37 protein-coding genes and 2 pseudogenes are annotated in these 57,671 nt (G+C 41.3%); 2 read left to right on the forward strand and 37 right to left on the reverse strand.

Going from position 1 to position 57,671, the window contains the following annotated elements:
* From HMPREF9965_RS06865 to miaA, 25 genes and pseudogenes are all read right to left on the reverse strand, one after another.
* Positions 1-2,249: KxYKxGKxW signal peptide domain-containing protein (locus tag HMPREF9965_RS06865; protein WP_025170833.1), on the reverse strand; the 2,249-nt coding region annotated here is incomplete at its 3' end.
* A gap of 430 nt (positions 2,250-2,679) precedes the next feature.
* Complete coding sequence (locus HMPREF9965_RS06870) at positions 2,680-2,856, reverse strand: hypothetical protein (RefSeq protein ID WP_000066115.1); 177 nt, start codon at positions 2,854-2,856, stop codon at positions 2,680-2,682.
* A 68-nt stretch (positions 2,857-2,924) separates the two neighbouring features.
* Positions 2,925-4,253 (reverse strand): accessory Sec system glycosylation chaperone GtfB, encoded by a 1,329-nt coding sequence (gene gtfB / locus HMPREF9965_RS06875; RefSeq protein ID WP_000562906.1) that lies wholly within the window; start codon positions 4,251-4,253, stop codon positions 2,925-2,927.
* Between the two features lie 27 nt (positions 4,254-4,280).
* Positions 4,281-5,810, reverse strand: a complete 1,530-nt coding sequence (gene gtfA, locus HMPREF9965_RS06880; protein WP_000158473.1) for an accessory Sec system glycosyltransferase GtfA — start codon at positions 5,808-5,810, stop codon at positions 4,281-4,283.
* 14 nt (positions 5,811-5,824) lie between these two features.
* Positions 5,825-6,511, reverse strand: a complete 687-nt coding sequence (locus HMPREF9965_RS06885; protein WP_004269645.1) for a hypothetical protein — start codon at positions 6,509-6,511, stop codon at positions 5,825-5,827.
* Positions 6,512-6,767: 256 nt separating this feature from the next.
* Positions 6,768-7,937 (reverse strand): family 1 glycosylhydrolase, encoded by a 1,170-nt coding sequence (locus tag HMPREF9965_RS06890; protein ID WP_000620807.1) that lies wholly within the window; start codon positions 7,935-7,937, stop codon positions 6,768-6,770.
* A gap of 51 nt (positions 7,938-7,988) precedes the next feature.
* Complete coding sequence (locus HMPREF9965_RS06895) at positions 7,989-10,454, reverse strand: hypothetical protein (RefSeq protein WP_004269640.1); 2,466 nt, start codon at positions 10,452-10,454, stop codon at positions 7,989-7,991.
* A 68-nt stretch (positions 10,455-10,522) separates the two neighbouring features.
* Positions 10,523-12,910 carry an accessory Sec system translocase SecA2 gene (secA2, locus tag HMPREF9965_RS06900; RefSeq protein WP_000851049.1) on the reverse strand — a complete coding sequence of 796 codons (2,388 nt, stop codon included), beginning with the start codon at positions 12,908-12,910 and terminating at the stop codon, positions 10,523-10,525.
* The gene (gene asp3, locus HMPREF9965_RS06905) at positions 12,900-13,934 is read right to left on the reverse strand and encodes an accessory Sec system protein Asp3 (RefSeq protein ID WP_001269547.1); all 1,035 of its coding nucleotides are present in this window, start codon (positions 13,932-13,934) and stop codon (positions 12,900-12,902) included. Before asp3 ends, secA2 begins: the two co-directional genes overlap by 11 nt.
* Positions 13,931-15,310, reverse strand: coding sequence for an accessory Sec system protein Asp2 (gene asp2 / locus HMPREF9965_RS06910; protein ID WP_004269644.1), 1,380 nt, complete (start codon positions 15,308-15,310; stop codon positions 13,931-13,933). Before asp2 ends, asp3 begins: the two co-directional genes overlap by 4 nt.
* Positions 15,311-15,327: 17 nt before the next feature.
* A complete protein-coding gene (gene asp1, locus HMPREF9965_RS13170; protein ID WP_000499199.1) occupies positions 15,328-17,094 on the reverse strand; it encodes an accessory Sec system protein Asp1 in 1,767 nt (588 codons plus the stop codon).
* Between the two features lie 6 nt (positions 17,095-17,100).
* Positions 17,101-18,360: a preprotein translocase subunit SecY gene (locus HMPREF9965_RS06920; protein ID WP_000680146.1), complete on the reverse strand. Its 1,260-nt coding sequence runs from the start codon at positions 18,358-18,360 to the stop codon at positions 17,101-17,103.
* A gap of 678 nt (positions 18,361-19,038) precedes the next feature.
* Positions 19,039-26,280, reverse strand: a complete 7,242-nt coding sequence (gene bgaA, locus HMPREF9965_RS06925) for an LPXTG-anchored adhesin/beta-galactosidase BgaA (protein ID WP_000410701.1) — start codon at positions 26,278-26,280, stop codon at positions 19,039-19,041.
* A 459-nt stretch (positions 26,281-26,739) separates the two neighbouring features.
* Complete coding sequence (locus HMPREF9965_RS06930; RefSeq protein WP_000423963.1) at positions 26,740-28,455, reverse strand: glycoside hydrolase family 13 protein; 1,716 nt, start codon at positions 28,453-28,455, stop codon at positions 26,740-26,742.
* Between the two features lie 196 nt (positions 28,456-28,651).
* The gene (locus tag HMPREF9965_RS06935) at positions 28,652-29,608 is read right to left on the reverse strand and encodes a hypothetical protein (protein WP_000517233.1); all 957 of its coding nucleotides are present in this window, start codon (positions 29,606-29,608) and stop codon (positions 28,652-28,654) included.
* Positions 29,609-29,626: 18 nt separating this feature from the next.
* Positions 29,627-30,376 carry a hypothetical protein gene (locus tag HMPREF9965_RS06940; RefSeq protein WP_001014335.1) on the reverse strand — a complete coding sequence of 250 codons (750 nt, stop codon included), beginning with the start codon at positions 30,374-30,376 and terminating at the stop codon, positions 29,627-29,629.
* A pseudogene (locus HMPREF9965_RS06945) lies at positions 30,373-30,959 on the reverse strand (SMI1/KNR4 family protein). Before HMPREF9965_RS06945 ends, HMPREF9965_RS06940 begins: the two are co-directional and overlap by 4 nt.
* A 44-nt stretch (positions 30,960-31,003) precedes the next feature.
* Positions 31,004-32,069, reverse strand: a pseudogene (locus tag HMPREF9965_RS06950) (ankyrin repeat domain-containing protein).
* A gap of 2 nt (positions 32,070-32,071) precedes the next feature.
* Positions 32,072-32,509, reverse strand: a complete 438-nt coding sequence (locus tag HMPREF9965_RS06955; RefSeq protein WP_000394430.1) for a hypothetical protein — start codon at positions 32,507-32,509, stop codon at positions 32,072-32,074.
* A gap of 18 nt (positions 32,510-32,527) precedes the next feature.
* Positions 32,528-33,097 (reverse strand): hypothetical protein, encoded by a 570-nt coding sequence (locus HMPREF9965_RS06960; RefSeq protein ID WP_000422117.1) that lies wholly within the window; start codon positions 33,095-33,097, stop codon positions 32,528-32,530.
* 202 nt (positions 33,098-33,299) lie between these two features.
* Positions 33,300-34,055, reverse strand: coding sequence for an SDR family NAD(P)-dependent oxidoreductase (locus HMPREF9965_RS06965; RefSeq protein ID WP_001259140.1), 756 nt, complete (start codon positions 34,053-34,055; stop codon positions 33,300-33,302).
* Positions 34,056-34,075: 20 nt separating this feature from the next.
* On the reverse strand, positions 34,076-35,005 hold the full coding sequence (gene rnz / locus HMPREF9965_RS06970; RefSeq protein ID WP_000354319.1) for a ribonuclease Z: 930 nt from the start codon (positions 35,003-35,005) through the stop codon (positions 34,076-34,078).
* A 14-nt stretch (positions 35,006-35,019) separates the two neighbouring features.
* Positions 35,020-35,643, reverse strand: coding sequence for a hypothetical protein (locus HMPREF9965_RS06975; RefSeq protein WP_000565437.1), 624 nt, complete (start codon positions 35,641-35,643; stop codon positions 35,020-35,022).
* Entirely contained in the window at positions 35,636-36,874 is a 1,239-nt protein-coding gene (gene hflX / locus HMPREF9965_RS06980) for a GTPase HflX (RefSeq protein WP_000573167.1), read from the reverse strand. The genes HMPREF9965_RS06975 and hflX overlap by 8 nt, the downstream gene beginning before the upstream one ends.
* The gene (miaA, locus tag HMPREF9965_RS06985) at positions 36,867-37,751 is read right to left on the reverse strand and encodes a tRNA (adenosine(37)-N6)-dimethylallyltransferase MiaA (protein WP_000850165.1); all 885 of its coding nucleotides are present in this window, start codon (positions 37,749-37,751) and stop codon (positions 36,867-36,869) included. The genes hflX and miaA overlap by 8 nt, the downstream gene beginning before the upstream one ends.
* Positions 37,752-37,871: 120 nt before the next feature.
* Between miaA and HMPREF9965_RS06990 the strand changes: the two genes are divergently transcribed.
* On the forward strand, positions 37,872-38,042 hold the full coding sequence (locus tag HMPREF9965_RS06990; protein WP_001051782.1) for a DUF3042 family protein: 171 nt from the start codon (positions 37,872-37,874) through the stop codon (positions 38,040-38,042).
* A gap of 42 nt (positions 38,043-38,084) precedes the next feature.
* On the opposite strand, the gene HMPREF9965_RS06995 is transcribed toward HMPREF9965_RS06990, so the two are convergent.
* From HMPREF9965_RS06995 to HMPREF9965_RS07025, 7 genes are all read right to left on the reverse strand, one after another.
* Positions 38,085-38,924: a thymidylate synthase gene (locus HMPREF9965_RS06995; protein ID WP_000158627.1), complete on the reverse strand. Its 840-nt coding sequence runs from the start codon at positions 38,922-38,924 to the stop codon at positions 38,085-38,087.
* Between the two features lie 100 nt (positions 38,925-39,024).
* Positions 39,025-39,984, reverse strand: a complete 960-nt coding sequence (locus HMPREF9965_RS07000) for an ROK family glucokinase (RefSeq protein ID WP_000078551.1) — start codon at positions 39,982-39,984, stop codon at positions 39,025-39,027.
* A 103-nt stretch (positions 39,985-40,087) separates the two neighbouring features.
* Entirely contained in the window at positions 40,088-41,851 is a 1,764-nt protein-coding gene (locus tag HMPREF9965_RS13475; RefSeq protein WP_420497889.1) for an Ltp family lipoprotein, read from the reverse strand.
* A 174-nt stretch (positions 41,852-42,025) separates the two neighbouring features.
* Positions 42,026-43,741 (reverse strand): aminodeoxychorismate synthase component I, encoded by a 1,716-nt coding sequence (gene pabB, locus HMPREF9965_RS07010; RefSeq protein ID WP_000554834.1) that lies wholly within the window; start codon positions 43,739-43,741, stop codon positions 42,026-42,028.
* Positions 43,742-43,807: 66 nt separating this feature from the next.
* Positions 43,808-50,215, reverse strand: a complete 6,408-nt coding sequence (locus HMPREF9965_RS07015) for a ZmpA/ZmpB/ZmpC family metallo-endopeptidase (RefSeq protein WP_000746263.1) — start codon at positions 50,213-50,215, stop codon at positions 43,808-43,810.
* A gap of 2 nt (positions 50,216-50,217) precedes the next feature.
* Positions 50,218-50,781: a TIGR01440 family protein gene (locus HMPREF9965_RS07020; RefSeq protein WP_000361604.1), complete on the reverse strand. Its 564-nt coding sequence runs from the start codon at positions 50,779-50,781 to the stop codon at positions 50,218-50,220.
* Positions 50,782-51,024: 243 nt separating this feature from the next.
* Complete coding sequence (locus HMPREF9965_RS07025) at positions 51,025-51,765, reverse strand: MerR family transcriptional regulator (protein WP_000274798.1); 741 nt, start codon at positions 51,763-51,765, stop codon at positions 51,025-51,027.
* 253 nt (positions 51,766-52,018) lie between these two features.
* Between HMPREF9965_RS07025 and HMPREF9965_RS07030 the strand changes: the two genes are divergently transcribed.
* The gene (locus tag HMPREF9965_RS07030; protein ID WP_004269632.1) at positions 52,019-53,359 is read left to right on the forward strand and encodes a sodium-dependent transporter; all 1,341 of its coding nucleotides are present in this window, start codon (positions 52,019-52,021) and stop codon (positions 53,357-53,359) included.
* Between the two features lie 40 nt (positions 53,360-53,399).
* Here HMPREF9965_RS07030 and manA read toward each other — a convergent pair whose 3' ends face one another.
* The 5 genes from manA to HMPREF9965_RS07055 all read right to left on the reverse strand — a co-directional run bounded on the left by manA (position 53,400) and on the right by HMPREF9965_RS07055 (position 57,637).
* A complete protein-coding gene (gene manA, locus HMPREF9965_RS07035; RefSeq protein ID WP_001294310.1) occupies positions 53,400-54,344 on the reverse strand; it encodes a mannose-6-phosphate isomerase, class I in 945 nt (314 codons plus the stop codon).
* A 119-nt stretch (positions 54,345-54,463) separates the two neighbouring features.
* Positions 54,464-55,903, reverse strand: coding sequence for a 6-phospho-beta-glucosidase (locus HMPREF9965_RS07040; protein WP_000136870.1), 1,440 nt, complete (start codon positions 55,901-55,903; stop codon positions 54,464-54,466).
* A 245-nt stretch (positions 55,904-56,148) separates the two neighbouring features.
* On the reverse strand, positions 56,149-56,727 hold the full coding sequence (locus HMPREF9965_RS07045; RefSeq protein ID WP_000107757.1) for a DUF3592 domain-containing protein: 579 nt from the start codon (positions 56,725-56,727) through the stop codon (positions 56,149-56,151).
* 85 nt (positions 56,728-56,812) lie between these two features.
* On the reverse strand, positions 56,813-57,073 hold the full coding sequence (locus HMPREF9965_RS07050) for a SemiSWEET family transporter (RefSeq protein WP_001291474.1): 261 nt from the start codon (positions 57,071-57,073) through the stop codon (positions 56,813-56,815).
* A gap of 216 nt (positions 57,074-57,289) precedes the next feature.
* Positions 57,290-57,637 carry a VOC family protein gene (locus tag HMPREF9965_RS07055; RefSeq protein ID WP_001052633.1) on the reverse strand — a complete coding sequence of 116 codons (348 nt, stop codon included), beginning with the start codon at positions 57,635-57,637 and terminating at the stop codon, positions 57,290-57,292.
* Positions 57,638-57,671 lie beyond the last annotated feature (34 nt).

A 57,671-nucleotide genomic window follows, 5' to 3' on the forward strand; every position in this document is an offset into this window, starting at 1 on the left:
GAGTGGCTAGCTGATACTGATGCTGAAGCTGATTGACTTGAGCTTACTGATGTGCTTACTGATTGGCTTGCACTTACTGATGCTGAAGTACTTTGACTTGCTGATACAGATGCGCTTGCTGATTGGCTAGCTGATACAGATGCTGAAGCTGAGGCACTTTGGCTGGCGCTTACTGATGCTGAAGCTGAGCGACTTGCAGATACTGATGCACTAGCTGATTGACTTGAGCTTACTGATGTGCTTACTGATGTGCTTACTGATGTGCTTGCTGAACGACTTGCACTAAGCGATGCACTAGCTGAACGGCTTGAGCTTACACTTGCTGAAGCTGAGCGGCTTGCACTAAGCGATGCACTTGCCGAACGACTTGAGCTTACACTTGCTGAAGCTGAGCGGCTTGCACTTAGCGATGCACTTGCCGAACGACTTGAGCTTACACTTGCTGAAGCTGAGCGACTTGCACTTAGCGATGCACTCGCTGAACGGCTTGAACTTACGCTCGCTGAAGCTGAGCGACTTGCGCTGAGTGATGCACTGGCTGAAGCACTTGCCGAACGACTTGAGCTTACGCTCGCTGAGGCTGAACGGCTTGAACTTGCACTTGCTGAAGCTGAGCGACTTGCGCTGAGTGATGCACTCGCACTTTGGCTTCCTGATACAGAAGCAGATACGCTACTGCTCACGCTCGCACTGGCTGAGGCACTTTGGCTCGCAATTGCTGACGTTGATGCCGATTGGCTCGCACTAATACTTGCTGATACAGATGCTGAAGCACTTTGGCTCGCAATTGCTGACGTTGATGCCGACTGGCTCGCTGATGTTGACTTAGAGATGCTACCGTTACCATCAATAGTCATTGAGAAGCCTCTTATCGGGAATCTCCTTTGATTTGTTCCCTCATTTTGCAGTGCTGCAAAATATGTAAGTGATTGAGGATTCTCTGGAACAGTACCACGAACATTCATCTTAACATCATAGCCACTAGAAGTAAATTTATATGTTATCCAGTCACCATTTGGTTTAATCCGTCTGTAATTATCTATCAGAGTTAGTTTAGCTGGGTGTACAGCTTGGTTTGTAGAGTTTCTGTGATGGATAGTTACAGTGAAATTGAACTTTTGACCAGGTTGGAGAACAACATTCCCAGGTCCATCTATGACCTGAAGTCTTGGAGCCCAATCAAATCCTTCATCACCTGGTTGTGGCAATCTGCGGAAACCTGAATAACCAGCACTACGGAAACCTGACTGACCTGCTTCTTTTGGTGAATTATTTACAGCCTTATCTGCTTTTTGGTCTTTCTCAGCTTGCTTGGTTGTATCCTTACCTTGGGCTTGGTTCTTATCCGCTACAACACCAGCTGCGATATTGTTGCTGGTCGTTGCTGCTTGGCTTGTACTAAGAGCTGTGCTTGCCAAACTTTGGTTAGCACTACCTGATACAAGACTTGCCGCAGGGTTGACCTTAAGGTTGAGCGATGCTGAAGCTGAGGTAGACACAGAAGCCTGTGCTGATGGTTCGCTAACAGCTGATGTACTCTCAACTACAGAGGCAGGTGCTGGAGCGCTCGCTGACGCTGATGGTGTAGAGCTTACTGATGCAGATGCTTTGGCACTTGCTGAAGCTGATACAGGAGCTGATGTTGATTGGCTCGCTGACTCAGATGCTGGAGCAGTTGACTGACTTGCTGATGTTGAAGCACTTGCAGATGCTGACTGACTCGCTGAGACTGACTGACTTGCTGAGGCAGATTGACTGACTGAAGCTGACTGACTCGCACTCGCTTGAGCCTCAACAGATTGACTGACTGATACAGAAGCTGTGGCAGATGCTTGTTCTGCTTGAGCTTTCTTTACTTCTGCTTGCGCTTGAGCGATGATTGAGTTCGTACTTGTTTCAGTTGTTTCAGCTGCTTTTGGTTCAGCTGCGATGACTGTTTTATCCTTTTCTGTATAGTCAGACGTTTCATCTGCGTATACAGTTTGCTCTTGAGTCATCACAAATCCTGCAGCTCCCGCGGCCAGGATTCCCCCTATACCCGCTAGCGTGTTAAAGCTTAGGTGTGCGTGATCAAGTTCTTCAGTGTCTGACAGGGTACTAGAGACAACTTCGCCCATCCCACCAATACGGAAGAGATCCAATTGAGAGTTCGAGGCTTTTACCCAGTTTTTCCCCGACTTGTAAAGCTTATAACGCTTTTTCTCATCTACGATCTCGAAATCTTTGTTAAATTTTTTACTTCGAAACATTCTATTCCTTTCTTTTATCCAATTGCGACCCTTTGTTAATCTCATGATCATTAACAAAGCGTAGTTGCGCTGCCCTCTCAAAACCAGAGACAATCAAACCGCAGTCAGTCTCAGTTTTTATCCCTTTGACTCAGAAAAAGCAGGTTCCATATGGGATATACCAGTTGCTTTTATCTAGTATATACCATTTATCATTTTACCAAAACGGATTGCCCTTTTCAAGTAATTATATGCGAAATGACAAATGAAAACACTTAATTTTTGTTAAAAATTCGCTTTTAAGTTTCAAATTATTGGAAGCGTTTTATTATCTTTCGAAATCCCTACTTCCCCTTTTCACACTAGTTCAATTAGATAGAGACAAAAAACCTTGACGAGCAAATCGTCAAGGTTCATCTTTTCTAGAGGCCACCTCCATCCAGAAAAGATCCTAGAAAAAGTGTCCCAACTGCATGAGTAGTGTGACCAAAAGGGTGACGAGAAAGAGAACTCCGCCCAACACAGCAATCATGCTAAAATCTTGCTTCTCCCTTTTTAGGGGTTTCTTTCGATTATCTAGCTGTTCTCGTATATGTTCTTGTAAAATGCCATTGTCCTTGTTAGACATGTGCTCCTCCTTTTCTGTTGATAGAAAGGAACTTGCTTTCATCGAAAGCAAGCCCTTGTCTTATTAGCTTATAAAATTGCCTTGTAGGCTTCCAGATCAGCCTGATTCGCCGCCTGTTTTTGCTTAGTAAGAGCAGCCTCCATTTCAGACGGAAGAGAGAGAACTCCCTGAATCTTGCCTACCATGGCTGATACATTTTCCACCGGATAAATGTGGCTTTCTGCAACGAAACGATGATTGTGACAAGTCGTCTCAAAACTGAGAATCAGCATATTATTCTCAAAAGCTGTTCGACTGCCATTGAGAATTTCATCACTGATATTGATGTCCAGATACAAGTCACAGCGAGCAAAGAGCTCATTCACCTTAGCTGGACGAATATTAGGATAGAGGGAAATATTCGGATAGCGATTTAATTCCATCAAATGACTTGACATCTCAGTAATCGCTCCAATATGGAAATGAACATTTGGTAATTGAGTCAAAAGCGACTCAATTTGCTCGATTTGGTCACTATTCGTCAGGATCAAGGCTTCTGGATTCATATTATTGAGGCGATGGTATTGATAGAGATAACCAACATTGCGGAAGTAAGTTTTCTCTTTTGGTGTCGCAAGCTTGAGGATTTTATCATAAACTTGCTTATCCTGTACTGCAATACGGATGTTGCGATGAGGCAACTGCATCGCTGCTTTCATGTTACCCGGCAACTCCTCTCCAATCGGCTCCTGCCAGAAGAGAATATCCTCTGCTCGTCCTTCTTTTGGAGTCAGACCAACGGCTACTAAAAATGGTGTTGCTAGAGAATTGTAGATAATGCGATCTGTATCATATCCACGATATCGCAAGTAAAAGATTACAAACTCCTGCTTAGAATTGAAAATATGGCGTTTTCCATCAAGAGTTAAGACAATATCCTCTGTTAGATGATTTTCCATAATCACCGTTACGTTATCTTGATTAAAGTAGCGTGTATGAGTTGGACGTTGAGCATCATCATAGGTAATCTGTGCAAAGAGACGTCCCTTGCGATTGTAAATGTCTGCAGCGCGTACACGGCCTTGATCATCCAACCACTCGACTGCACGCACGCGACGTTCGTGTGTTGGTTGACGGTAAAAGATATTGGCACGTTTCTTACCCATATCTAAGATTTCACCATTAACATTACTCGAGCGGATTTCCCACAAATGAGGCTTTGGAACAAGGTTAAAATAAAGAGGTAGATCGTCCTCTGAAGCCACATCTCCAGTAAAGTAACTGTAAGGCGACTCAACATCAGGTGCGAGGTAGCCATCATCTCGGATCACGACAACAGGGCAGTCCAGCCCAGCTGCCTTAAGTGAACGTAACAAATCAAAACTCGCTTGATCATAGCGTTCAAATAAACAAATCATAGTGTTTATGCCTTTCTTTTCGAATCCCTACTGATGCTGTGCAGATTGAACAAGATCATACCAACGCTGGGCGATATGTTCATCAAGATATGGTTCTGCCACCTCGTAGGACACACGGGATAAATCTTCTTGGGAATGTTGAGTAAATAGCTGGACAATCTTTTCTGCATATTCCGTTGTCATTGCATCCAGATCATCTGGACGCGCCTCAGGAATCAAGTAGCCATTTTCCCCATCACGGATAAAGGTTGGATTTCCATAACGTACATCAAAACCAATAATTGGCAGACCAGAGCCAACCGCTTCTAACAAGGTCAAGCCAAATCCTTCACTTGTGGAGGCAGACAGGTAAGCAGAGTAATTTCGATAAACATCTGCCATGTGGTGATGCCCCATCAGACGGATATACTCTTCTGCATTTAACTCATGAATCAACTGCTCCAACATGGCTCTTTCACCACCCGTACCATAGATATCAAAAGTGATTTCAGGTAATTGCTCATGTGCCTTCACTACAGAGTGAATCAACCAATCAATATGCTTTTCACTTGCCAAGCGCGAAGCTGTAATCAATCCAAACGGCTTGCGCTCTCCTTCTGGATGACGCAATTGATCTAAACTTCCCACCGGAATAGTCAAGATTTCCTTTGGTTTGATGTTTGTATATTGAGCAAATTGTTCTTTGAGTAGGTTCGTTTGCGCATCGGTCGAGTTAATGATATAGTCCACTTCGTCAGCATATTCGAACTGATACTCATAATAGTTATTCCATAAAATATAGTCTTTCTCAGCAGGATTTTCACTAAAGTGGTCTGCATGAACGATTACGACTAGCTTTGCAGCGCCCTTATTAGCAAAGATAGCTTGACCAATATCTGTCTCTCGGTCTAAAATCAATAAATCTTTGTCCGTCAGAGACAAACTTCTCATAAAATGCGCAACAAACTCTTGCTTAGAATAGAAAACATGATTTGGGAAACGATAGACTTGCGTCTCCTGTCTACCATCGACTTCATTGATGATTTCTTCATAAGCCACACTGCCATCTTCATTGAGCCAGGTACGTTGATATAATTGCGCATGACCATTCATCGGACTAAAATACTCGATAAAATTCTTCGTATAAGTATAGTACTCTTTTTGAATCAAACAACCACGCGAAACAATTTCAGCGCGCTCAATCAACTCTTTGTCCATATCACAGGCATAACAAGTCACAAAATCACCATCACCAAATACTAGTCGGATCGTCTTCATATCGGTGTCGCGGATAATTTCGAGGGGCTCTTTATCGAAACTCGCCAAGACCTGTGCTAGCGTATAGGTCGTCGGTGCAATTTTAACATCTGTAAAATACTGATAAAGCCAGATGACCTCAGAGTCTTCAAAGCCAATATTCTTTGTCAAATGTTCAATGTTATCAGCAGATATAAAATCCATAAAGATGAACTTCGCTTCTAAGCCAACGCTACGAAGCAATTTTGCACGGTAGATCTGTGCATATTCTACACCGCTACTCGCCCAGCCAATCCCCAAATTGATGTTATAAATTGTCATATTTGATTATCCTCTTACAAAAAGTTATCTCGTTTAATTCTCGAAAGACGTTTGATTCTCTTGCCCTTATCATCATCTAACTTATCTTCGTCTTTCTTTTTAGGTTTTGCGCGACGTGAAGTGATGTAGCTGACAGAGATGGCACTATCTGTTCCTGTTTTTGCAAGGGGTTGTTCGAGATGGACTTTCTCTCTCTCAGGCACCACCTCTTCTTTCTCCTTAGCAACTTCCTCTGGTCTATCAAGTTCTTTACGTAATTCTTGAATTTTTTTGATATCTTTTGGTTTGCCATCGATATCGTCCAGTTCTAGAAAATCATCAATTCGACTAATAATATTTTTAATTTTTTCTTTTTGTAAATTATACAATCTCTCAGCCTCTGCCCGTTTTTTTGTCAGAGCATCGATTTCTTCGAGAATAGATTCTCTCGTATCCAAGTAGTCTTTTTGTGCTTTTTCTAAAACTTCTTTAGCTTCTTTTTCTGCCCTATCATGAGCTTCAATAACAAGAGATTTGGCATAAATAACTGCTTCACCGATCTCTTTTTCTTGATTCTTCATAGAGTCGATTTTTTTACGTAGGGACTCGATTTTTTCATTCTTCTTTTGAATTTCACGATCGAACCCTTCCTCTAATGCTTCGATACAATCTTCGACTTCCTTAGCACGGTAGTTACCGAACAATGTTTTCTTAAGTCTCATTTTGCTCCCTCTATTCCTTACTTATTCTGATTTACACCACTACTCCTCATTGTAGCATAAAATAGCGTAAATTGCCATTCTTTTCTAAGCTCCAAATAAGGAAAATATTCTGAAGCACTATCAAGCAAAATCCGAACTTAGCTTAAAGTTCATCTATTTCTAAAAAAATGTCTGATTGATAGATCAGACATTTTCGAAAGTAAAAACATGAACACTACTCTTAAACCAGAAATAATTCGAGTTATTACTTCCTATTTTAAAAATTTAGTTCCGTAAAAGTAAGTGGTGTATAGCCAAGTAATTCCACACCATCATACTCGACTGTTTTCACGATCTCTTGGATGTTCGTTTTCAGCTCTTCAGTTGCTACACCATTTGGATCATCCAAGACCACATCATCTTCCACGACGAAGAGCGGCTTTTGGTAACGATCGTAAAGATTGTTCATCACGAGACGAAGTCCTACAGAATCAATGCGATTTTGACCATTACTTACATATTTGTTGATAAAAACTTCTTGGGAATTGCTTGATGCATAATAACTGAAGCTGACAAAGTCAATTTTCCCATCTCTTAGGACAAAGAGGTCGTCATTTTCAATATCCAAGGCGATTTGATCACGTTCCAAACGACGCAAAAAGTGATTTGGGTAGTATCCACGAACTTGCACGTCTGTAAACAAATAATTTTCCCTATCTTTGACTTCTGCTTCCATTACATCAATAGCACTTTCAGTTTGCTGACTGTAATTTTTACTAACAACCATCATCCCACCAAACTGAAACTCTGGGTTGATTGTTTTTCCGAGCTTGATTGCACGTGCAGAAGCAACCAATTGATAATGAGCTGCTTGCCAAATCACCTGTTCTTGATTGTCATCTACTCCAAAAGACAATCCCCCACCAAGAAACGGCAAATGGTGCAAAACGTTGAATTCATTGAAGGTAATCCAATACTTCACTTTGTCCTTAAAGTGCTGAAAGACAGCTTCTGCGTAACGCTCAAAGAGTTCGATCATCTTGCGGCTTTTCCAAGCTCCATATTTTTCGTATAGATTCAGCGGAAGGTCAAAGTGACTCAAGGTCACAATCGGTTCGATATCTTTTTCTAATACGTCATCGATGATTGCTTCATAATATTTCAACCCCTCTTCACTCGGCTGCAACTCTTCACCACTTGGAAAGATGCGTGCCCAAGAGATCGAGATTCTATAGGCATTAAAACCCATTGATTGAATCAAATTCAGTTCTTCCGTATAATCTCTCTGACCTGCTGAAGCAAATCTCCCTAGGATATCATAGGATCCTAAAGGTACATTTTTGTAGTTAACTGTTCCATTCAGAACTTCTATCCGAGACTGGTCAACTGGTAATACATCTGTAGTACCCAAACCTTTGTTACTATTTGACATCATATTTCTAATCATAGTGGCTCCTTTTGATTTTTATTATTTCTATTTAATGATTGCAAGTTCTATTTAGAATGATTTCTCATCTTCCTTTTTTTGAGTAATAGCAGCCAAACCAGACAATTCACTTGCAACATTTCTTAAGTCACGTGCTAGGGGCTGCGAACCTGGTTTGAGTAGGTGGTAGAGTTGGCGTTCTGTCATCCTTAAATTTGTACCATTTGATTCTGAATAGTGAGACAGATGTTTCAGAGAGTCTTGCAAATCTACATTCTTTATCAATTCTTCTCTATTTTCAGACCCCTGTTGCTCCTCAACAATATGTGCTTGAGACGATCCTTCTTCAGAAATTTCAGGTGTCATCACTTCTTGCACTTTTTGATGGTGAGTTAGAGGACTCATATCCAGTTCAGAGAGGCTCTTATACAGGCGCTCCGAAGTATGCAGGTCATGCGCGAATACTTCTGTCTCCGCCACACTCTGTCTATAGGAACCAAATTCTGATTCTAACATACTATAGGATTGAGATAGGGATGCTTTCCTTAAACTCACCGAATCAGCTACACTCTGACTTTGACTCAAGGATTCAGATATTTGCTGGCTTTGACTTAAGGATTCAGACTCACTGAGATAGAGGACTTCGCTCAAACTTAACGACTCGGACTCAGAAAGTAGATGAGAAATCATCTCACTCAAGGAAAGAGACTCAGAAAAAGATTCCCACTCGCTCTGGCTCAAGCTATAGAACTCGGACTCAGAAACACTCTGACTCGCTTGTTCTGATTCGGAATAACTCCACCACTCTGATTCTGAAATGCTTTGGGATTCTGAAACGGATTCCCACTCACTCTGGCTCAGGCTATAGAACTCGGATTCAGAGACACTCTGAATCGCTTGCTCTGATTCGGAATAACTCCACCACTCTGATTCTGAAATGCTTTGGGATTCTGAAACGGATTCCCATTCACTCTGGCTTAGGCTATAGAACTCGGACTCGGAAACACTCTGACTTGCTTGTTCTGATTCAGAGTAGCTCCACCACTCTGATTCTGAAATGCTTTGGGATTCTGAATCAGATTCCCATTCGCTCTGGCTCAGGCTATAGAACTCGGACTCAGAGACACTCTGACTTGCTTGCTCTGATTCAAAATAACTCCACCACTCTGATTCTGAAATGCTTTGGGATTCTGAATCAGATTCCCACTCACTCTGGCTCAGGCTATAGAACTCGGACTCGGAAACACTCTGGCTCGCTTGCTCTGATTCGGAATAACTCCACCACTCTGCTTCTGAAAAGCTTTGAGATTCAGATATGGATTCCCATTCACTCTGGCTCAGGCTATAGAACTCGGATTCAGAGACACTCTGGCTTGCTTGTTCTGATTCGGAATAGCTCCACCACTCTGCTTCTGAAATGCTTTGGGATTCGGATTCCCATTCACTCTGGCTCAGACTATAGAACTCGGACTCGGAGATACTCTGACTTGCTTGTTCTGATTCGGAATAACTCCACCACTCTGCTTCTGAAAGGCTTTGGGATTCTGAAACGGATTCCCACTCACTCTGGCTCAGACTATAGAACTCGGACTCGGAAACACTCTGACTTGCTTGCTCTGATTCAGAATAACTCCACCACTCTGCTTCTGAAAGGCTTTGGGATTCTGAAACGGATTCCCATTCGCTCTGGCTCAGGCTATAGAACTCAGACTCGGAAACACTCTGACTCGCTTGCTCTGATTCGGAATAACTCCACCACTCTGATTCTGAAAGGCTTTGGGATTCTGAATCAGATTCCCATTCGCTCTGGCTCAAGCTATAGAACTCGGACTCGGAAACACTCTGACTCGCTTGCTCTGATTCGGAATAACTCCACCACTCTGATTCTGAAAGGCTTTGGGATTCTGAATCAGATTCCCACTCACTCTGGCTTAGGCTGTAGAACTCGGACTCAGAGACACTCTGACTCGCTTGCTCTGATTCATTCAAGGAAAGAGGCTCTGAGTATGCAATACTTTCACTCAAAGAGAATGCGTCCGTATCCTGACAAAGGGACTCCCCTGTCAAATGCTCAGAAATAGAGAGGCTATCAACCAAGGAAAGAGACTCAAATTCAGATTCTGAAGAAGAGACCACTAATGAGTAGTTCTCAGACATGGACTCTCGAAGCGAGAGTCCTTTTGCTGATATACTCTGGCTAAACGACTCACTGTACGAATCTGCGACAGAAAGGCTGAGGGAAGCTAAAGCGCTAGTTGACAAACTCTGACTAACATTCCTTATCAAGTCAGCTACTCCCAAACTGTTCCTTTCCTGAAAGTCTTCTAAGGCTTCCATGACAGAAACTGACTCTGTTGGTAACTCGAGATCTTCACTAGCACTCAGAATAATTTCCTTTTGCTCTTTGAGTTTTCGACTAACGGGCTTTGATTTAGTTGCATCCAGGCTACGGTAATCACTATCTTCCCTACCCTTTTGCTTAAACTTTGATATCAAACGTTTAAATCCCTTTAGCTCTTTGTTATTATTTTTACTCATAATATGATTTTCTCCAAAAATACAGTTATATCATCATTATAAAGTCTACAACAGAATCTGTCAAAGTATTAGCCAAAGAAAACTTCTAACTTCCCAGAAGGCTTAATATTAATGTAACTCAATGCCATATTTTTTATAATGTTTAGATTTATATCTGCATTCATTCTTTTGTATGATTTAAAAGCTTCTTTATGAAACTCAAAGACAGGATTTTTTTGGGCGTATCCTTGACTAGACACCAAACCTTGAAATTGCTGTAAATAGTCAACCTGCTCAACCCAACAGTCATCTATCGCTCTCAAAACGACAGTTCGTTGAAATTGATTGAACAACTCTGAATCCTTGATTTTATCTTTTTTCTGCTGGTACTCTGAAACAAGGAGGTCAGATAAAAACTTTTTAACTTGCCATAAATCCGTGACATCTAGATCATCTGGAATATCCTCGCAGTAATAACTAATGTTATCCAAAACAAAGCGAAATAAATCCGCCCGCTCTTTAAACGGTGTTTTACTTGTATAAATGTCCACTGCATCCGATAGGATAGACAAGAAATAAGTCAAATCAAAGTCTGGATGAGAGATGAGCTTATTACGCTTATTGTAGATAATCTGTCGCTGAATACGGATACTTTCATCATATCGTTCCGTTGAACGTCTGGAAGCCGCTGACGCGTTATCACTATTCTTCTGAGCTTCTTCAACCGCATATCTAATACGACGAGAGGTCAAATGAATCTTTTGTTTTTCCTCTGGTTTTGCAATTTCTTTATGATAGTACTCACTAATCCATTTGCTACCAGACTTGGAAATAAGATCATCCTCAAGAGAAATAAAGAATTTGCTCAACCCTGGGGCACCTTGTCGTCCGGCACGACCGCGAAGCTGCAAATCCACTCGCTCACTGGACATTCTCTCTGTTCCAACAACAGCGAGTCCACCCAACTCAGCAACCCCTTCTTCCAAGATAATATCTGTTCCACGACCTGCCATTGATGTTGCTACCGTCACTGCAGAACGTCTACCAGCCAGGGCGATCATCTCAGCCTCTTTCGCTGCATTATGGGCGTTCAACACATTATGGGCGATTCCCTCTTGGAGTAAGAGCATAGAATAAATCTCAGACATTCCAACTGATCCTGTCGCAATTAAAACTGGTTGGCCTTTTTTATGTAATTTTTTGATATACTCCAATGAAGCATATAACTTTTGAGGAATCGTGAGATAGATTTCATCTGGATAATCAATTCGTAAATTGGGTTTTCGTGTAGGAACAACTACGACTCCCAAGTCGTAAACGTCTCTGAACTCATCCTCACAAACTTTACCAGTACCCGTCATTCCTGCTAATTTTGGAAACATTCTAAATAAATTTTGATAGGTGATAGAGGCCATCGAACGCGTTTCCAATGTGATTTTCACACGTTCTCTGGCTTCTAGTGCTTGGTGCAGTCCTGATTGGAGTTTATTTCCTTCCAAGAGACGTCCTGTCGCCTCATCCATCAGTTTAACTTCGCCATTATCCACTGTGTACTGACGATCTTTTTCAAATAAGTGGTTAGCTCTCAAAGCTAGGTTAATTTGGCGAATGAGCTGGTAATTATCTGGATCATAGGCATTCTGAACGCGGAAATAAACCTCTGCTTCCTTTACTCCTTTTCTCGTCAACCATACAGACGTCCGAGTGGAATCTAGATTAAAATCTTCCCCTTCTTTTAGAGTTTTTACAAACTCATCACACGAGAGAAAGAGGTTAGATTGAACCCGAGGAGAACCTGAAATGATTAGGGGCATCTGCGCACTATCTAGCAAGGCTGCATCTACTTCATCGACCAAACAAAAATAAAATTTTGGTAAAAACTTCTTTGATTGAGATGTCGCCAAGTTTTCTTCTAGGTAATCAAACCCTAACGCACTATGTGTTGTATAGACAATATCACACTTATAGATTTGTTGTTTTTGAGGAATTTTAAGCTTTTTTGTCGGATCGTCCGAGACACCAACCCCAACTGTCATTCCTAAAAATCGAAAAACGGGTGCCATTTGTTTAGCATCACGCGCTGCCAAATATTCATTGGCCGTGACTAGGATTGTACTTTTTTCCGTCAAAGCATTTAGGTATAAAGGAAGGATAGCTGTCAAGGTTTTTCCTTCCCCTGTTCTCATTTCTGCAATCTGATTGTCTTGCATAACCAAGGCCCCTAAAACCTGAACATCATAAGGATATAATCCTAATACACGCTTGGCTGCCTCACGAATGGTTGCATACGCTTCCGGCAAAATGGACTGCAAGCTTTCTCCTCCAGAAAGGCGTTCTTTAAACCATTTTGTCTGAGCTTGCAGTTTCTCATTTGACATAGCTGCATAACTATCAGATAGTTTATTAACCTTCTCCAAAATCTTTTTGTAACGCATCAGTTTATAGGAGTTGGTCAAATTGAATCGTTTAGTTTTCATTCTCTCTCATCCACTCTTCAATCTTCTCCAAGTCAATCGCTTGAAGTAAAAATGACTTATCTAATAAATATTCAATGTTTGCTAGTTCACGTGGTCTAGTCTTCAAGTCCGCATATTCCTTAACTTTTGTCGGATTAAATTGCTGTAGCAATAATTCTTTAAAAATAGGCGGATTTACTCGAGTACGGTAACGTTCCAGCAAGCGTTGATAGTCTAGTTCGCTTAAAAACTCATCCGTCACAAGAGCGTATGAATTTCCAAATTGTTTGGAGTAATGCAAGGCCGCAATATTAGAAATCGCTCCATAACCAACAAAAGCCACTTTTTCAAAAAGATGCTCTTGCGCTAATTCTTCAATCGTTTCAAGCAAGGTTTCGTAAAAACGTTCCTCCATGTATAAGAGCGCTTCTCTATAAGACGAATTAACAATCAATACATTTGAGAAATGTTCACGAACATGTTCTGGGATAAAACCTGTTCGATTGAGTTCAGGTTCAGTAAAGCAAACATACATCGTTTCTTTCTCGGAATCCTGATGAAGCAAATCAGATATCCAGTAGCGATCCACTGTATAATCCGCCAACTGCTCCTCAGCAACATAAATCCCTTCAAACAGGAAGCGATGACAACCCGAGCTGACTAACTGCACCTTATAATATTGTGTATTATCTGGAACGCGTACGCTCACTCTCTCTCCCTGTTTAATGATTTGATTCGAAATTTCTTCATCTCGAGCATCCATAAATTCAACTTTTAAGTATGTTGAATTTTCTGGGATGGTTTCTATATGACTGCCAAAAATATAGTTTTGCCCACGTTTCAATTCAGGAAGCTGACTCGTATTGCGTAAGGCCTGATAGTTTGCCCGTGAATGCCATTCATGAATAACTGTCCCCGAAGGCATGAACTGGTTTTCATACAAAACATGACCACCATCTAACAGTTTGACAGATGAACCGTATAGATACTGAGATATGCTTTGGATATCCCAATAAGCAAAATAGACTTCTTCCTTGTATCTCACGATTTAAACTCCCTTTCAAAACTATTCATTAATAGCGTTTTATATTGATTAAAGAACCATTCAACAATACCTTGTGTATCATCGTTATGTCGTCCAGTCAATCCCTTACTGATAACGCTGACGCGGTAATCTCGCTGTCCTAACTCATCCAGCATATCAGGATAGGCAGACATATCATAGTCATCTTGATACATAAAGGAGATAATGAATTTTGTTCTTGAGAAATCAGCTGACTCAAAAGCCGTCCAGAAACGTTCGTTAAGCTGAGCTGTAGCTTCACTTGATAATTCTCCTATTGTACGATACACCAAATCCAGTGACGTTGGAAATCCTCCTGGACGAATAGTTGACTCATTTTCTGCCATATCTCCTAAGTTGACAAGAGGTTTTCCGACAATGACGGCATGAGGTTCCAACTTAGAACTATAGTAAAGGGCACCAAAAGTCCCCATTGATAAACCTGACAAGGTCAGTTGTTCCTTCGTAAAACCAAGTTCATCTAAGCAATTATGAATCACTTGAAGAAGTTTTTGTTCGAGCTCCTCCGATCCAAGATAGAATGCGCCCCCCTCTGAACGCGGATCCCCTACTAGTAAGAATGGCGATCCCAAATTATTCATCATCCAGTACCCTTCAAATCCCTCTGCAGGACGGTACCCTGAAAAATAGATGTTCAACGGTGGTTTCAAATCTCCTGGATGAAAGAAATAAATCAGTTCTTCTCTATTTTTATCGCTAATTCGTTTTCCTCCGACTAACAAGTCTCCATAACCTAGATGGGAGTCTCGATAGTGGCAGGGACCAAGTTTTACAATCCCTTGTCCTTTTGCTTGAATGCTAATACTCAAATAATAAGAATCATTTACATCTAACGTCAAAGACCGATCAAAACTCGTTTCATCATAAATCCATTCTTGCATGGGAGAATTTCCAGCTGGAAAACCTTTAACAACGTAGCGGATCGAACAACCTTCTGAAACCCTGAACTCAGGCCACAGATCTAAGGGCATCTCCCCACTCAGAAAAACATTATGTTGATAGGTCGCAATAGTCTGATAATCCTCGCCGTATCGGCCACACAAACGAAGGTAATTTGTCCCTTCATAACTGACTTGCCCCTCAAAAGATGGTGCAGCGACTAGATGATTAACACTTAGTTTCGTTCCATTTTGCTTAGAGAAAAAACCACGTGAAAATATATGTAGCATCTGCTCTGGATTTTCAAAATTTGTTTTCACAGCTTTTTTGCGCAAAAGAAATCGTTCCAACGTTTTTGTAGTGATTTGACAACGCTCATGATAGAACAAACGGTAAACCTGAATTTTCTGTTCCAAGATAGTGACATACTCTAAATATTCAGCAGTATCTACCAACACGACATCAAACGGTTTATCTACTTTTTTCTTCTTTTTTTCCCGTTTTCCGCCTCAACTTCTCTATTTAAGATCCCGATATCTTCTGGCAATAAAGAGACGATGTCTTCTGGTTTGACAAATGTCCATTTTATATTACTAGGAATTTCATATTGCTCCTGCCAATTTTCATCAGCAATTTGCAAAACACTAATTTTTTCATTTCCTTTTAATTCCTTTATGGTATTTTTCCACATATCGACAATCTCACCCCTTGTATACTGTTCAATCTTCTTGACTGAGTGAACTAGAGATTGATTCCAATGTTCTAAGTTTGTGAGGTAGTATAAGAGTGCCTCTTCAAAATCTGAAATATCATCTAGAATCCAACCATTTTCTCCATGCTTCACATAAGAAGAACTATACAAGTTAACCTGAGGGATCCCTCCACTAATGCCAGCGATTTGAGTCAACACATCAGCTGGAGTTCCCAAATCTAGTATAATACGAACGTACTTCAGAACTTTAATCAAATCGCTGTCGCTATGAATGGTCTCAATATCAATCCGTTCGCGAACAATCTCCTCTTCATCATCAAGAACTCGGTTCTCACCTCTCGCTCTCTTCTCTTTATCAACAAAAATCAATTCTTGTTCATATTCTGGCTTAAGAGATCGATAGCTTTCTAGTACCTGTTTTATATAGGCCTCTCGACCAAAATCCTGACTTTGTGTTCCAACCAGCAAGTCAATCCATTCATTTTTCAACATCATTTCAAACAAAGTCGTAAACACATATTGAATTTGATCTGCTGGTAGATTGTCGTAATTGACGTAAACAATTAACTCTTTTTTTCTTTGACTATGCCCTAGGTTTAGATGAGTATCATAAGGCGGAATCTCATAAAATCCCGGCAACTGTTCTAGATCCACATTAGCTGCTATCGTTTCAATTTTATTTAAACTATCAACAACGAAGAACGGCGTGTCTGTCAAATCCGTTAGCAGCTGCTCCTGGTTTGTAATTGGATAACGATCTCCAAAAAAAGACAAGATAACATGATGGTTTTCCTTAATCTTTTGGAAAAAGTGATTGTGCTGCACATCTGACGAAATCACAATCGTATCATCCTTGGTTAGCGAAGAAGTTAAATACTGATCTAGTTTTTCATTGATCAATTCTTCGATATCTCGGTAAACTTCTTTTGCAAATGTAGCCTGCGCCTCAGGGTTGATAAGCACTTGATGATTTTCTGTACCCAAAAATTCCCTAAACTGCCATGTACCTTGTAAATTTAAATAATCTTGGTAGTAAGGTTGATCATTTTCAAAATAAATGACACTTGAAACAAATCCACGATCATCAAAAATTAACTGATGATTTGTCTGCCCACCCTCAAAATAAGTAATATCAAAGAAATTACCTGTTTGTGAAAAGTTAATTTTAGCATAGTGTTCTTGATTTAAATATACCTCAATCATAAAAGGAGTATAGAAGAATTCTACTCCTTGAGGCCATTTAATATCTTCCAGACGAATTTTACGTACAGATACATCCGTCAGACCTTGTATGGTATCAAATAGATTCCATACAGTTTCTGGCAATATTCTTTGCTGATAAAGAAAGGTTCGAATATGTGGTGAATAGTTCAAAATCAGAGTGGTATTTGCCTCTCCTGACTGCTGAAACATTCGCAGCAAATTCACCGCATCATCAAACATCATATTTTTAGACACGTAATAGAAAGGCAGGGTGGTAGAATACCATTTCCGATCTTGTCTATACCAAGATGGTACAAAGTAAAACATATCCCTCTATTCTCCTTTAAATTCTAATTCTTTGTGGTAGTAAGTCCCAATTCTCAAGATACGTATTTCTTCATGCAAAGGCAAGAGCATACTGACTAAAATGATCAATGTACTTGGTATAGTCAAAAGCAAATTTGGAAGAGGTAGGAAGAAATTAATGAAATAGGGTAAACCAATAAAAACGATCAGGTAGAGTGCTCCTACGTTAGATTGTAAGGAAATGTAATGTTTCAAAACTTTTAAAGTTGCTTTCCCAGGCTGGATATAATCTAGGTATTCTCCTTGACGTTGTAAACGTTTCGCTGTTTCTTCTGGTTCTAAGTTGATATAGGCAAATAAAATTGCAAGAAGATAGATAGCAAGCAGGTAAAAGGCTAAACTTAGGGGTTTTGTAAAGTCAAATAAACTACCAAAATTTTTTGTAAAACCATGTCCAAACCAGTCTAATACCAACTGAAGCAACATAATAACACTCGAGGCATACATAATAGGCATTCCCCCAGAGGGAAGAAATTTGATAGGGAGGTAAGATTTGCCGTAGTAACGACTACTTAGCATGACTCGATTTAGAGGCAAACGAATTTCAGCTCTCTCGCAGACCACAGCGATATAGCCCAAGAGCAAAAATGAGATCGCCGCACCTACTAGAAAGGCTAATCCTTCTTTAGAAAAAACAGATTGTCCTATCAATACCACTAATTGGTTAGCAAATTGTAGCAGAATTCCTGAAATAATAATAATTGTCTGCCCGCCTACTCCCTTGCTAACATTCAAACCAGCCAACCAGATAATAACAAAGCTTCCTGCTACAACAGTTGCTAGTACAGCCATATTATAAATCCAATCATCTACAAGAAGCAAAAAGCGTCCATTTTCCGAACGAGCTGTGTACATAACAGCTATCCCCTGTAACACGGAAAAAATCAAAGTGAGAATCTTTTGCACAAAATCCGCTTTTTTCAATGACCAGGACTGGATATTCCAACTTTTATTCAAGTTGATAACCTGCCAGACAATCATCGTCGTAATCCATGGACCTAATCCCAGAGAAAACATGGAAATCTGAGAGACATCCACTCCTGCCAAGGAATACAAATAGGCCAAGGGATTTTGCTCAGTTATTTGTGAAAAACCTGTATTGCCATTGTATCCTGGAAGTAAAATATGGCGACCAAGTAAATAGATCGCAATGATCAAAATTGTAAAAATTGCTCTTCGGAAAAAAATACTTGTTCGTTTCTGTTTCTTAAGACCGAAATGTTTCATCTGTCATCCTTTATTCTTTATATTTAGTAAGTCTTGCGATCATTTTCTAGCAATGTTCATGTACCATCGTAACAGCAAGACAACCCAAGAAAACAGGCTCATCCCACTGATAATCAAGATAGGATTAACTGGCTTACCATGATATTTCACCTACGAAATACAGGAGCACCTCATGAGTGTAAATCTACTTGGAGCTTCTCTTCTATCCTTGAATATTTTCATGTGAGAACACCTGTTCTTCCATTTCTTCTATTTGAACATTATCAAATGCATAAACGGATCTACTTAATCCTTAAAATTTTTATAAGTATATCAACTCTGTCACCATGATTAACATCTAAAAAAACCATTCCCATACCAAATCTCTGAAAGGTAAGAAATTTTACGCTTTCTCATCTGATCATGATCTTTCGAAAGTTGAATGGATTTTATCCGATTTTTCTCATTAAAAAATCATTTATAAAAATTACCAGTGCCTACTATTGTAGCATATTTATCAATTATTTTCAAACACGACCTCTCTTTTTATAAGTGTGAAGAGCACTTTATGAATTTTGAGCAAAATCCATTTGGAATAGGAATGACTATTCCAAACATTTATTTACTATTACAACTCAGACGAAAAAGACCAGAGCGTCACTCTGGCCTTTTCCTGTTCAGTTTAGCTTGTAACTAAACTTAATCTTCTTTTTTGCGAGTAGTAGCTGCAAGGCCTGCACCTAAGCCCAAGATAGCCAATCCTGCTGCTAAAGCTGACACCTGAGACTCACTTCCTGTATTTGGAAGGTGACCTTTTTCAGTTTGTGTCACTTTTTCTTCTTGAGATTGTGCTCCTGTTTGAGCCAGTTGGTGCGCATCTGGATTGACAGGAACTTGTGGGTTTAGTTCTTCTTGTGCTACAGCAGTTCCCACTTCCACGATACGATCTTGTGCTGCTACCTTATCAAAGGTTTCTTTCGATGTACGCTTACCGTTTTCGACTTCTACTAGGTGGACACGAACACCTTTTTGGCCTTCTTGGATCACACGAGTTTGCCCTACTGGAAGTTTATCGTTCTTACGTTCTTGAACTTGGAAATCAACTTCCTCTTCTTCCACTAGGAGCTCTGGCTTGTGATGAACCAAATCTTTGACACCATCAAGCGGTTGAGCCGTACCACGTTTAGTTCCTACTTCCACGATACGATCTTGCGCAACTATCTTATCAAAAGTTTCTTTCAATGTACGCTTACCGTTTTCGACTTCTACTAGGTGGACACGAACACCTTTTTGACCTTCTTGAAGAACACGACTTTCACCCACATAAAGTTTGTCAGTCTTACGTTCTTGAACTTGGAAATCAACCTCCTCTTCTTCTACTAGTAGTTCTGGTTTGTGATGAACCAAATCTCTGACCCCATCAAGTGGTTGGGCTGTACCACGTTTAGTTCCAACGAGAAGAACCCGGTTAACAGGAGTCTGAAGCACTTCACGGAGTTTCTCTTCACGAGTTCCGTCTGGACTTACAGATGTAAGAATGCGTTCCTTACCAACTTGTCCTTCTTGTTCTACACGGCTTTCACCTACATATAAACTGGAATCTTCTTTTTCAACGGTCTGGAAGGCAAGTTCTTTTTCGACAACCTCAAGACTTGGATTTTCTTCTTGAATAGCAGGGGCTGCTTTCTCAGAAACTGGTTTTTCCTTGATCAACTGTATACGGTATTCCTTAACTTGTTTTCCACTTTCTGAAACGAGGCGAACAAGAACTGGAAGGCCATCATCTCCGCTATCTACAACTGTTGAAGCCACTTGATTGCTTTCTTGAACGGTCACTTTTGGACGTTGACCTTTATAGGTGATTTGATAGTCTTGACGGTTTTCAGCGAAATCAGCAAGTTCTTTTCCATCTACAAGAATCTTCGATTGAGTGCTTTCTTGAGGCAATTCACTTGGCGCAAGGAAGGTCATCTCAATCATCGCAACACCCTTCTTATCGGCCTTGCGCTCCATACGCCATCTCATAGCTTTAGCTTTCACAGCTTTAAATGTTAGGTTGATTTCATCACCAGCTTCAATGTCTTTATCCGCACGATAAGGAACAGCTTCCCAGTTATCTGGATTATTGAATGGATGGCCTGATTCGTAGGCTTGGTAGTTTGAATAGTAAGTAGGCACTTCAAAGTCTGGACCAATATAGCGCTCCAAAACAAGTTTAGATGGCGCATCCGTACCACTATCTGCAAAGAAGTGAAGTTTGGCTTGCGCAACAGTCCGTTCTACAATCTTACCATTTTCACGGAAAATAACACCTGTTGATACTTCTGGATTAGAAGATGGTGTTGGAGACCAGTTTGTCCAACGACGATTTTCATTGTGGTCTCCATCATTGATATAGTCTACACGGTCATGTGAACTGTCGTCAATATCATTGGTTGCAGAAGCAAAGGCTTGGTTACTGTTTTCATCATAGTTAGGGTTGTTTGAGAGAGCCTCACCAAGTTTGTCCGTCACTCGTACAGTGAACTCAGCAACGAGGTCACTACCAAGGACATGGCCTCGAACGGTAAATTGACCTGCTTTTGTCAGATTTTCTGCTGGAACTTTTTCCCATTCTACTGTCAAGTCTTTTGTCTCATAGCCGTCTTTACCTGTGAAGTAAACAGGAACCTTAGTTGGCAATTCAAGTGGTTGACCTAGTTGCAATAAGCGAGCTTGTTTGACCGCAGCAACTGGTTTACGAGAGAGTAAGTCTTTATTGCTTGTAAAGTGTAGACGGTATTCTCCTAAGATATCACCATTTTCAGCTTTCGCGATGACACGGACTGGCTCACCTTCACGAACGCTTGGAACGACCGTCGCAAGACCATTGTTGCTAACACTTGCTGTTACTGCAGGAACTTTTCCATCTACAGACTCAAGGTAGTAGTCTGTCAAATCAGGGTTAAAGTTTGCTAAATCTTTGCCGTCAACTTGGATTCTTGTTTGTCCTTGTCTGGCTGCTGCAACTTGTTTCGCAAAGATTTGTACTTCTGTGATAGAAGTTCCTTTCTTGCTATCAAGTCGAACCATACGAATGCGAACCGCATAGGTCTCAACTTTATCAAAGCTGAAATGATTCATTTCTCCAGCCTTGAGTTGAGCTGGGGCTTTTAGATTAGTAACAGGTTTCCAGTTAGCTGGATCGTTAAAGACATGTTCTTCATTGCCTACAAAGCTAGGGTTTTTAGGTGCTGTTGGAACAGTCTTACCAACATAATACTCAATCACATAAGACTTCGGTACACCAACTCCATGGTCTTCGTGGAATCCGACACTTAAATTATCAACCGAACGTTTGCTCAAGATACCTGAATCTCCAAATAGAACACCGACTGAAGCTTCTGGATTACTACGGTTCCAGTTTGTCCAACGGTTAGCTGGGCGGTCATTAAAGGAAATCAATTTATCGTTGACGTTTGAAACAGGGTCGCTCGGATTTGAGTCTGAAGCAAAGGCAAGTGGCAATTCTGAACCGGTCCATTGGTCAGAAATGTTTGCACCTTGCTCAGTTTGAGCAGATACTCGAACATGAAGTTTAGTTATTAATTGCGTACCTTCTAGGCGACCATTAACCGTAAAGACAACTTCCTTGGCGTATTGGTCTGGATCAATCGCGTCCCAAGTAACCTTAGCAGATGAAACGTGACCATTTGAATCGTAGGTACGAACACTTTCTGGTAATTGTGGTGCTTCTGCGATTGGAGTTGTCACACTGACTTCTTCAACTGAAACGATGCCTTCTACAGAGACTTTAGCACGCGCTTCAAGATAAAGACCTTCAACTTTACCTAGAACTTCAAAGGTTTGATAGTGGTCGAGTTTTTCTTTTGGAATGGCTTGCCAAGTGACTTTGTGGGCTTTAGGGAAACCTTTGTCATACTCAACCGTTACTGTTGATGGAAGAGTAGGTTCTTGATGCAAGTCAGTCACTACATTTACAGGGCGGATAGATTGTGCAACCTTCTTCTCAGTGTTGGCTTGGATAGTGAGTTCAACTTGGCCTCTAGCTCCCTCATATTCTGCTTTGAGAGTGACTGCTCCTGGCTTATGTAACTCAAGCATTCCTTTACGAACTGCGACTTCCCCTTCACCACTTGTAGAGAAGGTCACTTTATCAGCTGGTAAAACTGCTTGCGTTCCGTCCTGATAGTGAGCCCGAACAGACAATTTGACTGTTTGGTCTTCTTTGAGACCGTCAGCTTGCTCTACTTGTAAGCTCAAGTGGTCAATTTTCGGTGCTTCTTCAAGGAATTGAATTGCATAAGTTTGAAGAGGACCACCATCATTTGGTTGAACAAAGATGCTTGCACGCATACCGTTTGCTGCACTTGCTTGAAGGACTGTGACAGTTGCATTTTTAGCACTTGCTGTGACTTCTGGCAATTGTGTACCATAAGCAAGAGTGCGGTATTGCATTGGATGTTGACTAGTGAGGCCTGTAACGGCTTCACCACCAACACTTACATTTGGCACTACAGGTGCTGCAGCATTGCCTTCTTCTACCACAAGGGTAGCATGAACGGTTTCGCCTCCCAGTTGGCCAGTCATTTGAATACGTGATCCAGCAACTGAAAGTTTAGCTTTATCTGCTTCCGCAATCTCCCAGTTATCCACTTCGTATTCTTGAACGCTTCCATCTGTTACAGCGATAGAAACGTATTTATCAACAGCATTTAAATCTGTTCCTGGAGCAACACGTTTAACAGTTGGTAGTTCTTTGGCAATTGCTAGAACCTCGACACGAGCCTCTACCTCACGTCCGTCTGCCATGCCTTTAACTGTCACAACTCCAGCTTGGCTCACATCAACAGAAGACCATGTTACTGGACGTTTTTCACGACTGCCATCACTATAGACAAAAGCGACGGTCTTCGGCATTTTCGGTTCTTTCTCGATAACAGTACGTACTTTTGGTACCTCTGTTCCGAGAACGGTCTTTTCTTGGTCTTCTTTTTTACCAGTAAAGACAGTTACTTGACCAGATTTCAAGAGATCTGAATGGGCTGTCAGTGTGAATTTGCCTGCTTGTTCAGTTGATTTAACAATGGCAACCCCTTTACCGTTAAAGGCTCTGCGAATCCAAGAACCATCTGCTTGCGCCTTGTAGCGTTCACGGCTGGCTTGTTCCCCATTATCGACACCGACCAGTTGACCTTGTCCATGCAATTGGAAGCGAACCAGATTATTGGCAGTTGGCACTACATTTCCTTGACTGTCAACGATTTCGTAGTAGATGTAGGTCAAGTCTTTTCCATCTGCTGCGATTGCGTGTTCTTCCTTAATAAGACGAACACCTGCTGGTTGGCCTGCAGTGGTAATCTTGTCACGTGCAATTTCTTTTCCAGCTTCATCGCGAGCTACAGCTTCCAAAGTACCTGGTTGGTACGCAACCTTCCACTCAAGATAGAGTTCCTTAGCATTGGCACCTTCTTGGTAGGTACGGCCATCACTAGTTTGTTTTTTGTTAAAGGTCTTAACTCCGAGAGATTGACCGTTCAAGAACAATTCAACGCTTGCAGCGTTTGAATAGGCGCGAACTGGGATTTTTCCGTCTGCATCTTCGACTTTCGATGCCAATTCTCTATTTTCCCAGTTCCAGTGAGGAAGGAGGTGAACCATTGGTTTCTTCTTGGCAGAAACCCATTGGCTTTGGTAGAGATAGAAGTCATGCTTTGGAATACCAGCTGTATCTACGATACCAAAGTAAGAGCTCTTAACGGGAGTTTGGTTTTGGTTGTGCCATGGCGTAGGCTCACCGATATAGTCCGTACCTGTCCAGATAAACTGTCCAGCATAGCCAGCATTATCACGGTCAAAGGTCCATGAATCTGTTGCCGTTTTACCCCAGCCAACTCGGTCATTACCATAGTCAGACTGTTCGTAGTTACGTTCAGGTCCGTTACTATGTTTCAATTCACTTTCAGGACGATAATAGCTACCGCGTGTACGGGTTGCTGAAGATGTTTCTGAACCATAAATCAACCAGTTTGGATGTTTCGCACGAAGAGCTTTGTAGTTGTCTTCAGAATAGTTGAATCCAACCGCATCCAGTTCATCAGCAATTTTCTCATGTCCACCACTACCATTACCGAAACGGAACTTATCTGCTCCCATGGTAACGTAACGAGTTTTATCAACATCCTTGATAACTTTGACCAAACGTTTTACAGTTGCTAGAGAATGAGCATCACCGTTGGCTTCACCAATTTCGTTTCCGATAGACCACATGAAGACAGCTGGGTTATTTTTGTCTCTTTCGACCATGGTACGAAGATCATAGTCAGACCATTTTTCACCTTTTCTAGCTTCTGGGTGAGTGGCATCTTTTTCAAAGAAACGTCCGTAGTCATAAGGTTTCTTGCCACCATACCAAGTATCAAAGGCCTCTTCCTGAACCAGCAAACCAAGTTCTGCTGCGATTTGCAAGGTCTGTGAACTTGCAGGGTTATGAGTTGTACGGATGGCGTTAACACCCATCTCCTTCATTTGTTTAAGACGACGGTATTCAGCCTTATAGTTTTCTTCTGCTCCAAGCGCTCCGTGGTCATGGTGCAAAGAAACACCATGGAATTTAATGCGTTCACCATTCAAAGAGAAACCTTCATTTGGAGTCCAGTGATAGTAACGGTAACCAAACAAATCTTTCTTAGCATCAACCAACTGACCATCACGGTATACTCGCGTAATCAATTCATATAAGGCAGGTTTGTCATTTAAAACGGTCCAGAGTTTTGGTCTTTCAACTTCTAAAATCGCATCTAGGCTTGTTGACTCATGTGCTTTCAAGGTACGACTTGCTGTACGAACCACGCCTGTTACGGCCTGACCACCACGTTCAACGATTTGATATTCTGCCACTAGTTCATGGTCTTTATCATCTGTATTGACGATTTTGCTAGCCACATGAGTTTCAACCTTGCCGTGTTGCTGTTCTTCAAGTTTTGGCGTTAGGATGGTTGTCCCATTTTTCTCAACATGAACCTTATCAGTCACTTGCAAGTTCACATCACGATAGATACCACTACCTGAGTACCAACGGCTACTTGGTTGTTTGTTGACTGCATGGACAGCAATCACATTCTCACGACCATCTTTGTGAAGGTATTTGGTGATATCGTATGAGAACTGGTTATAACCATTTGGGTAATGTCCCACTAACTGGCCATTGACATAGACTTGAGAGTCCATGTAGACACCATCAAAGGTCACACGAACATTTTTCTTGAGATCTTTTTCATCAAGTTTAAATGTCTTACGATACCAAGCTTCACCACCATTGAGCTGTCCACCTTCGTTTTGGGCAGGTGACTGATGGTCAAAATCGTTAAAGATACTCCAGTCATGTGGGAGATCCAATTTTTGCCATGTCGATACATCTGCATCTGGTTTCACAGCTTCTTTAGGATTCGCATTGAGTTTAAAGTGCCAATTTTGATTAAAATTCACTTTTCTATCTTCAATCATTTGATTCACTTCTTCATTTGTCGCAGCTTTCAAATCTTCCTTGACAGGCTTTTCTTGACTTGAAACTTGAGATTCTACCTTCGGAGCTGTTTCTTCAGGTTTTAGAGATGCTTTCTCCTCTTTTGGAACTACAGGTTCATCTTCTTTCACCTCTGGTTTGCTTGCTTCAATTGGAGCAGCTTGACTTTGGTCGACACTTGCAGCATCCTTGTGCTCTGCTACAGTTTGATCTTCTTTTTCCTCCACTGCCGGACTTTCCTCTTTTGCTTGTTCCACGGTGTGAGTAATTGGAGTTTCATCCGCGAAAACTGGTGATTCTCCAATGACACTTCCTCCAAATAGAACCGCACAGGTTCCAATCATAACAGAGCAAGCTCCTACGGCAAACTTACGAATGCTGTAGACTCTTTTACGATTCCAATGGCCTTTTTCCATAAAATCCTCCTTTAGTAACCGCTTCCATTTCCTTGTAAGCGTATTACTTTTTCATAGCCTTTTACCCTTATTTTATAAAACAATATAAGAAACTTCAATACTGGCAGCATAAAAATCATACTTTTGATTCTTTTTTCTATAATTTGTAGAAAAGTTTAAAAATCTGAATGTAGATTTAGTGAATGGTTTTACTAAAAAAGGCGGTGGGACAGAAATCGATAGACAAAGTCTCGATTTCGTAGTCCCAGCCTCGCGAGGATGATTAGGAGCTTTTTGGAGTCTAAAAGACGAACAAAAAGTTCAATCAGCTACCACGTCAAAGTTTGATTGCTAAAAAAAGTGAGGTCGGGATCTTTTGTCCCAACCTCTTTTACGGACTATCAAACTGGTATTTCCTTATAGATTATTGACTAGATTTCCCCTTTTCCAAAAGATTGACCATCTCATTTTTACGCTCTTCTAGCTCGGCAATTTGCTGGAGTAAAAGTCCTGTAAAATCACATCTCCATCCCCGATGATAGACAGAAATGGAATACAATCCACAAAGCCCAGAGCGTGTAATTCCTTGGTTTTAAGTCGAATGTCTAAGAAGTCTGGGATGCCATTTGCAATTCCCAAGACCTTAATACCTCGACAGAAGGTCCAAAATGGTGCTACATCGTAAGCCTTAGCTCTTGGCCTTAGCTCTTCTCTGACTTCCATGTCCTCAGACACACGGTCCCAAGGCATGCCACGACGGCAATCAGGGTCTGGTCCACCAATTAGTACTAGCTCTGTTCCGTAATAGATACAAGGAGTCCCTTTTTGAAGGTAGAGGAAGGTTAAAGCAGCCTTGACATGTTGGAGATTTCCTTTGGCAGTTGTAAGAATACGCTCTGTATCGTGAGAATCCAGGAGATTTAACATAACCTCTGAGATTTGTTGCTTGTAGTACATTGACTGGCTATTGATTTCTGAAATGAACTGCTCTGTCTTTTTATGCTGACGCAAGAAATAATCCTTGATACTTTCAGAGAGCGGGTAGTTCATGACTGCATGGAACTCATCTCCTTTTAACCAAGGCTGAGACGTATGCCAGATTTCACCTAAAATATACAAATCAGGCTTTTTAGCGAGAACTGCCTTTCTAAAATCTTTCCAGAACTGATGGTCAATTTCATTGGCAACGTCCAAGCGCCAAGCATCGATATCAAAATTCTCAATCCAGTAAGTTGCAACACTGAGAAGATAGTCTTTGACTTCAGGATTGGCTGTATTTAACTTAGGCATATAGCTAGCAAAGGCAAAGGTATGATAAGGGAGTTCTCTTGGATTCTGAAGTTTATCCTCTGTAATTGGAAACTCTTGAATATGGAACCAATCTTTATAAGGGGAATTTTCTCCATTTTTTAGAACATCCTGCCATTGGGCAGACTGGTAGCCGATATGATTGAAAACAGCATCTGGCATAATCTTAATGCAACGTTTATGAGCTTCCTCGACTAAATTAGCAAAGACTTCTTTGTCTCCAAAGTGACGGTCAATTTCAAAATAATCCGTCGTATCGTACTTGTGATTGGTCGTTGCTTCAAAAATCGGACATAGATAAAGTCCAGTGATTCCCAAATCTTTTAGATAGTCTAGATGGTCGATAATCCCTTGTAAATCTCCACCAAAAAAGTCATCCCTATTAGGTGCAATGGCAGCATCCCACTCTCGAGCTCCATCTGGAGTCAAATTAGGATTTCCATTAGCAAATCGTTCTGGGAAAATCTGGTACCAAACGGTATTTGAAACCCAGCTAGGAACCTGACATCCGTCGATTTCATGAATATAGGGAAGCTTAAAGCCATTTCCTTCCGCATCCAAGTTTTCTTGAGTATGTTCCACACAACCCTTATCACCGTAGAAAATACCCTGACCTTCCTCATCAAGGAGTTCAAAGAGATACTGAATCCGTGCAAAATCAACCGATACTGTAACCTGCCAATAATCAAATAAAGCATCCGAGGTTGCTTTAGTCATTTCTTTCTTGGCTTCATACTTATCCTCGATGAAGATAAAGGGATCTCCATAATGTAAAATGACCTGCTGGACATCATTTTTCTTGGTTCTGATTCGGATATGTAGCTGACCTTCTTTGTAAAGATAAGCATACTCTGATTCTTGTCTATGATAAATGGCTGTTAATTCCATATTTTGTCTCCTAAATAATTATCATCAACAAAAACGCAAACGTTTTCACAATTGCTATTTCTAGTATACTATTTTAAGATTCGATTTGCAATACTTGGTCAAATTTGACAAGAAAACAGCTCAAAATAAATACTGTAGACTAATCAAGAAATATCAGCACCTATCTATAAAAAGCTCCCAAACTCAGCCTCACAGCCTAGTCAATCCGACAAAGGGCAAGTTCTTTTAATCCTCTGTCGTACAGGAAGGTTAAACAAAAGTTGTCTGTTATATTTTGAAGCTTGTGTTTACTCATTCCTCTAGGCAAGGCTATGTCGCACAATTCTCTCGTTGCCAGAGAAAATAGCTTTTGCTTGCCCTTCCAATCATCATTCTTAAATAGGGGGCTCAGGATAATATAAGGCGAATCCGTAAAAATTCCATTGACACCAGCTTTTTTACCTAAAGCCTTTAAATGTTCAGATTCTAATAACTTTTCGATAATACGACCATCACTAGAGATTTTAACAAGAGCATAATAGTCCATGCCCCATTTATTGACAGAGGTTTGACTTTCTCCAGAGCTAAAGGCATAGAGCCCTTGTTTCCAAGATTTCATACTATCGATTTTAGGATAAAAACTTGAGTTCGTGTCGTGGTGATTTAACTCTTTTTTATCAATATGCGAATAAGTGGTCCACTTCGCCTGCTTTTTCTCTCGATCAAATTCTAAAAGGGCAAAGTTTCTTGCCTGATTTGTATAAACTTGATTTTCAAAACACACGGGTATCTGGTCGCTATCTGATACGATTTGAAAATATCTCTCTTGTGCCTTTTTAGGAAGTATACTTTGCGGATCCTTTATGGCAATGATTTCTGGATTAGAAAAATCACCAGTGTAATAGACTATTTCCTTGCCAGCCTTGATGATGCCAATATTTTGTCCATCTGTAAAGAGTAGAGGCTCTTCCTCCCAAACATGGTCACAATACCAAGCATCTATCTCCTTCATACCCAAAGGTGATACTTCAAGCAGACAGTAGAGATTGAAAGCTTCCTTCTCACTGATCAAGACAAAGGCTCTACCATCATGTAACATGACAGAATTGAAAACACTATTGTAGTCCTTGTCTAGTTCCCATTTATTCAATAGACTTAACTTTAACTTCCCCATTTTCTCTCTCCTAATCCATCACCACTCGTTGATGGCAAATAGAATGGCTGATCTAATATTTCTTAACAATTGATCTGAAAGTTCATCGTAAACTTGACCCAGTCCCTTATCTTGTGCCAGCCATCCAGGTTCATCATTCCAGGAGCCCATTCCTCCAAAAACATCCGCTGAGCTTGCAGCTCTAAATATGCTTAGATGTCGCAGTGGAATTTGAGGTTCTGCCAGTCCTTTACCAGATTCTGGGTCTAGCAAAAAGTTTCTAGCAGATTGAAAGACTTTGGCAAAGTTGTCACATTCAATTTTAATTGCTAGATTTTCTATACGAGTCAATATGTCCTTAAATTCTTCGATATTATTTTCATAGTGGGGAAGGTCTTGAGAAGACCTTTCCCATTCATACTCGGTGTAGGTAACATCCCAGCCCCTACCTGCAGAAGCAGCTTCCCAATTTGGTAGGAAATAACTTGTCTTCCCATCTTTATAAAAACAGAGAATTGAACTCTGTGTCGTATTGGAGAAACCTAAAATACCTCTGTCATTTACTGAGATAGGGCAAAATAATTTTAAGTCCTTCAAACCTTTTTCCTTAAGATTTTCAAACCAATCAGATACAGATAGTTCTATAACTTCCCCCTTTTCTGACGGCAAAATTTGAAAGCTCAATTTATTTGTATATTTTTCAGGCTTATAGCATATTTCTTTAGCATTTTTTAAAGCCTTCCTAGCTGCTGCCACGATACAGGCTATCTGATACATTTGTCCGTTCATATGATCTCATCCATTATCCCTTCAATCAGATTTGTAAGGCTTTCTGCCACATAGATAATTTCATCAGGATCATGGATGTAGCAAATAACCTGACCTTCCTGAACCTCCTGGTCTGGATCAAAATCCAGCATAAGATAACAAGAATCACAATACTGAGCAAAAGGAAGCCATTTTTTATTAAAAAGATAGGGCTTAATTCTACTATCATGCATGTTTTCTAGGTCTTGACTAGAAAAATAGTCGGGAAATTCGGTTAACAGAGCATCTCTATTTTGAAAGTACTTTTTACAAGTCTCAATTTCCTGTAGACTCATGAGAGAAAAAGTCAAATCTCTCTGGTCAATTACACAAGGTAAAATAGAGAGGTATTTACTCCCATTTTTATAGCTATAAAGCTCTTTGAAGTCACTAGGTAGACGAATGCCAAATATTTCCTCAAAGGCTTGAAGCTCTTCCTCAGAAGCACCAGAAATGCCCTGATAATCTTCCAGATATCCTTCCTCTACAGGATCATCCAAATCCCAGTCTTCAAAACACTCACAAATATAAGTTTCTATTTTTTAACTTGGTCAATTAGTTGCATCATTTCACCATGATTTCTTTATTTTATCTGTCTTCCAATGCTTTTTACCGCTTATAACTTGTTTTTTCTAGGAGAAGGGGTTCAGGATTTTGCTTAATCCAAGCAATAGCTAGCTGACACAGGCGGTCTAGGCGAGGCTCGTCATCAAAATCTTTCCCATGAACTTGAGCAATAAGCTCTTTAGTCTCTTCTAATTTTTGATCTGAAAGGGGGGATTCCTAGAGACAAGTATTGAGGGAGAGCTTGAAGCATTTTTCTATAGTCCCTGTCCCAGTTGACTCCACCATTGCGATCCAGTTCATCTCGAACTCGACCTGGTATACGAATAACTTCTCCCTGAACAGTTTTGGCTGCTCCACTTGAAGGAATCAAGAAAGACCATAGTTCCTCATATTGCTCCTCCCAGCTACCTTCTTTTACGAGAATCGGAGAAACTCCATCGTGGGTTATTCGTTTGGCTACCGGCTTGACATCAAACAAAGCATAAAGTTTTTCTAGACCCTGATCTGCTGCTTCTAGATAGTCGGGATTGATCCCTTCTCTATGAAATTCAAAATCTTTACCGATATTTTCGACCTTGTCTTTCATAGCAGATGTTTTCTTAGCACCTGCATCCAACAGCATAGAGGCAATTTCAGCTGTTTGGGCAATATAGATTCCCCGACAGACAGTGAGAACGGAGTCTAGTGGAGTCTGTCCCCTATCATTTTTAGGGTTAACATTTGCTCCCTTTTCTATGAGAAGTGCAACGGTCTTAGGATGAAAAAACTCAGCTGCCATATGCAGAGGTGTATTTCCATAAGTATTGCTTTTTTCAATATCTGCCCCCAATTCGAGCAAGAGTTTTACAGTCTCTCTTCCCATGGTTGCCTGACGGTACAAAGGAGTCGCTCCATAATAATCAGGGATATTGATATCCAAGCCCTGTTCGACAAGCCAGATAACCAATTCATCCGGGACTCCTCCCATATGCAGAGGTGTACATAAGCTAAATCTTCCATCATGAGCGGTTAATTCACAACGGTCATAGACTGCTTTAAGGGCTTCAATATTTCCTTCATCCATTAAATCCTTAAACTCTTTTGGTAATGTAACTCTTTTCTTTGCCATTTTTAGTTCCTTTCTTCTGATTCAGCATCTAGGGCAAGCCAATGAAGTTTGTCAACCGTTTTCAAAGTCAGGACTTGTCCATCATAATCATTTTTCAACTCAAGGCCGTTTTGCTCAATAGATATATGATTGTACCAGTGGTCTAGGCTGGAGTATTCCCCCGTATGAATGTTGATGAGCATACTCGTTATGGGATTCCAAGTCCCTTTCTTAACTGTTTCTGCTAAGAGGTAGTAAGCATCTAAAAATATGAGATTTCTCCCATAGATCCAAAAGGGTAGATCAAGCCCCAACAAAGGCAACTTGGCAGAAAAAATCTCATCACCGTGTGGTGGAACGGTTTCATAATGAAATTCTATCTCACTGCCATAATAGGCAATCAGGGCTCCCTGACATCCGATATTTTGAGGAATCCCTTCCTCAGCTACAATAAATTCCATGACCTGCTCCTTCTATTTTCAATCATAAAACCCGACCAGACTCTGCCAAAATATCAAACTGGACGCATGACCTATTCTAGTCATCAAGTGGATGAAGTCACTTTCACAACCCTTCCAAACTGCAGATTGGGCCGTTCCCATGGCTCTAACAAATGCTAGAAAATCTGGTGTCAGCCATATTTTTTCATCATAGTTCATCTCTGCATCAAGAGCATAGACCGCCCCAGATTGACAATCCAGCAAAATAGTGTAGGGATCTCCATTTGCAATGATGATCAAGCCTCTTTCTTGTAGAGTCGAGTAATCGTGGTATTCCAAATTGCGATTGATCAGCCAAGTAAGACTAGTGTCGTCCCCATATCCAAACTGGAAACTTAAAAAACCGACCTGCCCCCAGTTATAGGCCAAAATATACTTCCTAAATATCGGATCCAAATCTTGTATTTGCAGTTGTTTTTTCAAACGATCCAGTTCAGACACAGGCACTTCAGTATGGCTCGGGACAATTCCTTCTCTTATCTCAGGGTCAAGCCCTTGCATTGCTTCCTCAATAATGGAAATAATTTGGTCAATTGTCAATAATTCCATTGTCAACCTCCGGCTATACATAGGGCATTATCTAGGGTAAGCTAGCTGGTTTGGGACTTCATTTATCTAATGAACTTTCTTATCTCAATTATACTCCAAAACTATCAAATAGAGATAAACTACCAGTATTTTCAGAGATTATTTTTGATCAACAACTCCTCCTTATTAAAGCAAAAAGCCATTCCTCAAGGGAACAGCTTTCTCACTTATAATTAAAGATTCCCCCTGCCAACTTATCAGCTAGTTTAGGAAAGAGGCTATAAAATTTGTGGGCTAAATTGAGCAAAAGTGGAAGATTGAGTTCTCGTTTGTTTTTTCCTATGGTCTTGACGATTTTTTTAGCAACCACATCTGGTTCTAAGAGAAATCGATCAACAGACTTGAGGTAGCTGCCATCTGGGTCTGCCTGGTCAAAAAATCCTGTTCGGATTGGACCTGGATTGACTGTTGTTACATAAACACCATAGGGCATAAGTTCGAGGCGCAGAGCGTTTGAAAATCCAATCGCTGCAAACTTTGTCGCTGAGTAGAGACTGGACTTGCTAGTCGCTATCAAACCTGCCATACTGACGATATTGATAATATGCCCCTTTCGGCTTTTCTTCATTCGAGACGCAAGGCGACGAGACAAGTTCATTAGGGCAAAGGTATTGACCTCAAACATCTGGTGAATGTCTTTGTCAGAAATCTGGTCAAAATCTTCAAAAATCCCATAGCCCGCGTTGTTGACCAAGACATCGATCTTGTCATAGCGGAGATAGAGGTCAGCTACCAGAGTTTCTAGGGCTGAGTCATCAGTAATATCGATTTCAATCAATTCTACATGGGGATGATTTCCGTAGAGTTGTGCTAGCTTTTCCTTGTTTCTACCTAGTAAGATGAGTTGGTCATTTGGCAAGAGTTTGACCATTTCTTTGGCTAAGCCACCGCTAGCCCCAGTTATGATGATGGTGCGCATACTTATCCTTTCTCAATCTTCTAGATTTCAACTTCTTCCAGATCTTTAACCACATGGACATTTTCAAAAACAGTGGCCGCATCTTTCTTGAGCTGGCTGATATCTTTTGAAAGGAAACGAGCGCTGATATGATTGAGCAGGAGGCGCTTAGCACTGGCTTCAGCCGCTACTTGCGCTGCCTGCATATTGGTTGAGTGACCGTGATTGCGAGCAATTTTTTCATCTCCCTTGCCATAAGTTGACTCGTGGACAAGGACATCGGCATTAACAGCTAGACGCACACTCGCATTGGTTTTTCGGGTGTCACCCAGAATAGTAATAATCTTACCAGGTCGTGGTGCTGAGATATAGTCAGCTGCCTTGATTTCAGTTCCGTCTTCTAGAACAACGTCCTGACCATTCTTGATTTTTCCAAAAAGCGGGCCGAACGGAACACCAGCAGCCTTGAGTTTTTCAGCATCCAGCGTTCCTTCCAAGTCCTTTTGCATGACACGATAGCCAACACAGAAAATCGTGTGGTCCAGCTCCTCTGCATACACAGTGAATTTATCGGTCTCAAGGATTTTCCCTAGAGAATCTTGGTCAAACTCATGAAAATGAATGCGGTAAGGCAGACGAGAACCTGACACACGAAGACTGGTTAAAACAAATGACTTAATGCCTTGGGGACCATAGATGTCCAAATCTGTCTGCTCTTCATTAGCCTGAAAAGCACGGCTGGAGAGAAAACCTGGTAAACCAAAAATGTGGTCTCCATGCAGGTGGGTGATAAAGATTTTGCTGACCTTCCGTGGTCGAATCGTGGTTTCCAGAATGCGATTTTGCGTTCCTTCCCCACAGTCAAAGAGCCAGACTTCGTTAATCTCGTCCAAGAGTTTCAGGGCGAGACTTGAAACGTTGCGGGCTTTAGAGGGCTGACCAGCCCCCGTTCCTAAAAATTGAATATCCATTCGATACTTTCTAATTAATCAATATATAACATAGCTGTGCGATTTTCCGATCGAAAATAGCGCTTGCCAGAAAAAGCAGCAGCTTCTTGCAGTAAATCCTCTTGGCTATAGCCTTTGAGACGTTTGCGACCATCAGCCAAGCTTTCCAAATCTGTCAAAGCTGTGAGACTCTCCACACTAACAACTTCCTCTTCTCCGGCATCCTTCATGTAAATCTTTCCAGACTCTTCAAAGACGAGTTGATGGGGGAAAATTTGCGCAATCTCAAAAAGCAAGTCATCCGAGATTTCCTCTTCATTTTCAGAGAAAATCCGCCCCAAGCCCTCACTCTCATAGCAAAAGCCAAAGGATTTGCCAGATAAATTAAGACGAATAAAAGGCTTATTTTCAAAGGTGAAACTTGGCTCAGCATTGTAGAGGTTCAGTTCCTGACTGAGTTCTGCAAAGTAATCTGTCGCAGCCTGAGGGCTCTTTTTCTGATAAAGTTCTGCAAAGTAAGCATTGACTACACTCGGAGGAGGAGTAATAAGTGCCAATTGCTCCTGCTCTGTTTTACCAGCTAGAAGCTGATCCAGATAGACCTTGTCTAGACTCGTATAGCCCCCATATTTTAGAGCCAAAGTTTTGATATCAATCATAAAATTCTTCTAACCTCCATTTATTTTTCTCCGAAATGTAGCCTGTGATCACTTCTCCATCCTCTTGATAATCACGTTCTTCAATAATCGCTACACTTTCCAAATCATGAATCTTGTAAGACTTAGAAAAGGGCACACGCAGAGTAAAGACTTCAAAAATATCCTTGATCTTCTCCAAAAACAATGCTTGCAAGTTCTCACGACTATCCTCAGACTTGGCAGAAATGAGAGCATACGGCGTTTGGGTAGGCGTGAAATCCCCCACCAAATCCGCTTTATTATAAAGGGTCAGGCGAGGAATATCCTCCATATCCAAGTCTTTCATGATAGACAGAACCGTTTTTTCATGCTCCTCATGGTAAGGATTGCTGGCATCGATGACATGAACCAAGAGGTCTACATGCTTGCTTTCTTCCAAAGTCGACTTGAAACTGGACACCAACTCTGTCGGCAGATCTTGGATAAAGCCAACCGTATCAGTTAAAGTCACCTGAAGATTGCCCCCTATATGAATACTCTTTGTCGTCGCATCCAGAGTCGCAAATAGCTCATCTGCCTCATACTGGGTCTTGCTGGTCAAGGTGTTCATGATAGTCGATTTCCCAGCATTGGTGTAACCAATCAAACCAATCTTAAAGGTGCTTGATTCCAGACGCTTTTCTCTGACTGTCGCCCGATTTTTCTCAACCACCTTGAGCTGGCGCTCGATATCTGTGATTTGATTGCGAACACTACGACGGTTCAGTTCCAGCTGGCTTTCACCAGGACCACGGGAACCAATTCCCCCTGCCTGACGGCTGAGCATAATCCCCTGACCAACCAAGCGGGGTAAGAGGTACTTAAGCTGGGCCAAATGAACTTGGAGTTTCCCTTCATGACTTCGAGCCCGCATGGCAAAGATATCTAGAATCAACTGCATACGGTCAATAACCTTAACTCCCAGAACTTCCTCTAGATTGACATTTTGCCGTGGTGTCAGACGGTTGTTGACAATGACAGTAGTAATTTCTTCTGCATCCACCATGAGCGCAATTTCTTCCAACTTACCAGAACCTACGAATGTCTTGGAGTCGTATTTTTCACGTTTTTGTCTGTAGCTATCCACAACGACTGCCCCAGCAGTTTTTGCTAGACTAGCCAGTTCTTCCATGGAGAGGTCAAAATTGTCCATGCCCTGCAATTCTACACCGATGAGCAGGACTCGCTCCTCTTTTTTCTCCGTTTCAATCATCTAAAAACTCCTCTATCTGGCTTAAAATGCAGTCCTGCACGCCAGGCTCTCCTATCTGATAAAAGGTGACCTGCATGCGATTACGGAACCAGGTCAACTGACGCTTGGCAAAACGGCGGGTCGCCTGTTTAAGACTCTCGCTCGCTTCCTCAAGAGTTTGCTCCCTACGGAAATAAGGAAAGAGTTCCTTGTAGCCAATGCCTTTGGCTGCCTGCGCATCTGGATAATAGTCAAAAAGCCACTTAGCCTCATCCAAAAGCCCAGCCTCAAACATCAGATCCACTCGGCGATTGATGCGTTCATAAAGCTGACTGCGTTCATCATCCAAGCAGATAATCAGAGGTTCATACAAGGTCTCTTTATTTTCCAAATCCTGACCAAAATGGGCAATCTCCAAGGCACGCATAGCACGACGACGGTTAAACTGAGGAATCTCAATGCCTGCTTGCTCAACGAGTTGGGCTAATTCCTCATCCGAATAAGGCTCCAAACTAGCTCGATAGGCTAAAATCTCCTCATGAGGTGTCTCCCCACCTAGGTGGTAGCCTTCCAGCAAGCTCTGGATATAAAGCCCTGTGCCTCCAGCGATAATAGCAAGCTTGCCACGTCTCTGAATATCCTCAATAGCCTTCTTAGCTTCTGAAACAAAATCAAAAGCCGAGTAAGACTCGGTCACCTCTCTGACATCAATCAAATGATGAGGAACAGCTGCTTGCTCCTCTGGGCTAGCCTTGGCCGTCCCAATATCTAACCCTCTATAAACTTGCTGACTGTCACCGCTGACCACCTCTCCACCAAAGCGCTTGGCTACTTCAATAGCAAGGGCTGTCTTCCCAACAGCAGTCGGTCCAACAATCACAATTATTTTTGTTTTCATCTTTTTTCCTTGAAAAATTCCCATTTTTTCGTTACTATTATTATATCATAAAAAGGTCAGTCAGAAAAATGCTACCACTTGAGGAGCCTGGCTGATCGGGAAGATAAAGGAGGAAGACTCATGGCTAAAGGATTCGCTAAAGGTCTTGTAACAGGTGTCGCAGGAACTGTCGCTGCCGTTGCAGGTGCAGTATACGCAATTAAAAAGAAAGTGATTGAGCCAGAAGAGCAAAAAGCAGCTTTCATCGAAGAAAATCGCAAAAAAGCAGCTCGCCGCCGCGTATCACATTAAGCATAAAAAGAAGTTGAGAAATCTCAACTTCTTTTTAATTTCTTAAATAGCCAAATCAAACTTCAGTTGCGGCTTGACTGGATCATAGTCGACCAACTCAAAGTCTTCGGCTTTGATGTCAAAGAAATTGGTCCCATCAGGCACATTCAAAACCAAGCGAGGTTGGCAGTTTGACGGCTCACGACGGAGCAATTCCTCTGCTTGTTCAAACTGATTATCATAGATATGAAGGTTATTGATAAAGTAGAAAAACTTCCCAACCTTCCAGCCAAAGTGTTTAGCAATCATCATTTGCAAAGCTACGTACTGCATAGCGTTAATGTGGTGAGCCACCAGCATATCATTAGAACGCTGGGTCAAGGTCGCATCCAGATAGATTTCCCCATCTACTCGACGGACATCAAACATGGTCTGAAAGGCGCATGGAAGAAGACCATCTGTCTCCTCAAAAGCTTGGTAATCCCAGAGCGAGATGATATTTCGACGGTTCCAAGGGTTGGCTTCCAACTGCTTGAGAATCTTATTAATGATGTCGTGCTTCTTAACGACCGCCCCATAGCGCTCACCGATGGTCCCCGTCTCTCCCACTTCCCAGTCATTCCAGTAGTGGACATTGTACTTGTCATTGAGCACTTCTAGGCTATTAGACTGATCCTGGTAGATCCAGAGCACTTCCTTGATGGCAGATTTGATTGCAATGGGACGTAGGGTTGTGATAGGAAATTCTCCCTTAGACAAATCATACTCCGCAAAGGCACCCGTTACGTACTTGGAGTTGGCAACTGTCCCATCTTTGTACTTGGGACGAGCCTGCTCAGAAAAGACACCGTCTTTGAGGATTCGTTCAATATTCTCTTTAAAAATCGTATCAGCTTTTGTCATTTGCTCTCACCTCATTTATTGTCCTAACTAGTATAGCATAAAAAAAGAAAGGAGGAAAATCACTGGCTTTAAAGTAGTGTTTTTCCCCCTTTTTATTATCTTATTGCAATACAAGTGATGCTGCCCCGATAACTCCAGCATCATTTCCTAGAGTTGCAAGAGCCAATTTTGTAGATGTGCGTACTTGAGGGAAGGTATTTTCATCATAAACCTTTTGCACGCCTTGGAGAAGGAATTCTCCCGCAGCTGACACCCCACCACCGATAACGATAGTTGATGGGTTGAGGATTGATCCGATATTAGCACACGCAATACCCAAGTAACGTGAGAAGTTACGGTAAACGATCAAAGCAAGGTCGTCCCCTTCTTTTGCAAGGTCAAAGACAGTTTTGGCTGTTACTTCTTCACCATCGTCAATCAAGCGTTTCAAGGCTGCATCGCCTTCATACTCATCCGCATAACGACGAGTCAAGTTGACAATCCCTGTTGCAGAAGCAACTGTCTCAAGACAGCCTTTTTTACCACAGGTACATGCGATTGGTTGGTCAAAGTCAACAGTGATGTGGCCAAGCTCTCCTGCTGCACCAGCAACACCGTGAAGCAGTTTTCCTTCTGCAACGATACCGCCACCAACACCAGTACCGAGTGTCATAAAGACAACGTCAGGTTGATTTTCACCAGCCCCCATCCAACGCTCACCAAGAGCAGCTACGTTGGCATCATTATCGATGAAGAATGGAATACCCAAAGCTTTTTCAATCTTTTCTTTAATCGGTTGAAGGGTTTTCCAGTTTAGGTTGTAGGCACCGATAACAGTTCCTTTTTCACGGTCAACCACACCAGGTGATCCCATCCCAATGCCTCGGAAATCCGTAGCTGACAATCCAAGCAAGTCCAAACGATGCTGAATAGACTCAATCATATCATCTACGATATGGCTTCCTTCATCCAAAATGTTAGTCTTAATAGACCATTTTTCTTGGATTTCTCCCTCTTGAGTTAAAATTGCAAATTTGATAGATGTTCCACCAAGGTCAATCCCAATAATCTTTTGACTCATCGTCTTCTCCTTTTTAATTGAAAATGCTTACAGATATAGTATAACAAAATCATTAGATTTGTGCAAAGCTTTGCATGAAAAAGTTACATCTAATAATTAATAACTATTTATCCCCTAGTTTTTGAATTGCATAGTTTGCTTCTTCTTTTGTAAATTGTCCAATCCAAGGAGAAGTTAGCCTCTCATAAATTTTTGTCTTTGATAAATTGGTATTCTTTCGGTATTCTCTTGCTCGAATTAAGGCATTTGCTTTGTAATCTGCATTCAAGTGATCGATGGCATACTGCACTGCTGAACTTGAAAAACCATGCCACGTTAATTGGTCATAGAGAGCTTTTTTTGACATATGTGAAAACGAATTATAGCTTCTCGCTTTAATTAAAGCAGCATTGTACGGGTTCCCATCTGCCGGTTTTGTTTGTCGCACACCATCGTATCCTACATAGTAACGGCCACCATCTACCCATTTGCCCCTAGCCATTTCACCATCTGATCCCACATAGTAACGGCCACCATCTACCCATTCATTCTTGGCCATCTTTCCATCTGATTTGAAATAATATTTACCTACCCATTTATTGCGAACATGGCTGCCTTCTGATGGTAGATTAAGTTTTTGAATTGCATAGTTTGCTTCTTCTTTTGTAAATTGTCCAATCCAAGGAGAAGTTAGTCTCTCATAAATTTTTGTCTTCGATAAATTGGTATACTTTCTTGCTTGAATTAAGGCATTTGCTTTGTAATCTGCATTCAAGTGATCGATGGCATACTGCACTGCTGAACTTGAAAAACCATGCCACGTTAATTGGTCATAGAGAGCTTTTTTTGACATATGTGAAAACGAATTATAATCTTTTGCTGTCTTTAAAGCTGCTGAGTATGGATTCCCGGCTGCTGGTTTTGGTTGTCGCACACCATCGTATCCTACATAGTAACGACCACCATCTACCCATATATCCCTTGCCATTTTGCCTTCAGAATCAACATAGTAACGGCCACCATCTACCCATTCATTCTTGGCCATCTTACCATCTGATTTGAGATAATATCTACCTACCCATTTATTACGAGCAGAGCTTCCTTCTGCTGTTAGATAATAATATGAACCATAGTTTTTATCATAAATCCAGTCACTTTTAACCTTTTTTCCATCAGAATCAACATAATAACGACCACCATCTACCCATTCATTTTTAGCTCTCTTTCCATCTGATTTGAGGTAGTAATTTCCTACCCAGCCAGACTGAACTTTAGATTGTGATTTATCCTGTTTAGGAGTTGTTTCTTTAGCTTTTTCAGTCGGTTTTGGTGCCGGCTTCGGCGCGGGTTTTGGTGCCGGCTTCGGTGCGGGTTTTGGTGCCGGCTTCGGTGCGGGTTTTGGTGCTGGCTTCGGCGCGGGTTTTGGTGCCGGCTTCGGTGCGGGTTTTGGTGCTGGCTTCGGTGCGGGTTTCGGTGCTGGCTTCGGCGCGGGTTTTGGTGCTGGCTTCGGCGCGGGTTTTGGTGCTGGCTTCGGCGCGGGTTTTGGTGCTGGCTTCGGCGCGGGTTTTGGTGCTGGCTTCGGCGCGGGTTTTGGTGCTGGCTTCGACGCGGGTTTTGGTGCTGGCTTCGACGCGGATTTTGGTGCCGGTGTTTTTGGTTTATCAGCAGGTTTTGGTGCTGGTGTTTTCGGTTTATCAGCAGGTTTTGGTGCTGGTGTTTTCAGTTTCTCAGCAGGATTTTGCGCTGGTGTTTTCGATTTCTCAGCTTGATTTGGCGCCGAAGTTGTATTCTCTTTTATAACCTTACTATTTTTAGATGCATCCTTTTCTTGAGCAGAAACATGCTGAGCCGAAAAAGGAAAGGCTTCAGTTGTATCTGCAAATGAAATAAGTCCCAGTGTTGCAGTTGCTAAGCTGGTTACTAAAATTTTTTTGATTTTTTCATAAAAATCTCCATTATTTTAACGATTTATACCTATAGTATACCATATACTTTATTTTGCTTTCAAATCAAATATTAAATATTCAGAAATAAATCTAAAACTTAATTGAAAAATCCATAGTTATATCACTTCCAACTCATACAAGCCTCTGACCGCATTACAGCCGAATACAGCTTCTGCTTGGTTCAAGTCTGCCAAAGTCAAGACTTTTTCCTCTACCTGTCCTGTTTCTAGCAAATGCTGGCGGTAGATTCCTGGCAAAATTCCTAGTCTGATAGGCGGTGTATAGAATTTTCCGGCAATTTTCAGAACCAGATTTCCAATGGAGGTCTCAAGCAGTTCTCCTGACTTATTGTGGTAAATCTTCTCTTGCTCCCCTATACTCAAATGCGGTCTGTGAGTGGTTTTGAAGTAGGTAAATGCTTGCTGTAAATCCGCTTCCTGTAAACAGAGTTTAGCCTGACAGAAACTTTGACTGAGGGGTGTTAATACTTGGCGACTGAGTTCCAGCTCTCCAGATTTGCTGAGACTAATTCGCAAACGGTAGTCTTGATTAATATCACAAACTTTGCACTCTTCCTCTATCTTTTGTCTCAGGTTTTTCGGATCAAAAGGATAGGCAAAATAACGACTCGCCTTTGTCAGTCTTTCCAAATGTTGCTCTTCAAACAGCAAACTCTTCTGGCTGATTTTCCCAGTTGTAATCAATTGGAAACGTGCTTGTTTACGATAGAGTACAGCTGCTTTTTGATGAACTTCTCGGTATTCAGATTCCCAAGTACTATCCCATGTAATGCCGCCACCCACTCCATAGATGGCTTTCCCTTGATGCAGTTGAATGGTTCGAATGGCGACATTGAAAATTCGTCGCCCATTTGGAAGCAAGATACCAATCGTTCCGCAGTAAACTCCTCTGGGTTGTGGCTCCAAGTTCTTGATGATTTCCATGGTCGCAATTTTCGGAGCTCCCGTTATGGAACCACAAGGAAAGAGAGAACGAAAAATGGCAACCAAGTCCATATCTGCTCGCAACTGACTCTTGATGGTCGAAGTCATCTGCCAAACGGTTGAATATTGCTCCACCTGACACAGACGTTCTACATGCTCACTTCCAACTTCAGAAATACGGTTCATATCGTTGCGCAAGAGGTCTACAATCATCATATTTTCAGAGCAATTTTTAGGATCCTGCTCCAACCAGCTAGCTTGGGCAAGGTCTTCTTGGTCAGTCACTCCCCGCTGGGTTGTTCCCTTCATTGGTCGCGTTGTCAATTCCCGGTCATTTTGCTCAAAAAAGAGCTCTGGGCTCATGGAAATCACTGCCATCTCATCGTGTTTAACATAGGCATTGTAGCCCGCCTCCTGCTCTACCACCATGCGATTGTAGATGGCAAAAGGATTGGCACTTAAATCTTGCTTGAGTTGGACAGTGTAATTGACCTGATAGGTGTCTCCCTGACGCAAATGATGGTGAATTTGGGCAATAGCCTCTTCATAGTTCTCTGCAGATGTTTCTTCCTGCCACCTTGAAGGCAGATCTATTTCCTCATAAGCCAGAGGAATAGACGATATTTCCACCCTATCATGAACTGTAAAATATAGCAGGTACTCTGCAAGTAAGGGAGTCTTATGAACTGCTAATTTCTCCTCAAATGCAGGTGCAGCCTCGTAGCTGACATAGCCCACTACATAGTAGCCTTGCTCTTGGTAGCTTTCCACTTGTGCCAGCAAGTCTGCCACTTCTGCTAAATCTCTCGTTTTTAACTCTTTGATAGGCTGAGTGAAGGTGTATCTCTCCCCCAAAGCCCTAAAATCAATCACTGTTTTTCTATGCATACCTTTAGTATAGCACAAAAAGGCAGATGCAGCTTAAGCTGATCCACCTTTTTAGTCATTTCGACTTTATAACGATGTTTTGGCGAATAAATCTCCAGAGAATCCATCTGATTTTTGAAGGAGCTGTTTGTAAACCTTCCATTTAAGATCTTCAGTATTTTTATAATGATTCTTTATATTTGGATTTTCCATGCTATCTAGGTCTTTTTGAACAGCTTCATCAAATAAGGACTTCAACTCAGCATAAGTAGAGATAGATCTGCCATTGATTTCGATTGTAGTGAAGCCGTTTTGAGCTTTGTCATAGACTTCTTTATACCAATGTTTCTTCCATGATTCAAGAGTATCAAATTGGCCATCAGAGACTTTCTTGATAATGAAGTCATCACCCAACAACCCTTTGTTTTCCTTGCTAGCTTCCGCCTTATATTTGTTTGAAGCGTAACCAATAAATCCGTTAAGATAACCATAGTATCCCCACATACGGAAAGCATTATGTTTGAATGAAATCGAACCAACTGTACTCTTGCTAGTATTACCACCAAAGATACCCGACATCATATTTACGGTTTGGTAAGCACTGTCAAAACCTTCCGAACGATAACGTCCATTCCCTGGCATACCATGTTTTGTAACGAAGTTATGATCAACCAATTGATCAATGCTCGTAATCGTCAATTTCTTCTCATTATCCGTTAAATCACGTAATTTATCCCATTGATGTGGCTCGCCTTTCAGATTGTTTCGCTCAGCGTTCGTACGCCATTCTCGGTCCATCTTTTTGAACCACTTACTGTTGTCGTCCAAATGTTTTCCAATAACTGCATCTGCTTCTAGATGGTCCAGCATCATCAGAGCCTCGTTATAGTTCTTCATATAGTGATCAATTTCTTCACGGTTTTTTAACTTATTTGGATCATAATTGTAGATTTGATTGCCATCATTCTGACGTTCATAAGCCATGTTCAAACCTAAGGCGCCGTATTCACCATTTGGATTTGTCAACGATGGTGACTGGAGCATACCTTGCGCAAAGGACTCTAAGTCCGTCCCTTCACGATGATACCAACCACCATAGTAAGCCATACGATCATTCACGTGAGTCGTTTCATGCGTAAAAGCCGATGTACCAAAATCACTTATCAACTCTGTCATAACAAAGTAGACAGCATCTTGCTGATTTGGAGCGGCAAAGATATAGGCGTAAGCACCATATCCATACTGATAGCCATGATATTTATGGATCCGTCCAAAGAACTCTCGAATCGGAGCATAATCTGGTTTCCCATCCTTGTGACCATATCGGTTTGCCCAACCGATACCCGGCGCATCATGATTATCCCAAACAGGTGTTGGAACACTATTTTCACTCTTGAGGAGCTTATTGCGTACATTATCGGCAGCTAATTTTGACCAAAAGTCTAAGTAGTTCACCTGCTCTTTTGCTCTCTTATTGATTTCACTCTTGAAAGCTTCACGAGCTTCCTCAGTATTTTTACCATATTTTTCAAAAGCACTGAAAGAAATGGTATTATAGGTCGAAATCATGAAGAGATGCGAGTTCTTCAGGTTTAATAAAGGCAGAATCATCCGACCATGCACGCCATTATTAATCCCTTCATATAGACGATACTTCTTATGAGCAAAATCGGGGTTCAATGATGGCTGTTCTACCACATAAGCATTCTTTTCAATTGCCTTTTTAAACCAAACATTCATATCGGTTTCATTTGTAAACAATTTCATGTTATATGTTAGAAACTCATGAAGGCTTCCTTTACCTGTAGCACCTGCAATCACTCGACTATACGCATCTTGGGATTGGTCACCCTTAAGATTGTTCTCTTTTGAGCCGATAGTGATCAAGCGATCTAAGACATTCACGTTCTTACCATAAAAATCTGGTTTAAACATCATAATATCTTTGATCGACAATCCATCATATTTAATGCCATAGTATTGGTTCAAATAAGCAAACCCCATCATAATGTTGGCCTTATTGTCTTCAACTTTCTTAATGAAAGCACGTTGAGCAGCTTCATCATCATTTAGTTGATGATCTTCATTTTCAACAATTTGTTTCACCAAGTTTCCAAGATTTTGTTTTACTTCATCAAAACTTTCTTCTAAGAATAAATCACGAATGTAGCCATTTTTTCGTTCATCCGTGTTTTCTTGCGGTTTGTTCCGCTTGTCCATAAGAGCGCGCACTTCAGGAGAAATCAATTCTACACTGGATAATGTTTCTTTTGCCTTTGCAATCAAACCAGCACGATCTTTCACTAGCATATTTGGCGTATAAACAATATTCTGGTTGGTCACTTCGTACTCTTTGACTTGTTTTACATCAGAGTCAGCTTTGGCAGTAACGGCCAATTCTTCTTTGGTACCATCAGCATAGTGAATCATGATCTGATCAATAGCTGACAAGTCTGTTACAAACTGTCCATTCTTCAAACCAGTAACAGAAAGGACTTCTTTGGTCACCAAGTTTGAGCTAGCATCTAGTTTATTAGCCTGATTGACAATCCACTCCTTATTATAGAATGGTTGTAATTTTTCAATATTGCGATAGGCAAGTTCGCGGTCAGCTCTGTAGTCTTGAATGGCCTTGTACTCATCTTCACGGTGTGTCAAACGGTTTAATTTATCTACAACAGGCTCATTGATTTCATACTCATGCGCTGTGATTCCCAGAGCAGCAATTTTCTTGTCTGCTTCTTCTTGCGAAATAGACTTAATACGATGCTGTTGTTTAGAATATTTATATGAAGATTTTCCTTCACTCACACCAGTAACAACAAAGTTTCGATTTAAACGGTCACCTGTCCAATAAGGATCATCATCAATATCAGATGAGCCATAGAAAATCTCACCGTTCTTAACTTTCATCATTGAAACAGTATCTTCAACGGAGCCCAAGGCATTTGTACTGCCTACAACACCGCCCGCGCTAATCGGTTCTCTCACATCGATAGTACCTTTAGCTACAGATTTTTTAATGGCTCCGTCCCGATAAACTGCATGGTTGTCCCCACCATTTTGTGACCAATAGGCGATACCTGCAACTTTCGCTTTATTACCTGTTATCTGTGCATCAACATAGGCCTTCTCAACAGAACCTTTCCAGTTTTCTCCAACAATTCCAGCAAGAAAGGCGCCTTGATTCCCACCAGCATGAAGCTTACCAATGAATGCCACATTTGTTAATCTACCGTTATTATCAATTTTATTGATCAAACCTGATACGTCATTATTTCCAACAACTGTACCCGTTACTTTCACATTATTGATCGTTATGCTTTTTACAACAGCAGCCAAGGGAGCAACTCTATTTGCCCATGGCATATGAATGTTTACCTTACCAAGGTTAAGGTCATGGATGTGGGCGCCTTCGGTATCACCTAATAGTGGACGTTCCAAGTTATGAATCGTGTATCGCTGACCGTCCACACTTGATAGCTTGCCTCGGAACTTCGTCGTTACATATGATTTACCAGCTGCAGGAACATTGACCGCATTCAAGTCCGCACCAATTTTAAATTCACCAGATGGATTGGCCTGCATAGCTTTTACAAGTTCATTGAAATCGTAGTAGACATTCTCCTCATGAGTTTTTTGTTTGGCAAAGTAATAGATGTATTCCTCACTGAGCTGGTTACCATCTGTATGCTGAACGAGGTCAGGCGCTTTGGCAGTGACCTTATAAAGTGTTTTCCCATCAACTGTCACTTCTTCAATTTTGTCAATCGCAAGACGCGTCACCTTATTATCACGTGTAGCAATTTTTAGATAGTAAGGCCTTACATCACTTGGAACAGAAGTTAAGAAGCTACTATCCGTTTCCACGCCATTGTCGTCAACACTTATGAGGCTTGTTTCTTTTATATTTTTAACTTCAACCTTTTTTAAATCAATTCTCAGTGGTTCTTCTTTGAGAATTTCTTCCTCGTTTCCTTCGCCACGATCATAAACCATTTTTGTTTCGAGTTTATAATCCTTGTAATACTGCAGATCTGTTAGAGTTGCAGTCAAGTTATCCGGTGAAACCGTCATGGTTTTGACGACTTCGTCGCCTTTTTTCAGGGTTAAAGTGATCGATTTAATCGCTGCCTTACTTGGATTTTCCAGATTATAGTGAATCTGAGATGAGCGTTTCAAATCCTGAATATCAACCCTTGAAAAAGTCAGCACTGGCTTTTCGAAGTTTTTGGTACCTAGTTTAACAATACGGTCTTGGGCTAACTCGATGACCTGTTCAAGAATTTCAGGCGCTTCCTGCGTCTTGATTCCTTTGATGATCTTGTAGGTTTTGATAACCTTTTTCTGACCGTCTTTTCCTTCTTGGACCGTAACTTTATCGCCCTTTTTCAATTGCGCGTCTTCTTCGACTATCTCTTTAAACGGAATTTTTTCAAGACTTTCTTCTACAAGAGTTCCTTCTATTGGTTTCGTACCACGGCTTATTTTTTTAGTGACTGGTTCTTTGATGACAGTGGTTGTTGTATTTAAAACTTGGTCAGTCTCAACACCTTCGACAGTTTTATAAGTCGTTTTGGTAACTTGGATCCCTTTTTCACCGTTTTGAACCACTGTTTCTTCATTAGTGTACTTTGTAGGATCATCAATGATTTCCGTCTGGTAGTCAATCTCTGCGATTGTGTCTTTAGTAATTGTTTCTTCAGTTACTGTATATTCTGAAAGGTCCTCTTGAACAAGGGAGTCACCTTCCTTGCCGGGTTCTTGTGTACCTTTGCTCCCAAGTTTCCCAGTATACGTTGGCAAACTATCTTGAATTAGTGATTGACCTTCCTTACCAGTTTCCTGAGTACCTTTGCCTTCAAGTTTTTCAGTATAGGCTAGCAAACTATCTTGAACAAGGGAGTCACCTTCCTTACCAGTTTCCTGGGTACCCTTACTTTCAAGCTTTTCAGTGTAGGCTGGCAAACTATCTTGAATTAGAGATTGACCCTCTTTGCCTGGCTCCTGAGTCCCTTTAGCTTCAAGCTTTTCAGTATAGGCTGGTAAACTATCTTGGACAAGGGATTGACCCTCTTTGCCTTCTTCTTGGGTACCCTTACTTTCATGTTTTCCAGTATAGGCTGGTAAACTATCTTGAATTAGAGATTGACCCTCTTTGTCTGGCTCCTGAGTCCCTTTAGCTTCAAGCTTTTCAGTGTAGGCTGACAAACTATCTTGAATAAGGGAGTCGCCTTCCTTACCAGATTCCTGAGTACCTTTGCTTTCAAGTTTTTCAGTATAGGCTGGCAAACTATCCTGGACAAGGGACTCGCCTTCTTTACCAGACTCCTGAGTACCTTTGCTTTCAAGTTTTCCAGTATACACTGGCAAACTATCTTGGACAAGGGATTGACCCTCTTTGCCTTCTTCTTGAGTGCCCTTGCTTTCAAGTTTTCCAGTATAGGCTGGCAAACTGTCTTGAACAAGCGATTGACCCTCTTTGCCTTCTTCCTGGCTACCTTTACTTTCAAGTTTCTCAGTATAGGCTGGTAAACTATCTTGGACAAGGGAATCACCTTCTTTACCTACTTCCTGAGTGCCCTTGCTTTCAAGCTTGCCAGTATACGCTGGCAAACTATCTTGGATAAGGGAGTCGCCTTCTTTACCTACTTCTTGGGTACCCTTGCTTTCAAGTTCTCCAGTATACGTTGGCAAACTATCTTGAACAAGGGATTGACCTTCCTTGCCAGCTTCCTGAGTGCCTTTGCTTTCAAGCTTTTCAGTATAGGCTGGCAAACTATCTCGAACGAGGGAGTCGCCTTCTTTACCAGACTCCTGAGTGCCCTTGCTTTCAAGCTTGCCAGTGTACGCTGGCAAACTATCTTGATCGAGGAGCTTCCCTCTTTTAGAGAAACCAGCTACTTTTATGTCAGTTCCTTTAAAATAACCAATATACTCATATCCTTCAATATCGATCACACCTTTCGCTAATTCTTCATTTGAAGAGGCCGAGATCGTTTGATTGTAAGAAAGTAATTCTTTATTCTCAAAGGCAAAAGTAGCAAAAGGAATGAAATTGCTGACACCAAGAGAACTAATCAAAAGCACTCCAAGAACTTTCCGACGATGTTTTTTAGACACCAAAAAAACAGCTAAAGATGCTGTTGCAAGACCAAGACCTGCTAAAGCAAATTCTTTACTTCCTGTATAGGGAAGTTGTTGACTGTTAGTTGCCTTCTTGCGATAAACGACATAAATGATATCTTCATCTTGAAATTCTGTAGGAACTTCATGATGAATCAAGGCTTTTTCAGATTCGGTTAATTCTTGCTCCGCCAGATAACGGTAATGGACTGAATTCACTTCAGCTAACTCATCTGCTTGGACTCTACCAGCTGATAACAAACTAGCACCAACAAGAAAGGCCCCGATTGCTACAGGACCAACTCCAACAGTCAATTTACGAATAGAATACTTTAGGTTTTTTTGAAACTGTTCTTTTCTTTTTTTCATTCTCACATCTTTCTAATAGAATCTTGTGGATACTGCGCACGCGCACCTCCGATTAGTTTGGGACGACTAGCTAGAGCTGTTACATGTGCATGCCCAATTTCACGCAGTACGGGACGAATCGGGACCTGAACATGCTTGACATGCATGCCAATCGCAGTATCTCCGATATCCAATCCAGCATGGGCCTTGATAAATTCCACCTCAACTGGATCCTGCATAAACTTGAAGGCCGCCAACTGACCTGAACCGCCTGCATGAAGAGTTGGAAGGACACTGACGATTTCCAGACCAAACTGCTCCGCCACTTGACGCTCAACAACGAGGGCCCGATTGACATGCTCACAACCTTGAACAGCTAGATGAATTCCTTTCCCTTCGAGGACATCTAAAATCGTCTTCACAATGATTTCGCCAATTTCTTGGCTGGATTCCTTGCCAATATGGCCGCCTAAAACTTCACTAGAGGATAAACCTAGGACAAAGAGGCTTCCTTCACGCAATCCAGCCTTTTCCAAAACATCTTCAATTACCTGCTGTGTTTCTGTTTTAATTCTACTTTTGTCCATCACTTTTAACCTCATTTTTCTCCTACTATCATATCTTTTTTTACTGATTTTATCAAGGCGAACTAATCACTCAGAGTTGTCACTACAAAAACTTTAAAGAAGGATTTTCTTTTAGTAACAAAGTAAAGAGTCTGGGACAAGGATGATTTTCAAAAAAGTAACAACTAAAATGACCTGCTCCCTAAAAAAGTTAAACATAAGATTTAGTTTTTTTAGCGGAGCAGGACAAATCTCCAGCGATGCTTATTTTATCTGAGTTTGAACATAGTGGGCAATGACATCCGATGTGTACTGGGCTGTTCCAGTTCCAAATTTGTCAATATTTTCCTTAAACTCTGGGTTGTAGACGTAGCCTTTACCGATATGGCCAAATACCTCTATAGAGCAGTCAAACCCATAAGTACGAAGGGCTTGCAAGAGCTTAGCTGCTTGCTCTTGGTTTTCGGTCGCTGTTGCAGCTAGTCCATTTTTAAGGTTTTGAGCCAAAGCTTGAAAAACTTGGTTAAAGGCAGCCGTAGCCTCATCTTCTCTACCACTTTGGCGTTCGAGAGCCTGGTCCATGACTTCTTGACCATATTTCTCTACCGCCTCTTGGTGGTATTTTTGATTGTCTTGATAGCTGAATCCAGTGAATTTTTCCTCAATCGTCATTTTTCTTTCTCCTTTTTGTTCTTGAATGGTTTTTTGCAAGGTGGAAATCAAGGTATCCAGATGTTGCCTTTCTCGAGTTAGATAGTCCAACTGCCTGGTCAAATGAGGCAATAAATCTGTCCTTTCTCCCTTTAACAGCTCTGCTATTTTTTCTAAAGAAAAGCCTAGATATTTGTAGTAAAGAATGACTTGAAGGCGTTCCAAATCCTCTTGACTGTAGGTTCGATAGCCGTTTTCCGACTTTAAGGGAACCAAGAGTCTTATCTTATCGTAGTGGTGCAGAGTCTTGACAGAGACACCTGAAAGCTGCGCAGCTTCTTTTATATGGTACATGATTTCCTCCTTACAAGAAATAGTATAACCCCTCCCCTTAGGTCAGAGTCAAGCGTTTTTGAGAAAAATTTTTAACTTTTTGAGAAAGGTGTGAAAACTTGAAAATGGTTTTCTTGACAGACCTTTGAAAACATGATAGGATAGTCAAGTCTATCAATCAAACAGAAGGCTCATAGAGAGCCATTGAGAGAAGGCTATTTGACAACTCAAGTAGCCTTTTCTTATTTTAAAAAAGGAGATTGGAGTTTCAACTATGTCAGAAAAATCGCAATGGGGCTCGAAACTTGGCTTTATTCTAGCATCTGCTGGCTCAGCCATCGGGCTTGGTGCCGTTTGGAAGTTTCCCTACATGACTGCTGCTAATGGCGGTGGAGGCTTTTTACTAGTCTTTCTTATTTCTACCATTTTAATCGGTTTCCCGCTCCTGCTTGCTGAATTTGCCCTTGGTCGTAGTGCTGGCATTTCCGCTATCAGAACCTTTGGAAAACTTGGCAACAATAACAAGTATAACTTTATCGGTTGGATTGGTGCCTTTGCCCTCTTTATCCTTCTCTCCTTTTACAGTGTTATTGGAGGATGGATTCTAGTCTATCTGGGTATTGAGTTTGGGAAATTGTTCCAACTTGGTGGAACGGGTGATTATGCTCAGTTATTTACTTCAATCATTTCAAATCCAGCCATTGCCCTAGGAGCTCAAGCAGTCTTTATCTTATTGAATATCTTTATTGTATCACGTGGGGTTCAAAAAGGGATCGAAAGAGCTTCGAAAGTCATGATGCCCCTGCTCTTTATCATCTTTGTTGTTATCATCGGTCGCTCTCTCAGCTTGCCAAATGCCATGGAAGGCGTTCTCTACTTCCTCAAACCAGATTTTTCAAAACTAACTAGCGCTGGTCTCCTCTATGCTCTGGGACAATCTTTCTTTGCCCTCTCACTAGGGGTGACAGCCATGCTGACCTATGCTTCTTACTTGGACAAGAAAACTAATCTGGTCCAATCAGGGATTTCCATTGTAGCCATGAACATCTCAGTATCCATCATGGCAGGTCTAGCCATTTTCCCAGCCATGTCAGCCTTCAATATCCAGTCTGAAGGGGGACCAAGCCTGCTCTTTATCGTCTTGCCTCAACTCTTTGACAAGATGCCCTTTGGAACCATTTTCTACATCCTTTTCCTCTTGCTCTTCCTTTTTGCGACAGTCACTTCTTCAGTCGTGATGCTGGAAATCAATGTGGGCAATATCACCAATCAGGACAACAGCAAGCGGGCTAAGTGGAGTGCCATTTTAGGAATCTTGACCTTTGTTTTCGGAATTCCTTCAGCCCTATCTTACGGTGTTATGGCAGATGTTCACATTTTGGGTAAAACCTTCTTTGATGCCATGGATTTCTTGGTTTCCAATCTCCTCATGCCCTTTGGTGCCCTCTGCCTTTCACTCTTTACAGGCTACATCTTTAGGAAAGCTCTTGCTATGGAAGAATTGCATCTTGATGAACGAGCCTGGAAACAAGGACTTTTCCAAGTCTGGCTCTTCCTCCTTCGTTTTATCATTCCTATTATCATCATCGTGGTTTTTATAGCCCAATTTATGTAATCAAAAAGGACTTGAGTAATGAACTCAGGCCCTTTCTTTTTTATGGATGGCTAACAATCAATTCCAAGCCTTGCCCTTCTAGGGTCCAAGCTTCAACATCACTTGGTAGGATAAAGTGACTGCCTTTTTGGATTGGATAGTTTTTTCCGTCAACAGTAAGTTGACCTTGACCAGCCAAGACGCTAAACAAGCTGTAGTCAGCTGTCTTTTCAAAGTCAACTTTTCCAGTAATTTCCCACTTGTAAACTGCAAAGAATTCATTGGATACAAGGAGAGTGGAACGTAGATCATCTGCTTTGACAGTGACAGGACGGCTATTTGCAGGCTCTCCAATGTTTAAAACATCGATAGATTTTTCAAGGTGAAGTTCACGCAAGTTGCCCTTGTCGTCCTTGCGGTCAAAGTCATAGACACGGTAGGTGGTATCGCTAGACTGCTGGGTTTCAAGAATCAAGATACCCGCCCCGATAGCGTGCATGGTGCCACTTGGTACATAGAAGAAATCTCCAGCCTTAACTGGCACTTTTGTCAGCAAGGCATCCCAGTTCTTATCCTCAATTTGCTGGCAGAGTTCTTCTTTTGACTTGGCATTGTGGCCATAGATAATCTCTGAACCTTCCTCCGCAGCGATAATGTACCAGCACTCTGTTTTTCCAAGTTCGCCTTCATGCTCGAGTCCGTAAGCATCGTCTGGGTGAACTTGGACACTGAGCCAGTCGTTGGCATCGAGAATCTTAGTCAAAAGTGGAAACACAGGTTCTGGACGATTGCCAAACAATTCACGGTGTTCTGCATACAATGTAGCTAGATCTGTACCCTCGTAGCGACCATTTGCTACCTTAGAAACCCCATTGGGGTGAGCAGAGATGGCCCAGTATTCTCCGATTTTTTCACTTGGAATGTCATAGCCAAACTCATCACGTAGCTTGGTTCCACCCCAGATTTTTTCTTGCATAACTGATTGTAAAAATAATGGTTCTGACATCTTATTCTCCTGTCTATTTTTCTTCCCTCATTATAGCAAAAAGCTTGGTCTTATTGAACTCTTTTTCACATCTTATAAAGTAGAGAGAAGATTTTATAAAAATAGTGAACAAATGTGCTCTACTTAATACTTGCACCATTGCTGGCAATGACATCCTTGTACCAGTAGAAGGATTTCTTCTTGCTTCGTTTGAGACTTCCTTGACCTGCATTATCACGATCCACATAGATAAATCCATAGCGCTTGTTCATTTCGCCTGTTCCAGCCGAAACCAGATCAATACAGCCCCAGGTCGTATAACCAAGCAATTCAACGCCATCTTGGTAAATAGCATCTCGCATAGCCTTGATGTGGGCCTCTAAGTAAGCAATCCGATAGTCATCCGCTACATAGCCATTTTCATCTGGCGTATCCATAGCACCGAGTCCATTTTCTACGATGAACATGGGGTTTTGATAACGATCCCAGATGGCATTAAGAGTGATACGAAGCCCCAGTGGGTCAATCTGCCAACCCCATTCTGAGGATTCCAGATAAGGGTTTTTGATAGAGGCAAAGACATTTCCAGCTGTCAGATCCGTCATTTCTGGATCGCCTGAAGCCACTCGGCTCGCATAGTAAGAGAAAGAAACAAAATCAACAGTGTGATTCTTTAACAGGTCCAAATCTTCTGTCGTCATTTCAATCTTAATTCCCTCACGCTCCCACTGCTTCTTGGCATAGTTTGGGTATTCACCACGCACTTGGACGTCAATGAAGAAGTAACTCTTGCGGTCTTCTTCCATGGCTGCCCAGTAGTCTCTCGGATGGGCAGTGTTGGGATAGTATTGCCCTGCTGCCAACATACATCCCACCTTGTTTTCTGGGTCAATTTCGTGGGCAATCTTAGTCGCAAGGGCTGAAGCTACCAACTCATGGTGGGCTGCTTGGTATTTGACCTGTTCTTGATTTTCTACCTCTTCAAAACAAATTCCTGCTCCTAAAAAGGGGGCATGCAGAATCATATTGATTTCGTTGAAGGTGAGCCAGTACTTGACCAAGCCCTTGTAACGGGTAAAGAGGGTGCGACAAAGATTTGCGTAAAAGTCCAACATACGACTGTTGCGCCAACCACCGTACTCCCTGATTAAGTGCACGGGGCAATCGAAATGCGTGATGGTCACCAGTGGCTCGATCCCATGCTTGTGGCACTCCTTAAACAAATCCTCATAAAAGGCTAGACCAGCTTCATTTGGCTCTGCTTCATCTCCCTTAGGAAAAATCCGAGTCCAAGCGATGGAAAGTCGATAGGTTTTAAATCCCATTTCTGCAAAAAGCGCAATATCTTCCTTGTAATGATGGTACATATCAATGGCTTCCTTTGCTGGGTAAAAATAGCCCTCCTCAAAAGAAAACATCTTTTTCTGACCTGTGATAATGGCCTCACGGTCTGGACCGATCGGTACCACATCCACATTAGCAAGACCACGACCGTCCTGATTATAAGCACCCTCACATTGATTAGCTGCCGTAGCACCACCCCAGAGGAATCCTTCTGGAAAAGTTAGTTTTTCAGTCATATCTCTATCCACTTTCTTATTTACTGCTTCATTTACTTATATTATACCCCAATATCCAGACCTTTACTTGTGAAATACTGCGGAATAATGATACTATTATATGATCCCATTTAATCCGACAAATTTTCAGGGTTCGATTTTTTAAAGAAATCCTCTTCAAAGATTTCTTCAGCAAAAAACGATTCTATGTATAAATATAGAACCGTATGATGGAAAGTTGAGCTTGAGAACAAAATAATCAATTTCTATTTGACAAGATTTGGAAGAACAAATATGATGTAAACAGCTGAAGCAAGCATCATTAGGATAAGAAGATAGACTGATAATTTAGTCAGCCATAAAAAGCGACCTGGCTTTAATGGTCTTTCCACGTAAGAAAGTTTAGGTTTGTTCGGATCATAGTAAACAGTAACCTTTCCGCCGATTGGGAAGCGCTCCATAAGTGGTGATTTTGTTACAGAAATGAAACTATTTCGCCGTACCTGATACCTTAACACTTGTGGAATTTCTCCATTATCGAAACCTTCCAACTTTACTTCAGAAACGATAGAATTAAGTGGTGTTGCAACTGTTTTTGATACGCTAGAAAGAAATTTTGGTCCCACTACCTTATACTGATTCCCGTCAACAGTATATTCTACAACTGGGAGACTAACATCGTTATAAAGAAATGCAGAATATCTTGTGATTTTTCCTTCAGTTTTTTCAGTACATTTTTTATCATCTAAATAACTACTAAAAATCAACTCATTGAACATAAAATACGTAAAGGCAGCAAACGCTAATATCATACAGCCAAATAATAAAAAGAAACTCGTCGACATCTTGATTCACTCCTAAACTTTCGTTAGGCTTCTATTTTAACAGAATATAAAAAAGGATACAAGAATACTAACTATTTTAAACTTTTTAAACCAAAGCCGTGATAGCCGTTACTAGACCAAAGACGATACCCGGTGCATTAGCAGCTGCAAGTGGAATATCTCTTTCCTTTTTGAACAAGCCGTAGTAAACCCAAAGACTACAGTTGATGGCTGCAACCAAGGGTTGGATGAAGTTTCCTTTTTGACCTGCCAGATTGTTCATGATTTGTGGGAAGTAAGACACATACATCATAACGGACATAAAGGTCGCTACCCAACCCAAAATTTTCATTTGTTTTTCAGACATCTTCAAAACCTCTTTCATTTTTATGAATCATATTTTATAATCTTTTTTCAAAACAATCAAGACTTTGAAGCTTTTGTTATGAAGATGTAAACTATCACAATCTTGTGATAAGAAGAGGAAACAGAAAAAGACCGGATTACTCCGATCTTTTAATAATTCACATCCTCAATTTCTGTTTTAAAAATAGCTAAGGTTAACGTCAAATGACTACGCGCCCTATTTCATACGATAAAAATCAATCACTAAACCAGCTGGACCTTTTACAAGCAAGGATTCTGTCCCCCAATCGGTTAAAGCTGGGCCGTGTAAAATCTCGACACCAATTTCTTTCAATCGTTGGTAGTTCTGATTTAGATCCTCAACCTCGATGTGAAGAATGATTCCTGACTGAAAATCTTCCAAAGGAATCAAATGATTTTGGGACAACATAAGACAATGACTGCCAATCGTAAACTGAGCAAAACCGTCATCAACATAGTCTGACTTTTTATCCAAAATATGCTCCAAGTCAGCACAGACCTGGGGAACATCTGAAGCGATAATATCTAATTGATTTAAATTCATTTACTATCCTCCACAAAAAGACCGGACTGCTCCG

Source organism: Streptococcus mitis bv. 2 str. SK95 (genome assembly GCF_000222705.1).
Classification (GTDB): Bacteria; Bacillota; Bacilli; order Lactobacillales; family Streptococcaceae; genus Streptococcus; species Streptococcus mitis_AY.

What these genes read in the sequence shown, in the direction of transcription:
- HMPREF9965_RS06870 (WP_000066115.1), bottom strand. Translation starts at nt 2,856, where the DNA reads ATGTCTAACAAGGACAATGGCATTTTACAAGAACATATACGAGAACAG.
- gtfB (WP_000562906.1), bottom strand. Translation starts at nt 4,253, where the DNA reads ATGATTTGTTTATTTGAACGCTATGATCAAGCGAGTTTTGATTTGTTA.
- gtfA (WP_000158473.1), bottom strand. Translation starts at nt 5,810, where the DNA reads ATGACAATTTATAACATCAATTTGGGGATTGGCTGGGCGAGTAGCGGT.
- HMPREF9965_RS06885 (WP_004269645.1), bottom strand. Translation starts at nt 6,511, where the DNA reads ATGAGACTTAAGAAAACATTGTTCGGTAACTACCGTGCTAAGGAAGTC.
- HMPREF9965_RS06890 (WP_000620807.1), bottom strand. Translation starts at nt 7,937, where the DNA reads ATGATTAGAAATATGATGTCAAATAGTAACAAAGGTTTGGGTACTACA.
- HMPREF9965_RS06895 (WP_004269640.1), bottom strand. Translation starts at nt 10,454, where the DNA reads ATGAGTAAAAATAATAACAAAGAGCTAAAGGGATTTAAACGTTTGATA.
- secA2 (WP_000851049.1), bottom strand. Translation starts at nt 12,910, where the DNA reads ATGAAAACTAAACGATTCAATTTGACCAACTCCTATAAACTGATGCGT.
- asp1 (WP_000499199.1), bottom strand. Translation starts at nt 17,094, where the DNA reads ATGTTTTACTTTGTACCATCTTGGTATAGACAAGATCGGAAATGGTAT.
- HMPREF9965_RS06920 (WP_000680146.1), bottom strand. Translation starts at nt 18,360, where the DNA reads ATGAAACATTTCGGTCTTAAGAAACAGAAACGAACAAGTATTTTTTTC.
- bgaA (WP_000410701.1), bottom strand. Translation starts at nt 26,280, where the DNA reads ATGGAAAAAGGCCATTGGAATCGTAAAAGAGTCTACAGCATTCGTAAG.
- HMPREF9965_RS06930 (WP_000423963.1), bottom strand. Translation starts at nt 28,455, where the DNA reads ATGGAATTAACAGCCATTTATCATAGACAAGAATCAGAGTATGCTTAT.
- HMPREF9965_RS06935 (WP_000517233.1), bottom strand. Translation starts at nt 29,608, where the DNA reads ATGGGGAAGTTAAAGTTAAGTCTATTGAATAAATGGGAACTAGACAAG.
- HMPREF9965_RS06940 (WP_001014335.1), bottom strand. Translation starts at nt 30,376, where the DNA reads ATGAACGGACAAATGTATCAGATAGCCTGTATCGTGGCAGCAGCTAGG.
- HMPREF9965_RS06955 (WP_000394430.1), bottom strand. Translation starts at nt 32,509, where the DNA reads ATGGAATTTATTGTAGCTGAGGAAGGGATTCCTCAAAATATCGGATGT.
- HMPREF9965_RS06960 (WP_000422117.1), bottom strand. Translation starts at nt 33,097, where the DNA reads ATGGAATTATTGACAATTGACCAAATTATTTCCATTATTGAGGAAGCA.
- HMPREF9965_RS06965 (WP_001259140.1), bottom strand. Translation starts at nt 34,055, where the DNA reads ATGCGCACCATCATCATAACTGGGGCTAGCGGTGGCTTAGCCAAAGAA.
- rnz (WP_000354319.1), bottom strand. Translation starts at nt 35,005, where the DNA reads ATGGATATTCAATTTTTAGGAACGGGGGCTGGTCAGCCCTCTAAAGCC.
- HMPREF9965_RS06975 (WP_000565437.1), bottom strand. Translation starts at nt 35,643, where the DNA reads ATGATTGATATCAAAACTTTGGCTCTAAAATATGGGGGCTATACGAGT.
- hflX (WP_000573167.1), bottom strand. Translation starts at nt 36,874, where the DNA reads ATGATTGAAACGGAGAAAAAAGAGGAGCGAGTCCTGCTCATCGGTGTA.
- miaA (WP_000850165.1), bottom strand. Translation starts at nt 37,751, where the DNA reads ATGAAAACAAAAATAATTGTGATTGTTGGACCGACTGCTGTTGGGAAG.
- HMPREF9965_RS06990 (WP_001051782.1), top strand. Translation starts at nt 37,872, where the DNA reads ATGGCTAAAGGATTCGCTAAAGGTCTTGTAACAGGTGTCGCAGGAACT.
- HMPREF9965_RS06995 (WP_000158627.1), bottom strand. Translation starts at nt 38,924, where the DNA reads ATGACAAAAGCTGATACGATTTTTAAAGAGAATATTGAACGAATCCTC.
- HMPREF9965_RS07000 (WP_000078551.1), bottom strand. Translation starts at nt 39,984, where the DNA reads ATGAGTCAAAAGATTATTGGGATTGACCTTGGTGGAACATCTATCAAA.
- pabB (WP_000554834.1), bottom strand. Translation starts at nt 43,741, where the DNA reads ATGCATAGAAAAACAGTGATTGATTTTAGGGCTTTGGGGGAGAGATAC.
- HMPREF9965_RS07015 (WP_000746263.1), bottom strand. Translation starts at nt 50,215, where the DNA reads ATGAAAAAAAGAAAAGAACAGTTTCAAAAAAACCTAAAGTATTCTATT.
- HMPREF9965_RS07020 (WP_000361604.1), bottom strand. Translation starts at nt 50,781, where the DNA reads ATGGACAAAAGTAGAATTAAAACAGAAACACAGCAGGTAATTGAAGAT.
- HMPREF9965_RS07025 (WP_000274798.1), bottom strand. Translation starts at nt 51,765, where the DNA reads ATGTACCATATAAAAGAAGCTGCGCAGCTTTCAGGTGTCTCTGTCAAG.
- HMPREF9965_RS07030 (WP_004269632.1), top strand. Translation starts at nt 52,019, where the DNA reads ATGTCAGAAAAATCGCAATGGGGCTCGAAACTTGGCTTTATTCTAGCA.
- manA (WP_001294310.1), bottom strand. Translation starts at nt 54,344, where the DNA reads ATGTCAGAACCATTATTTTTACAATCAGTTATGCAAGAAAAAATCTGG.
- HMPREF9965_RS07040 (WP_000136870.1), bottom strand. Translation starts at nt 55,903, where the DNA reads ATGACTGAAAAACTAACTTTTCCAGAAGGATTCCTCTGGGGTGGTGCT.
- HMPREF9965_RS07045 (WP_000107757.1), bottom strand. Translation starts at nt 56,727, where the DNA reads ATGTCGACGAGTTTCTTTTTATTATTTGGCTGTATGATATTAGCGTTT.
- HMPREF9965_RS07050 (WP_001291474.1), bottom strand. Translation starts at nt 57,073, where the DNA reads ATGTCTGAAAAACAAATGAAAATTTTGGGTTGGGTAGCGACCTTTATG.
- HMPREF9965_RS07055 (WP_001052633.1), bottom strand. Translation starts at nt 57,637, where the DNA reads ATGAATTTAAATCAATTAGATATTATCGCTTCAGATGTTCCCCAGGTC.